The sequence below is a fragment of the Shewanella sp. SACH genome (genome assembly GCF_001887095.2).
GTDB lineage: Bacteria > Pseudomonadota > Gammaproteobacteria > Enterobacterales > Shewanellaceae > Shewanella > Shewanella baltica.
In genome coordinates this window covers 84,834-142,504 of sequence record NZ_MPDG02000001.1, presented here as the reverse complement: position 1 = coordinate 142,504, position 57,671 = coordinate 84,834, and the positions used below count along the sequence as shown (strand labels likewise).

Annotated in this window: 44 protein-coding genes and 1 tRNA gene (1 of these 45 only partly in view); 24 read left to right on the top strand and 21 right to left on the bottom strand. The window is 46.2% G+C overall.

All coding sequences use genetic code 11. From position 1 onward, the window contains the following. From BM607_RS00560 to hemL, 3 genes are all read left to right on the top strand, one after another. Window positions 1-1,229: the 3' portion of a chloride channel protein gene (locus tag BM607_RS00560; RefSeq protein ID WP_071939295.1), read on the top strand. 496 nt of this gene lie to the left of the window's left edge; only the last 1,229 of its 1,725 coding nucleotides appear in the window; the start codon falls outside the window, past its left edge; its stop codon occupies window positions 1,227-1,229. A gap of 259 nt (window positions 1,230-1,488) precedes the next feature. Continuing rightward, window positions 1,489-2,508, top strand: coding sequence for an aspartate carbamoyltransferase (locus tag BM607_RS00555; RefSeq protein ID WP_006080739.1), 1,020 nt, complete (start codon window positions 1,489-1,491; stop codon window positions 2,506-2,508). 26 nt (window positions 2,509-2,534) lie between these two features. Then, window positions 2,535-3,827 (top strand): glutamate-1-semialdehyde 2,1-aminomutase, encoded by a 1,293-nt coding sequence (gene hemL, locus BM607_RS00550; RefSeq protein ID WP_012088581.1) that lies wholly within the window; start codon window positions 2,535-2,537, stop codon window positions 3,825-3,827. Between the two features lie 113 nt (window positions 3,828-3,940). On the opposite strand, the gene BM607_RS00545 is transcribed toward hemL, so the two are convergent. Next, on the bottom strand, window positions 3,941-4,138 hold the full coding sequence (locus tag BM607_RS00545) for a hypothetical protein (protein ID WP_012088580.1): 198 nt from the start codon (window positions 4,136-4,138) through the stop codon (window positions 3,941-3,943). A 551-nt stretch (window positions 4,139-4,689) separates the two neighbouring features. Between BM607_RS00545 and nhaD the strand changes: the two genes are divergently transcribed. Beyond that, window positions 4,690-5,937 (top strand): sodium:proton antiporter NhaD, encoded by a 1,248-nt coding sequence (nhaD, locus tag BM607_RS00540; protein WP_006085043.1) that lies wholly within the window; start codon window positions 4,690-4,692, stop codon window positions 5,935-5,937. Window positions 5,938-6,045: 108 nt separating this feature from the next. On the opposite strand, the gene BM607_RS00535 is transcribed toward nhaD, so the two are convergent. Then, window positions 6,046-7,164, bottom strand: coding sequence for a general secretion pathway protein GspB (locus BM607_RS00535; protein WP_071939212.1), 1,119 nt, complete (start codon window positions 7,162-7,164; stop codon window positions 6,046-6,048). Then, window positions 7,164-8,837: an ExeA family protein gene (locus BM607_RS00530; RefSeq protein ID WP_071939213.1), complete on the bottom strand. Its 1,674-nt coding sequence runs from the start codon at window positions 8,835-8,837 to the stop codon at window positions 7,164-7,166. The genes BM607_RS00535 and BM607_RS00530 overlap by 1 nt, the downstream gene beginning before the upstream one ends. Window positions 8,838-9,015: 178 nt before the next feature. Here BM607_RS00530 and BM607_RS00525 point away from each other — a divergent pair, with 178 nt between their 5' ends. Further along, window positions 9,016-10,266 carry a multifunctional CCA addition/repair protein gene (locus tag BM607_RS00525; RefSeq protein WP_071939214.1) on the top strand — a complete coding sequence of 417 codons (1,251 nt, stop codon included), beginning with the start codon at window positions 9,016-9,018 and terminating at the stop codon, window positions 10,264-10,266. A 233-nt stretch (window positions 10,267-10,499) separates the two neighbouring features. Continuing rightward, window positions 10,500-10,766, top strand: a complete 267-nt coding sequence (locus BM607_RS00520) for an Lpp/OprI family alanine-zipper lipoprotein (protein WP_006080732.1) — start codon at window positions 10,500-10,502, stop codon at window positions 10,764-10,766. A 618-nt stretch (window positions 10,767-11,384) separates the two neighbouring features. Here BM607_RS00520 and BM607_RS00515 read toward each other — a convergent pair. The 4 genes from BM607_RS00515 to folB form a co-directional block, all read right to left on the bottom strand. Beyond that, entirely contained in the window at window positions 11,385-12,227 is an 843-nt protein-coding gene (locus tag BM607_RS00515) for a putative RNA methyltransferase (RefSeq protein ID WP_071939215.1), read from the bottom strand. A gap of 117 nt (window positions 12,228-12,344) precedes the next feature. Continuing rightward, the gene (locus BM607_RS00510) at window positions 12,345-13,145 is read right to left on the bottom strand and encodes an undecaprenyl-diphosphate phosphatase (protein WP_006080730.1); all 801 of its coding nucleotides are present in this window, start codon (window positions 13,143-13,145) and stop codon (window positions 12,345-12,347) included. An 18-nt stretch (window positions 13,146-13,163) separates the two neighbouring features. Beyond that, a complete protein-coding gene (folK, locus tag BM607_RS00505; protein WP_071939216.1) occupies window positions 13,164-13,667 on the bottom strand; it encodes a 2-amino-4-hydroxy-6-hydroxymethyldihydropteridine diphosphokinase in 504 nt (167 codons plus the stop codon). 69 nt (window positions 13,668-13,736) lie between these two features. Then, the gene (folB, locus tag BM607_RS00500) at window positions 13,737-14,087 is read right to left on the bottom strand and encodes a dihydroneopterin aldolase (RefSeq protein WP_006085037.1); all 351 of its coding nucleotides are present in this window, start codon (window positions 14,085-14,087) and stop codon (window positions 13,737-13,739) included. A gap of 268 nt (window positions 14,088-14,355) precedes the next feature. Between folB and plsY the strand changes: the two genes are divergently transcribed. Then, on the top strand, window positions 14,356-14,967 hold the full coding sequence (plsY, locus tag BM607_RS00495) for a glycerol-3-phosphate 1-O-acyltransferase PlsY (RefSeq protein ID WP_006080727.1): 612 nt from the start codon (window positions 14,356-14,358) through the stop codon (window positions 14,965-14,967). A 95-nt stretch (window positions 14,968-15,062) separates the two neighbouring features. On the opposite strand, the gene tsaD is transcribed toward plsY, so the two are convergent. Continuing rightward, the gene (gene tsaD / locus BM607_RS00490; RefSeq protein WP_071939217.1) at window positions 15,063-16,079 is read right to left on the bottom strand and encodes a tRNA (adenosine(37)-N6)-threonylcarbamoyltransferase complex transferase subunit TsaD; all 1,017 of its coding nucleotides are present in this window, start codon (window positions 16,077-16,079) and stop codon (window positions 15,063-15,065) included. 215 nt (window positions 16,080-16,294) lie between these two features. Between tsaD and rpsU the strand changes: the two genes are divergently transcribed. From rpsU to BM607_RS00465, 5 genes are all read left to right on the top strand, one after another. Further along, window positions 16,295-16,510, top strand: coding sequence for a 30S ribosomal protein S21 (gene rpsU / locus BM607_RS00485; RefSeq protein WP_006080725.1), 216 nt, complete (start codon window positions 16,295-16,297; stop codon window positions 16,508-16,510). Between the two features lie 6 nt (window positions 16,511-16,516). Next, window positions 16,517-16,960 (top strand): GatB/YqeY domain-containing protein, encoded by a 444-nt coding sequence (locus tag BM607_RS00480; RefSeq protein ID WP_006080724.1) that lies wholly within the window; start codon window positions 16,517-16,519, stop codon window positions 16,958-16,960. Window positions 16,961-17,043: 83 nt separating this feature from the next. Continuing rightward, complete coding sequence (gene dnaG, locus BM607_RS00475; protein ID WP_071939218.1) at window positions 17,044-18,768, top strand: DNA primase; 1,725 nt, start codon at window positions 17,044-17,046, stop codon at window positions 18,766-18,768. 135 nt (window positions 18,769-18,903) lie between these two features. After that, complete coding sequence (gene rpoD / locus BM607_RS00470; RefSeq protein ID WP_006080722.1) at window positions 18,904-20,739, top strand: RNA polymerase sigma factor RpoD; 1,836 nt, start codon at window positions 18,904-18,906, stop codon at window positions 20,737-20,739. A gap of 255 nt (window positions 20,740-20,994) precedes the next feature. After that, a tRNA-Ile gene (locus BM607_RS00465) sits at window positions 20,995-21,071 on the top strand. Window positions 21,072-21,316: 245 nt separating this feature from the next. Here BM607_RS00465 and BM607_RS00460 read toward each other — a convergent pair. The 4 genes from BM607_RS00460 to BM607_RS00445 all read right to left on the bottom strand — a co-directional run bounded on the left by BM607_RS00460 (window position 21,317) and on the right by BM607_RS00445 (window position 28,694). Then, window positions 21,317-23,437 (bottom strand): methyl-accepting chemotaxis protein, encoded by a 2,121-nt coding sequence (locus BM607_RS00460; protein ID WP_071939219.1) that lies wholly within the window; start codon window positions 23,435-23,437, stop codon window positions 21,317-21,319. A 230-nt stretch (window positions 23,438-23,667) separates the two neighbouring features. Next, entirely contained in the window at window positions 23,668-24,564 is an 897-nt protein-coding gene (mak, locus tag BM607_RS00455) for a fructokinase (protein WP_006080720.1), read from the bottom strand. Window positions 24,565-24,765: 201 nt separating this feature from the next. Then, complete coding sequence (locus BM607_RS00450) at window positions 24,766-27,426, bottom strand: exo 1,3/1,4-beta-D-glucan glucohydrolase (protein WP_071939220.1); 2,661 nt, start codon at window positions 27,424-27,426, stop codon at window positions 24,766-24,768. A gap of 83 nt (window positions 27,427-27,509) precedes the next feature. After that, a complete protein-coding gene (locus tag BM607_RS00445) occupies window positions 27,510-28,694 on the bottom strand; it encodes a sugar MFS transporter (protein WP_249269564.1) in 1,185 nt (394 codons plus the stop codon). Here BM607_RS00445 and BM607_RS22040 point away from each other — a divergent pair. The 12 genes from BM607_RS22040 to BM607_RS00385 all read left to right on the top strand — a co-directional run bounded on the left by BM607_RS22040 (window position 28,693) and on the right by BM607_RS00385 (window position 45,852). Next, the gene (locus tag BM607_RS22040) at window positions 28,693-28,851 is read left to right on the top strand and encodes a hypothetical protein (protein WP_227257825.1); all 159 of its coding nucleotides are present in this window, start codon (window positions 28,693-28,695) and stop codon (window positions 28,849-28,851) included. The two genes, BM607_RS00445 and BM607_RS22040, sit on opposite strands and share 2 nt — an antisense overlap. 221 nt (window positions 28,852-29,072) lie before the next feature. After that, complete coding sequence (locus BM607_RS00440; RefSeq protein WP_071939222.1) at window positions 29,073-30,428, top strand: GH1 family beta-glucosidase; 1,356 nt, start codon at window positions 29,073-29,075, stop codon at window positions 30,426-30,428. 10 nt (window positions 30,429-30,438) lie between these two features. Further along, a complete protein-coding gene (locus BM607_RS00435) occupies window positions 30,439-31,764 on the top strand; it encodes a glycoside-pentoside-hexuronide (GPH):cation symporter (RefSeq protein ID WP_071939223.1) in 1,326 nt (441 codons plus the stop codon). 58 nt (window positions 31,765-31,822) lie between these two features. Next, complete coding sequence (locus tag BM607_RS00430) at window positions 31,823-32,827, top strand: LacI family DNA-binding transcriptional regulator (protein ID WP_071939224.1); 1,005 nt, start codon at window positions 31,823-31,825, stop codon at window positions 32,825-32,827. Window positions 32,828-33,512: 685 nt separating this feature from the next. Beyond that, window positions 33,513-36,509, top strand: coding sequence for a TonB-dependent receptor (locus BM607_RS00420; RefSeq protein WP_071939225.1), 2,997 nt, complete (start codon window positions 33,513-33,515; stop codon window positions 36,507-36,509). Window positions 36,510-36,755: 246 nt separating this feature from the next. Further along, on the top strand, window positions 36,756-38,387 hold the full coding sequence (locus BM607_RS00415; protein ID WP_071939226.1) for a tryptophan halogenase family protein: 1,632 nt from the start codon (window positions 36,756-36,758) through the stop codon (window positions 38,385-38,387). A gap of 58 nt (window positions 38,388-38,445) precedes the next feature. Further along, entirely contained in the window at window positions 38,446-39,168 is a 723-nt protein-coding gene (locus tag BM607_RS00410; protein ID WP_071939227.1) for a SapC family protein, read from the top strand. Between the two features lie 13 nt (window positions 39,169-39,181). Next, window positions 39,182-40,201, top strand: coding sequence for a cupin-like domain-containing protein (locus tag BM607_RS00405; RefSeq protein WP_071939228.1), 1,020 nt, complete (start codon window positions 39,182-39,184; stop codon window positions 40,199-40,201). Between the two features lie 20 nt (window positions 40,202-40,221). Next, complete coding sequence (locus tag BM607_RS00400) at window positions 40,222-41,733, top strand: tryptophan halogenase family protein (RefSeq protein WP_071939229.1); 1,512 nt, start codon at window positions 40,222-40,224, stop codon at window positions 41,731-41,733. Between the two features lie 9 nt (window positions 41,734-41,742). Beyond that, window positions 41,743-42,516 carry a DUF6445 family protein gene (locus BM607_RS00395; protein ID WP_071939230.1) on the top strand — a complete coding sequence of 258 codons (774 nt, stop codon included), beginning with the start codon at window positions 41,743-41,745 and terminating at the stop codon, window positions 42,514-42,516. A gap of 241 nt (window positions 42,517-42,757) precedes the next feature. Further along, the gene (locus BM607_RS00390) at window positions 42,758-44,311 is read left to right on the top strand and encodes a peptide MFS transporter (protein ID WP_071939231.1); all 1,554 of its coding nucleotides are present in this window, start codon (window positions 42,758-42,760) and stop codon (window positions 44,309-44,311) included. A 533-nt stretch (window positions 44,312-44,844) separates the two neighbouring features. Continuing rightward, the gene (locus BM607_RS00385) at window positions 44,845-45,852 is read left to right on the top strand and encodes an LLM class flavin-dependent oxidoreductase (protein WP_071939232.1); all 1,008 of its coding nucleotides are present in this window, start codon (window positions 44,845-44,847) and stop codon (window positions 45,850-45,852) included. 128 nt (window positions 45,853-45,980) lie between these two features. Here the strand turns inward: BM607_RS00385 and gabT are convergent, their stop codons facing one another. The 9 genes from gabT to BM607_RS00340 form a co-directional block, all read right to left on the bottom strand. Beyond that, window positions 45,981-47,258, bottom strand: coding sequence for a 4-aminobutyrate--2-oxoglutarate transaminase (gene gabT / locus BM607_RS00380; RefSeq protein WP_012196786.1), 1,278 nt, complete (start codon window positions 47,256-47,258; stop codon window positions 45,981-45,983). 32 nt (window positions 47,259-47,290) lie between these two features. Next, window positions 47,291-48,739: an NADP-dependent succinate-semialdehyde dehydrogenase gene (gene gabD / locus BM607_RS00375; RefSeq protein ID WP_071939233.1), complete on the bottom strand. Its 1,449-nt coding sequence runs from the start codon at window positions 48,737-48,739 to the stop codon at window positions 47,291-47,293. 50 nt (window positions 48,740-48,789) lie between these two features. Further along, on the bottom strand, window positions 48,790-50,076 hold the full coding sequence (locus BM607_RS00370) for an FAD-binding oxidoreductase (RefSeq protein ID WP_071939234.1): 1,287 nt from the start codon (window positions 50,074-50,076) through the stop codon (window positions 48,790-48,792). Between the two features lie 286 nt (window positions 50,077-50,362). Then, on the bottom strand, window positions 50,363-51,178 hold the full coding sequence (locus BM607_RS00365) for an ABC transporter permease subunit (RefSeq protein ID WP_006080702.1): 816 nt from the start codon (window positions 51,176-51,178) through the stop codon (window positions 50,363-50,365). Further along, entirely contained in the window at window positions 51,175-52,080 is a 906-nt protein-coding gene (locus BM607_RS00360) for an ABC transporter permease subunit (RefSeq protein ID WP_006080701.1), read from the bottom strand. The genes BM607_RS00365 and BM607_RS00360 overlap by 4 nt, the downstream gene beginning before the upstream one ends. Beyond that, window positions 52,077-53,213 (bottom strand): polyamine ABC transporter ATP-binding protein, encoded by a 1,137-nt coding sequence (potA, locus tag BM607_RS00355; RefSeq protein ID WP_006080699.1) that lies wholly within the window; start codon window positions 53,211-53,213, stop codon window positions 52,077-52,079. The genes BM607_RS00360 and potA overlap by 4 nt, the downstream gene beginning before the upstream one ends. 178 nt (window positions 53,214-53,391) lie before the next feature. Continuing rightward, window positions 53,392-54,492 (bottom strand): polyamine ABC transporter substrate-binding protein, encoded by a 1,101-nt coding sequence (locus BM607_RS00350; protein WP_006085019.1) that lies wholly within the window; start codon window positions 54,490-54,492, stop codon window positions 53,392-53,394. Between the two features lie 600 nt (window positions 54,493-55,092). Continuing rightward, window positions 55,093-56,448: a glutamine synthetase family protein gene (locus BM607_RS00345; RefSeq protein WP_006080696.1), complete on the bottom strand. Its 1,356-nt coding sequence runs from the start codon at window positions 56,446-56,448 to the stop codon at window positions 55,093-55,095. Window positions 56,449-56,450: 2 nt separating this feature from the next. After that, window positions 56,451-57,212: a gamma-glutamyl-gamma-aminobutyrate hydrolase family protein gene (locus BM607_RS00340; RefSeq protein ID WP_006085017.1), complete on the bottom strand. Its 762-nt coding sequence runs from the start codon at window positions 57,210-57,212 to the stop codon at window positions 56,451-56,453. Window positions 57,213-57,671: the final 459 nt, after the last annotated feature.

The window sequence follows — 57,671 nt, the reverse complement described above, 5'->3', positions numbered from 1 at the left end:
TCAATCTTCCCGATAATAGTGTGCGTATTATGTGCGCCAGTGGCATTGCAGCAGGGATTGCCGCGACATTTAACGCGCCCTTGGCGGCAGTGATTTTTGTCCTCGAAGTAATTGTCCGTGAATATAAAGTCCATTACTTCTTCCCGATTATGCTCTCCGCGATTTGTGGCGCGGTTTCAAGCCAATTAGTGTTTGGTAATGTGCACGAATTTGACCGTATTCAAGTGATCCACATTCCCTTAGATCACTACCCTATTCTCGCCATCGGCGGCGTGGTACTAGGCTGCGCTGCGGCGTTGTTTAATTACTCACTCTTAAAAGTTACTGCGACGGGGCAAAAATGGCCACTGATTTACCGACTATTATTGGCGGGCAGCGTCACCACGCTAATCGGTCTCGTGTTGCCGCAAGCCCTTGGCACGGGCGATCTCGCCATTAGCGAAGCCATTAGTCAACATCCAAGCCTGTTGCTGTTAATCGCCCTATTACTTGCCAAAATCATTGCCACTATTGCAGCGATTGGCTTAGGTATTCCAGGTGGTTTGATTGGTCCACTCTATGGCATCGGCGCGCTGCTCGGCGCGATTTTGGCGCTGATCAGTGCCATCTTATTCCCGTCGATCGCTCCATATGTAGGGCTTTACACTGTGATCGGCATGACGGCCATGATGGGCGTGTGCTTAAGCGCGCCGCTGGCGGCGTTAGTCGCCCTGCTAGAAATGACCAATGATGCCAGTATCATCCTTCCGGCGATGTTTGTGACTATTCCCGCATTTTTGATTGCCTATCAAGGCTTTAAGACTAACTCTATTTTCTTTAAACAATTAGAAATCATGGGGCTAGGCTATAAAGTTGCGCCAGTAAATTTAGCGCTGCAGAAAAAAGGCGTGCGAGCCTTGATGGATAAACGCTTTGTTATCGTCAATAACAACGATGAATTGTTACTCGAAGTGCTTAAACGGGCCGAAGGTCGACCTGTGCTGGTTCGCAATGCCGATGGCGTTATCGAAATGCTCAGCCTTGAAATGCAATCCTACGATGACAGTACCACACTATCGCGCCATCCCATGCAAGGCTTAAGCGACAGCACTACGCTCAATGAAGCCTATTTACTCTTGTCACCCAAGCGCAGCGGTGAGGTGTTTATCTATCAAGATACGCCCGATAACGTGGTCGGAGTGATCAGTTGGTCGAACCTGCAACAGGAAATTCGCTTAGGCCAAGCCTAGTGCCAATTAATATCATCAATTTAAAATCTGATAGTGATGCAAAACCTAATATCGATGCCAAACCTTGATGCCAAACCTAAGGCGGCAGATTAAAAGCTTTGGGCTTCATCGCAAAAATCTAACACAGTGGCAATGTGGCTATTTCGTTGCCCCAGTGCTTCTGCTACAATCGCGCCTCAGCCACCCTACATAACATCAGGGCAGATAAGCGCGATACCGCAGCTTAAAATGCCCCCCTAGCAAATTGGAAAACAGGCTGATGAATCAGTTCGAAGGATCCCATATCCTCTCCGTAAACCAGTTAGATCTTGACTCAATCCAAACTATTTTTAATGTCGCTAGCCGCATGATGCCCTATGCACTTCGAGAGAAGCGCAATAATGTGCTCGATGGCGCCATTTTAGGTAACCTGTTTTTCGAACCCAGTACCCGTACCCGCGTAAGTTTTGGCTGTGCCTTTAACTTACTTGGCGGCCATGTGCGTGAAACCACAGGTATGGCTTCATCGTCTTTATCTAAGGGTGAGTCCCTGTACGATACGGCGCGCGTGTTATCCACTTATTCCGATGTGATTGCCATGCGCCATCCAGACTCTTATTCAGTGAAAGAGTTTGCCGAAGGCAGTCGCGTCCCAGTGATCAACGGTGGCGATGGTTCGAACGAACATCCGACCCAAGCTCTACTCGATTTATACACTATCCAAAAAGAACTCAAATGTGCCGGCCGCGGTATCGATGGCATGCACATAGCAATGGTCGGCGACTTAAAATTTGGCCGTACCGTGCATTCACTATCACGCTTACTCTGCATGTATAAGAACATCAGTTTCACACTGATTTCACCTGCTGAATTAGCGATGCCTGATTATGTGATCTCCGACATTGAAAATGCTGGCCATAGCATCAAAATAACCGACCAGCTTGAAGGCCATTTAGATAAAGCAGATATTCTGTATCTCACTCGCATTCAAGAAGAACGCTTCCCTTCACAGGAAGAAGCGAATAAGTATCGCGGCAAGTTCCGCTTAAATCGCAGTATTTACACTCAGCATTGCAAATCTAACACTGTCATTATGCATCCGCTTCCAAGGGATTCACGCGCGCAAGCCAATGAGTTAGATAATGATTTGAACAGCCACCCTAATCTCGCCATCTTCAGACAGGCGGATAATGGGCTGTTAATTCGCATGGCTTTGTTTGCATTGACACTCGGCGTTGATCATCAACTCGAAAAATATGAGTGTCCGGTTAATTGGTATTCACGTAAAGCCGATCGCTAGTTGGCTACAGACTTTAAGGACTAAACATGACCCGTTCCGAAGCGCTATTTGAACAGGCTAAAAAAACCATCCCCGGCGGCGTTAACTCTCCGGTTCGTGCATTTAATGGTGTAGGCGGTTCACCCCTGTTTATTGAAAAAGCAAACGGCGCTTATATTTACGATGCCGATGGCAAAGCTTATATCGACTATGTCGGTTCTTGGGGCCCGATGATCCTCGGCCACAATCACCCTAAAATCCGTGCAGCGGTATTAGCGGCAGTGGAAAATGGCTTGTCTTTTGGCGCACCAACAGAACTTGAAGTGCAAATGGCCGAGAAAGTCATCTCTATGGTGCCTTCTATCGAGCAAGTTCGTATGGTGAGTTCAGGTACTGAAGCTACGATGAGCGCCATTCGTTTAGCACGCGGTTTTACTAATCGTGACAAGATCTTAAAATTCGAAGGTTGTTACCACGGCCATGCGGACTGCCTGTTAGTTAAAGCAGGTTCTGGTGCTCTAACTTTAGGCCAACCTAGCTCACCCGGTATTCCAGAAGATTTCGCCAAGCACACCTTAACGGCTGTGTATAACGACTTAGATTCTGTCAGAACCCTGTTCGAGCAGTATCCAACTGACATTTCTTGCATCATCATCGAGCCCGTTGCTGGCAACATGAACTGCATTCCACCTATCCCAGGTTTCCTTCAAGGTCTGCGTGATATTTGTGACGAGTTCGGTGCCTTAATGATCATCGACGAAGTGATGACAGGGTTCCGCGTATCACAAAGCGGCGCTCAAGGTTACTACGGCGTCACACCTGACTTGACCACACTCGGTAAAGTGATTGGTGGCGGTATGCCAGTGGGTGCCTTCGGTGGCCGTAAAGATGTGATGCAGTTTATCGCGCCTACGGGTCCGGTTTACCAAGCGGGAACGTTATCTGGTAACCCAATTGCGATGTCAGCAGGTTTGGCGCAAATGGAAGCCCTGTGTGAAGAAGGTCTGTACGAAGAGCTAAGCGCAAAAACCAAACGTATTGCAGAAGGTTTTAAAGCGGCAGCTGACAAGCACGGTATTCCAATGGCGATCAACTATGTTGGCGGCATGTTCGGTTTCTTCTTCACAGAACAACCGGAAATCACCCGTTTTGACCAAGTGACCCAATGTAATATCGAGCAGTTCCGTATTTTCTACCACGGTATGTTAGATGAAGGCGTGTACTTGGCACCTAGCGCTTATGAAGCCGGTTTCCTGTCTATGGCCCATGGCGAAGAAGAAATGCGCTTGACCTTAGAAGCGGCTGACCGCGTATTAGCGAGCATGAAAGCGGCAAGCTAAACCTAGATCTTAGGGTTGCTACACCTTAAAAATAACAAAGGGACGCAATAGCGTCCCTTTGTTTTTGTTAAATTTAATTAGCTTTACTTAGATTCTGTTAGCTTTATTTAGCGCTAGTAGCTATCGGACTTTTTAGAACCTAAAGCCGATTTAAATATTATCGCCGCCACAACCAGCTGTATGGTCAAATTGATATGCTCAATGGCGAGCTCAGGATCACTCATCACACCCAGCGCTATAAGCTGCTTGCCAGAATACGTTAACCAAACCAGTGAGCCCAAAAGCAAAAGGCTCCGAATAACAAATGTCATTTACATCTACTCCAAAAACACAACATCCCGTGTTAACACAACATCCTGTGCCCAGATAAGAAAACAGCCACAAGATAGCGCTCACTTTGTATCCAGTCAAGATTTTGGCAAAGACATTTTTGTGACACGCGAATCAATTAAGCCATTGTGGCCAATAACAGGGGAAAGTGTGGAAAAACGACTCCACTTTGGCCTCAGCATTCATGGATCTCTTCCTGAACAAAAATTAATTGAAGGATCGACAAACTGACTGCTTAGACTTTAATCGTAGATCTCACTTTTAACGCGGTAATCAAATCAAACAATATAGTCAATCACACTAACAAAAATCAAAGTACCGATATATAAAACCAGTTTATCGCTAAAATGCATGGGATCAACATCACAAAGCAGCGGTAAATTGAGTCACAGCTAACAGTTGCGTTCTTTAGCCCATTATGTTCTGATCCGCACGCGCTAACACGGCTAGCTTAATTCAGCCTTGATATGCTCAATCTTTAGGTTGACTCAAGTCGCCCTACGACATTAAAACAGCAGTTGGAATTGCAGTTATGTTAAATACCTTTCTCATCATACTGGCCGTGCTCGCATTGCTCAGTATTATTTTCGAAGAAGTGACCCACCTTAATAAAGCAAAAACCACCTTATTCTTTGGCTGTATCTCTTGGGTAGCGCTGTTTATGGCTGCTGGAGAACCGGCCAATGAGAAACTCGTTGCCCATCAACTCAATGAAAATTTGCTCGAAATTGCCACACTCTGGCTCTTTCTGATGTCGACCATGACCTTCGTCGCGTACTTGAACGCTAAAGGCATGATCCAAATCATGGTGCAAAAGCTGTTCCCGCAGAAAGTGTCGGTGCGCATGTTGATGATCCAAGTTGCCCTGTTCGCACTCGTGCTCTCGGCATTTTGTGATAACGTCACCGCGACGTTAGTGTCATTAGGCCTATTAACCACCTTTAAACTCGACAAGCAAATGCGCCGCAGAATGGCAGTGTTGATTATCTTCGCTGTGAACTCAGGCGGTGTCGCTTTGATCACCGGCGATGTGACAACGTTGATGATCTTCTTAGGCGGCCATGTGCATATGTCCGAACTGCTGATGTTGTTTATCCCATCGGCCGTAAGCGTGATTTTGTTGGCAACCCTGTTCTCACTCAAAGCCGAAGGCGTGGTGAGCACGACACCCATCAAACACACCTATCAAACCGTTGATGTCATGATTGCCCTCGTGTTCTTCTGCACGATTTTAATGACCATGTTACTGAACATATTGTTTGGTATCCCGCCAGTGCTGACCTTCCTAACGGGTCTGTCAATCATGTTCCTGATTGGCCACACCACGCGTAGCGATAAAGAAGAAATCAAAATCCTTGAGTATATTCGCCAAGTTGAATACGACACCCTGTTGTTCTTCTTAGGTATTTTGCTGCTCGTGGGTATGCTTAAAGAAATTGGCACCTTAGACATGCTGACCGAAGCTTATACTATGTTTAATCCAAACATCTCTAACTTCGTCACAGGTATCGGCTCAGCCTTGATTGATAACGTGCCATTAACAGCGGCATTGTTAAAAGCAAGCCCTGTGCTTAATACCCCAGAATGGCTTGGCTTGACCTATAGCGTTGGCGTGGGTGGTTCACTGCTGATTATCGGTTCTGCATCGGGTATTGTGGCCATGAGTAAAGTGAAAGAACTGACGTTTGTGAGTTACTTAAAATACGTTCCAGCACTTTTCCTTTGCTACAGCGTAGGTTACGCACTGACCCTATTCTTAGCTTACAGACTGTTTGATTAAGTTGAGATTCATTAAGATCAAAAAAGGCGCCTAGGCGCCTTTTTCATTTCTACTCTTTAGCTATGACTAGCACAGATAACCGCGAGCATTGCTTATCATAAAGCCTGTTTAAATTGCAGGTACTTTAAACTGGGTACCTTGAATATCTAACACTATGTCCCGTGGACGAATGGAGATAATCTTCAGCTTACCCGCAATCATATCCCCTTCCTGCAACTCTGCACCGTCCACATTCAGCCACCTTTGAGTCGGATCGCTGGAATAAACATGGGCGACAATATTAAATTCAGGCACTTGTAATTGCAGCCCAGCAGGTAGTTGACCGTATTTAGGGATATCATCCGCAGCCGTTTTAGGAATAGGATCTAATTTAGCTTCAGTGACATTTGTCTCCGCCGCATTGGTGTATTCCACATCCTTTAGCGCACTTTGAAAGGAAGCCACTAACTTATCTTCATCGCGACTTTTGTTGGTTTCTAAACCGACATCTTCCGCCGCAGCACTGACTTGCTGACGCAGCGCCTCAAGACTCGCAAGACCCGACTCATTGGCATTAGCGCCCAACATCATAGGTTGCTGTGTTTGCGTGTCTGTAGACATAGAAGCAACTTCGCGACTTGCTGCGTCCACTTGGGCTGACGTCGACATATAGTCTCCATAACTGGAATCGCTATTATTCGGATCGCTGTTGTTAGGAACACTATTTTTAGGAACATTGTAACTTTGAACAGCATTGCTGTTCATATTCGCGCTAAAAGCCTGAGCCGAGTCTGCTACAGCCCCGCCCTGATATTGCGATGATGCAGTTAACTCGGGCAAAGTCTGTGCTCGAGGCAGCGCCACTTTTCCTGCGAGTCGAACACCTGTATTAGCACTGTCTTCAGATTGCGGCTGAGCAACCGATTCTAACGAGGCAGTCTGAAGCTCACTTTTAGCCACTGTCGAAGCTGGTAATGAAGATGCAGTTGATGGCAATACCTTTGCCACAGCCACATTGTTAGTTGAAGCATGCTCGGTTGAAATATGTCGAGCTTGGTCCCATAAACTTAATCCCCAAGCGACGCCAATTCCGGCGGCGACAGCGACGACAAGTAAGGACAACTTGCCTATCGGCACGCCTGATTTACGTGGCTGCGGGTAATTCGCCCTTGGCGTCATCACCGCATCGGGTAAAGGCGATTGTTGCTGTTGTTTATTACGGGTCACGGCATCGAGTAAAATGGACATCAGCTGCGCGCCCCATTATCGGTTAAACGTGGACCTTGCTGACTTAAATACAAATTTAATCTCACTAATGTCTGATTTCCGGCAATACCATCGGCTTTTAAGCCATGCTGACTTTGGAAGCTTTTAAGATCATTTTCCAGTTGCACATCGAATTGATTGACCCTGCGAGTATTGCGATTATTCACATGGGCTAAGGCATTCTCTAACCATTGCAGTTGACCTGGACTCGATTTTTGACTGATATCCATCATAGGCAAATTCGGTGCTTGCCATAGGATTTCGAAGGTGCCACTGAAATGTTGATTGAACCAAGCTCTATCTACCCAAAGTTGTTGTTCACCTAACTGCATCAGCAACTGCTCGCCATCTACCGCAATCACAGCACCATAAAAATCCTGTTGGTTATCATCAACCAAATACACCACGGCTGGATAATTAAGCCGAGTCAGTGACATCCAGTTACCCTGCTGCTGATAACAAGACAATCCTTGCTCAACCGCAGATTGGCAGGCGGTTAAACCTTTATACGGTACTTTGCCCCACACGCTAAACAAACCCGCAAAGGCAGTATCGATATCGCGACTCTGATTAATCGCATCATTAAGTAAGCGCTGATTGGGATCTGGAATTGACCCCTGACTGCTTTGCTGATCAACGGGTTGTACTAACTTGCCCATTCCTTCGGTCGCACTCAAAGCTTGAGTGTTTAATGCAGCAACATTTGCTGACGTTGACTCAAGGGCCATACTAGACGCTGACGCGGCATTGACAGGCTTGTCGGTAAATAGCCAATAGGAAACACCAAAAGCGACAAATAACGCCGCAGCGGTCGCTGTCGGCCAAAGATACCTATTCTGAGTCGGCTCCTCTTCACCTAATACTTCAGCCGCAGCTTGCCGCACCATATGATGATCGATGGGCACCCGCGATTGCGCATAGCCCGCCATCAGCGAGCGTTCACATAAGAGGTTAATTAATCGAGGGATGCCGCCACTGTACTTTTGCAACACCTTAACGGCTTTGCGGGTAAACAAAGGTTCAAATCGTCCCGCGACTTGCAAGCGATGCAACACATAAAGAGCGATTTCATCTTCATTTAGCGGTAATAAATGGTAGCGAGCGGTGATCCGCTGGGCTAACTGACGCAGCTCTTGGCGCTTCAATAACAGCTGTAATTCTGGCTGACCGATTAAAATGACCTGCAGTAACTTCTTAGTGTCCGTCTCAAGATTAGTCAGAAGGCGCAGTTGCTCCAGCACTTCAGGGCGTAAATGCTGCGCTTCATCGATGATGAGCACGGTATTACGACCTTTGCTGTGATTGTCCAATAAAAAACGACTCAAGTGGTCTGTCAACTGCTTGAGTGTAGGATTGTCCCCGTAGGAAATCTTAAGTTCATCGCAAAGCATGGCGAGTAACTCGAGCTCAGTTAGCGACGGATTAAGGATAAATGCGGTGTCGGTATTATCGGGCAATTGCCCAAGTAAACAGCGAGATACCGTCGTTTTACCCGTGCCAACTTCCCCTGTTAGCAACACAAAGCCGCCCGTTTCCCCTAACCCGTAGGTTAAATGGGCCAACGCCTCTCTGTGCCTATCACTCAAAAACAAATAATGGGGATTGGGTGCAATCGAAAAAGGGTTATCGCTGAGTCCGTAAAAGGCCTTGTACATACCACCAATCATCCTAATTTAAAAATAACGCCCCACGTTAAAGCGTCCCAATGTTATTGTCAAAATATCCGCAACATCAATGTGACACATAAGTGCGCAAATATCTCGCGACGACTTTATCTATCACCTTAATGGGCATGATAAGCTATGTTTATGACACATTAGCCGAATCTTGCCTGTGAAAATATATCTCGTCGGCGGTGCTGTGCGTGACAGCCTGCTCAATCTCCCTATCAAGGACAAAGATTACCTCGTTGTTGGTGCGACTCCAGAACAAATGTTGCAACTGGGATACCGCCAGGTCGGTAAAGATTTCCCGGTATTTCTGCATCCTAAAAACCAACAAGAATATGCGTTAGCCCGAACAGAGCGAAAAATTGGACTGGGTTATGGTGGTTTTAGCTGCCATGCCAGTCCCGATGTGACTTTAGAGCAAGACTTGTTACGTCGAGATCTGACCATCAATGCTATCGCCCAAGATGAAAAGGGCAACTTATACGATCCTTTTAATGGCATTGAGGATATTAACGCGCGCCTATTGCGCCATGTGTCGGATGCTTTCGTTGAAGATCCGCTTCGCGTATTGCGTGTCGCCCGCTTTGCCGCAAGGTTTCATGTCTTAGGATTTCACATTGCCGCAGAAACTCTGGCACTGATGCGCCAAATTAGCGCAAGCGATGAGCTTAACGCGTTAACAGCGGAGCGAGTTTGGCAAGAAGTCGATAAAAGCTTAGGCGGACCTCACCCAGAGGTCTTTTTCGAGGTACTGCACCAATGCGGCGCCCTTGAAGTACTCTTTCCCGAGATCTTTGCCTTATTTGGCGTTCCTCAACCAGAAAAATGGCATCCTGAAATTGATACCGGTGTGCATACTTTAATGGTGCTCGCCCAAGCCGCACTTCTCACTGAGGATAAAAGCGTTCGTTTTGCCGCTCTCGTACATGATTTAGGCAAAGCCCTCAGTCCAAAAGAGCATTTACCTAAACATCACGGTCACGGCCAAAAGGGCTTGCCGCTGATAAAAGCGCTCTGCACCCGTTTACGAGTGCCGAACGAAACCCGCGATCTTGCGTTACTGGTCAGTGACCAACATCAGAACGTTCATCAGGCCTTCGAGCTTAGAGCCGAAACGATCGTAAAAATATTCGATAAAGCTGACTTTTGGCGTAAGCCAGAGCGCTTGACGCAACTTATATTAGCCTGCACCGCCGATATGCGTGGTCGAACAGGATTTGAAAACAACCTCTACCCTCAGGGTGAATATTTAACTCAATGCTTCCTTGCCGCCAATAATGTCGATATTGCCGCCATTATTGCCGCAGGTTTCCAAGGCGCAGAGATAAAGCAGGCGTTAAATTTACGTCGTATTGAAGCGGTCAGTCAGTTTAAACAAAAAATGCAAACTAAACTGCCGACGGATGAACGGTAATTTGTAAAGGATTTGTAAGTGGCGCATCACTTTATAGTGAAAAATGCCCTCCTTTACGATTAGAAATGTCGATATAACTTATAAAAAAAGCTTTTAAAAAAAATTTATATGCCTATAGTGGTTAAACACATTAATATTCGTAGCAAATTAAAATAGCTATGTCATAATTAGGCAGTTTCGCTTACAAAGTAACGAAACATTCAAATCCAACCTATTTTAAGGGATTTTTTACAATGAACAAAAAAGTACTGATGATTGCTGGTTTAGCAATGACTGCCCTACTAGGTGGTTGCGCGAACACTACTGCTCTGGAAGAAAGCGTTGCAACTCTGGGCAACAAAGTTGATCAATTGTCAGCTGATGTTGGTTCTCTGAAATCAGAGCAAAGCAAACTGTCTGCAGACGTTAAAGATGCAAAAGCAGCATCTATGGACGCACAAGCAGAAGCTAAACGCGCAAACGACCGTTTAGACAACGTTGCTTCTCGTTACAAGAAGTAATGAAAGGTAATTTAGCTTACTATTTAGTAAGTTAAGACAAAAGGCTTAAGAAAGATGAAAGCGTTAAGCACATCAATCTAAGCCTTTTTTTATGCCTGTCATTCAAGGTATTGATACTCAAGATTGCCAATCCCGTAATACAAAAACGCAAAATTGACTTTAAATTTCCAAACGCATCTTTAAAGGCTATCCCCAATCCCCTTAAAAAGTTAACTTTTGTATGCGCCTGTATAAACGGATCCCATTCGTCTTTTAATTAAAACCTTCGTTATTAATCTAAGCTTCTCATTTAAACTTTTCAGTATTCTTAAAAGTCAGTCTCGTTTATCTTAAAAATGGTTTTTATAAAAAAATAATATTTCTCTTTTAAAGAAAAGCTATTGACAAAAATCGAGGCTACATGGGAAACAAAGGCAATAAGAAGGTTGTATTTGTCACAGAACAAATAGGCCAAAGTTAAAAATAATAACAGCTTCGGCCCATCCAACATAAAAACAACATAAAAACGTCAAACAGAATCATAGACTTGAGTAATATAGCCTTTTAAAGCATCTAAAAACCATCGAACTAAGTCTATGAATTGGCTTAAAATTAACCGCATCAACTGCAGATTTTAACCTATAGCGATTCAACCACGCGTTTATGTGCTGAGACTAATACATAGTCAATTTCCAACGACTCAAAATGATTAGCTTGAATATCGTGCTTCATCTTGTCAGTTGCACGCCACGCATAAGGCGCCATATCCAATAGCGTTAATGCCTGCTCACCGGTAACAGATAAGGTGAAGCTCAGTGCCTGAGTGTCTTTTACCGATAATGCAGAGGGCAAATTCACTTTGAAAGGTTTTTCAGCCAAGTCAGAATAAATATATTCCCTGAGCTGCCATAGGTGTCGTGGCCCAGGCATAACCAGTAACATGGTCCCATCGTCTTTCAATATCCTAACAGACTCTTTTCCCTTTAACGGCCGATCAATAACAGTAATAAAATCCACACAATTATCGATAAAGGGTAATTTTTTAGAAGAGCTTAAACACAAGATCCCAGGAGTCTGCGCCTTCGCGGCAGCAAAAATGGTATTTTCTGCGTCCGCTACGCCCACGTACTGGACGTTTAGCGAATTTTCGACCTCAGCCAGCTTGGAAGCTAAAGCACGCAAGAAGAAGCCCTCAGCGCATTCATAATCCAATAAACAAGCATCAGGCGTAATAGATCCAGTAATTATCTCAGCCAGTTTATCGATCAAAGGCGAAAATATGCCTGATTCGAGTAGAAAACGCTTAGCTCTAACTTGCTCGCGCGAATCACCAGTCGGCTTTTGGCGTTGTGGTTTAGTAAAAACCCAATAGCCTTGCTCATTCCGATCGAAGTGATGCTTATTGACACAATAAAAACCTTGGGAGGCTTTGTGTTGTTTTAACGCAAGTCCGCAGGTTGGACATTGATATTCGAGACCCATATAAAGCTCCAAAAATAAGTTAAGCTTCAGAAAATGAGGAAGCTCCAAAAACAAAAATCGGGTACATGACCCGATTCTATTATTTATTATCTCACTATGATGACCAAACTCGCGTGGCTAGAAGAAGATAAATCCACACAAGACTGCACCGAGTGCTAAACGATAGATCACAAACGGGGTCATTCCCATGCGGCTGATGATTTTTAAGAAGTAATGAATACAGGCATAAGCTGCAACAAACGAAATCAGAGTTCCTAGGATTAACGCTTGATAATCAATCGGAAGCTCACTTTTCGCCAGATCTTTACCCACTAAAATCGCCGCACCTAAACTCACAGGAACTGACATTAAGAATGAAAAGCGAGCCGCTGCATCACGACTTAAGCCTAACATTAGCGCCGCTGTCATAGTGGCACCAGAGCGCGAAGTCCCTGGGATCAAGGCCAATGCCTGCGCGAAACCAATTAACAAGGCTTTACGCCAGCCCGTCTGATATACCGTTAAATCGCGGCGCGACATCTTATCGGCCCACCACAACAACAAACCAAATACAACGGTAGTGACCGCGATGACCTCAGCATTACGTAGGTGAGTCGCGATAAAATCCTTTGCCAGAAAACCAAAAAACACCGCTGGCAAGGTCGCCAGAATAATCCACCACGCCAGCTTGCTGTCTTCGGATTGTTGACCTCTGAAAATGCTCGCAATCCAAGCATTAAACATAGTCCATAACTCGTGTCTGAAATAAATTACCACAGCAAATAACGAACCGGTATTCACCGCCACATCGAAGGATAAACCTTGATCTTCCCAGCCTAAAAGCTGTGCGGGTAAAATTAAGTGCGCAGAACTAGAAATAGGTAAAAACTCGGTTAGCCCTTGAATAAGCGCTAAAATAATGACCTGAAACGTATCCATGACAATCCTATCAATAAATTAAAACGTCAGCCCTGGGGGCCATTCAAACGTCACAGGCCAAAGTCGCTGTGAATCTTTGTCATACTCTTGCCACAAACGTGCATAGCTTTTGTCTACCACGGGATGAATCAATTCCGGCGCTAACTCGGCTAATGGCCATAACACAAAGGCATTATTGACTATCTCAGCACGGGGCAGCACAACAGGTGTTTGGCATACTACATGGTCATAAAGCAGCAGATCTAAATCTAAGGTTCTTGGGCTAAATTTCTTCGCCCCGGCAAGCCGGCCGTGATTCTGCTCGATTTGCTTAAACTGTGCAACTACCGCCGCTATATTAAGATCAGTTTCAGCACTAGCAACCATATTCAAAAAGTTAGTGCCACTGAAACCTACTGCTTCACTTTCATACATAGAAGAGAGGCGCAGCGGCCCGAAAAACGCTCGCAGCGATGTTAATCCTGCTTGCAGATGCTGTTCAGGCTCAATATTGCTACCCAGACTGATATAAATACGTGCCATGCTAATGTCCGATTTATCTGAAGATAAACACTATTTCTCAATCAACAGCGCAGTTGATCAAGTACTCATCTAACGTGAACGTTCAATCTCGACGCCAACCGAAGCTGCAGTTGCTACCGCGCCTGGCTTCATCACGACAACTTTCACCCAAGTCACGTTAAATTCTTGAAGTAGGCAATCGGCCACTCGCTCGGCAACCGTTTCGATTAACTCGATTGGATGCTCAGTAACAAGTTGGGTTAATCGATTGGAAACTGTCTCATAGCACAGCGCATATTGATAATCATCCGTCGCTGCGGCAGGTTTGTTATCCCACGCCATGTCTAAGTCTAATAACAGGCTCTGATGGATTGTCTTTTCCCACTCATAGACACCAATCACAGTATCAATGCGCAATTGCCGTATAAGTACCTTATCCATGCTTTCTCCAACTAACTGACTACTATGAGGTCTGATAAGCTAAAAGCGATCCTAGCTGTATAATCCGCAATCTTCTGACAGATAACTAATTTACTTTCTACTCGAGCCAATCCACAGTAGGATAACGCCCTAAAAGGATTTGCTCATTCAGAAAATATCTCAGCCCCAACTAGGCGAGTTATCGCACAAACCTATAGCGGGATTGACAACTGAGTCAGCTTTTTAAATTGTTGCGCGATAATACCTTAAGACGCGTAAGGAAACCAATGTGAGTCCATTAACACAGACACTTTTGATGATTTTGGCCGCCTATTTGGCTGGTTCAATCTCAAGTGCCGTGCTGGTTTGTAGGATGAGAGGTCTACCCGATCCAAGATTGCAAGGTTCAGGCAATCCAGGAGCCACCAATGTACTGCGAATTGGCGGCGCGAGTTCGGCTGCCATGGTATTGTTTTTCGACATGCTCAAAGGTGCAGTGCCTTCTTATTTAGCTTATCTCATGGGCATAGATGCAGTGTCACTCGGGCTCATCGCCATCGCCGCCTGTCTTGGGCATATTTATCCAGTATTTTTTGGATTTAAAGGTGGCAAAGGCGTTGCTACCGCCTTTGGTGCTATGGCTCCTATTGGTGATGATTTAGCGATTTGCTTAATGGCATCTTGGGTCGTCCTATTGTTAATTAGCCGCTACTCGTCCCTTGCAGCAATCCTTACCGCTTTACTAGCGCCCCTTTATACTTGGTGGCTAGACGACAGATTCACCATTCCCGTTGCCATGTTGTCGACACTTATCATCATTCGCCATAAAGACAATATTCAGCGCTTACTCAAGGGTGAAGAATCTAAAGTGTCACGCAAGAAGCGTCCAAAAAAATCTTGAGATCACATTACGCCCAATAAAATTACCCCAATAAAAAACTGCGCTAAAAGCGCAGTTTTTTATTTCAGCATTAATACATCGGCATCAAAGGCGTGTTATGCCACTGGTGGCAAGGTATCTAACGGCCAGCGAGGTTGACCTTTTACCGCTAAATCTTCGTGTTGTCCCGCCTTTAAACGCTGTAATCCCGCAAAAGCAATCATGGCGCCGTTATCGGTACAAAACTCGCCGCGGGGATAAAATACTTGTCCACCAAGCGAGCTCATCATTTCGGCTAAGGTTTCTCTTAAGCGCGTATTCGCACTCACACCACCGGCGATCACTAAGCGGTTATAGCCTGTTTGCTTCAGCGCACGGCGACATTTAATCGCTAATGTATCAACGACAGCTTCTTCAAAGGCGCGGGCAATATTGGCACGAGTTTGTTCATCGTCAGGTTCAGCGGCAATGGTATTGGCGGTAAAGGTTTTTAAGCCCGAAAAGCTAAAATCGAGTCCGGGTCTGTCGGTCATAGGACGCGGGAACTTATAGCCTGCGGGTAAGCCTTTAGCGGCCAGTTTCGCTAAGCGCGGACCGCCGGGATAATCCAGCCCCATCAACTTGGCAGTTTTATCGAATGCTTCACCCGCGGCATCGTCAACCGACTCACCTAACACTTCATAGCGGCCAATCCCATCGACTTTAACCAACATAGAATGGCCACCAGAGACTAATAAGGCCACAAAGGGGAACTCAGGCGCGTCATCTTCGAGCATAGGCGCCAGCAAGTGCCCTTCCATATGGTGCACACCGATTGCAGGCTTGTCCCAAGCAAAAGCCAGTGAACGCCCCACACAGGCGCCGACAAGCAAAGCACCAATTAAACCTGGGCCCTTGGTATAGGCAATCCCGTCGAGATCAGCCATTTCAGTATTCGCATCTTTCAGCGCTTGACGAATAAGCGGCACAATTTTGCGTACATGGTCACGCGACGCCAACTCAGGCACCACACCACCATAGTCAGCATGCAACTTAACCTGACTGTATAAAGTGTGCGATAATAAGCCCAGTTCATCGTCATAGACGGCGATACCTGTCTCGTCACAAGATGTTTCAATACCTAGAACCCGCATGGTGTCTCATCAATTGCTAACAAAAGGGCGCTAATTCTACCTGCAAGCGCTCGATTACTCCAGTCGCACAGGCCATATTGAGTCCACTATAGGACTGAGCTCAGTTTTAGGGCTTTACAAGCCTAGGTGTCTCGGTATAAAATTCCGCACCATTTTAAATAGACTTGGTTCGAGTAATTGAACCAGAACAACCTACACCTAAGGGGTGATGGCGTATGCCAATTATTAAAGTACGTGAAAACGAACCATTCGACGTAGCTCTGCGTCGTTTCAAGCGCTCTTGTGAAAAAGCTGGTATTTTAGCCGACGTGCGTGCTCGTGAATTCTACGAGAAGCCAACTACTGCACGTAAGCGCGCAAAAGCAGCTGCAGTTAAACGTTTAGCTAAGAAGCTTTCTCGCGAAAACGCACGTCGCGTACGTTTATATTAATCTCATATGAGCCTAATTGATCAGCTAAAAGACCACATGAAGCAAGCCATGATCGCCAAAGAGAAGGCGCGCTTGAGCACTATTCGTATGGCATTAGCCGCCATCAAACAGATTGAAGTGGATACCCGCGAATCTCTGACTGATGAACAGGTTATAGCGGTCTTAACCAAAATGGTGAAACAACGTCGTGACTCGATTGCTCAATTTGAAGCAGCGGGTCGTAACGAGTTGGCCGACGTGGAAGCAGCAGAGATTCAAGTTATTGAAGCTTTCCTGCCTACCCCTCTTACAGAGGCGGAAGTCGCGGCGCTCATCGATGCAACTATTGTAGAAGTAGGTGCATCCGCCATGGCGGATATGGGCAAAGTAATGGGAGCATTGAAATCTAAAGTGCAAGGACGTGCAGACATGGGCGCTATCGGCGCTATGATCCGTGCTAAATTGCAATAATTAGCGTTTCACTGTATGAACAAGCCGTGCCTATGCGCGGCTTGTTTGTTTAAATTCGCGCAAGGCGGGATTTTAAGCACTCAATGGCAATACCTCGTGATTTTATCAATGAGCTAATCGCTCGCACTGACATAGTCGAACTTATCGATCGTAAGGTGCCCTTGAAAAAGGCGGGTAAGAACTACTCGGCCTGTTGTCCTTTTCATAGCGAAAAATCACCTTCGTTTACCGTCAGCCGTGATAAACAGTTCTATCATTGCTTTGGCTGCGGTGCTCACGGCAACGCCATCGATTTTGTGATGGAGTATGACCGACTCGATTTTATTGATGCCATTGAAGATTTGGCGGGCCAGCTTGGATTAGAGGTTCCCAGAGAACAAGGCACAGGCAAGCGACATGATGACGGTTTAAGTCGTGACTTATACCAACTCATGGAAGAAGCGAGCCTTTACTTTCAAAACCAACTTAGACAACACCAAGATAAACAAAAAGTTATCGATTATCTTGCCTATCGCGGTTTATCCGATGATGTAGTCGAACATTTTGGTATTGGCTTTGCGCCAGACGGTTGGGACGGCTTATTGGGCCGCTATCGTCAGAATCAAGATGCGCAGGATAAGTTACTGACTGCGGGAATGTTAATTAGCAACGACAGTGGGAAACGTTACGACAGATTTCGTGACCGCCTCATGTTTCCTATCCGCGACAGACGCGGACGAGTCATTGGTTTTGGTGGCAGAGTTTTAGGTGATGGCACACCCAAATACTTGAATTCTCCAGAAACGCCCATATTTCATAAGGGCAATGAGCTTTATGGTCTCTATGAACTAAAGCAACGCTATCGCGATCCTGACAAAGTACTGATCGTTGAAGGCTATATGGATGTGGTGGCGTTGGCGCAATTTGGTGTCGATTATGCTGTCGCATCATTAGGCACCTCGACGACGGCGGAGCAATTTCAGCTTTTGCTGCGCAGCGCTAAAGAAGTGATTTGCTGTTACGACGGCGACAGAGCGGGTACTGAAGCGGCTTGGCGTGCCTTGGAAACGGCATTGCCATTATTAAAGCCAGGCGATCAAGTGCGATTTATGTTCCTGCCTCAGGCCGAAGATCCTGATTCTATGGTACGTAAGATTGGTAAAGATGCATTTGAAACCTTAATGGTTTCAGCCATTGCACTACCCGAGTTTCTGTTTGATACGTTAGCGACAAAATACGGTACAGATAAAGGCAACTTAGCGAAACAAGCTTTTATCTTAATTGAAAAAATTCAAGACACTGTGCTGCAAAATTTACTACTTGAGAACTTAGCTCACAAGTTAGGAATGAACAGCTCAGAAGATATGAAAAAGAAGCTAGGCTTTAGCGTGAAACAAGCTAAACCGATGGCAAATAAAGGATTAAAAGGACGCGGTACACCATTGCGACTCGCCATCGCACTGCTAGTACAACATCCTAAACTGGGTATGGGCTTACCCCCACAACCCGCACTCGCCCACTTGCAGATGCCAGGCATAGAATTGCTGCCACTGTTATTGAAGATGACTCGAGAGCAAACGTTAAACAGCGCACAACTACTTGAACAATTCAGAGAGCACCCTTACAGCGGCACTCTCCATAAATTGGCCCAATGGGACCATCAAGTGGCGGATGAAAACTTGCTCGAAAAGTTTAAACAAACCCTGGTTTGGTTGAACAATCAATATATTGAACAACGATATCAGGAATTGAGTCTAAAACAGACTCATACTAAAGAAGAGAAGATGCAGCTCTCGAAGCTGATCTCAGTCATGAAAGGGTTAAACTGAGGCAAAAATGTCCTCATTCACTGTCCCAGTGACTAGCACAGACATGTGCACACGGCTATAATTGACGATTTGCGCGGCACTTAGCTCATGCTAAGTGTCCGTCGTTGTAACAGTTTCCCAACTTGGATGATATCTATGGATCATACTCCGCAGTCGCAACTTAAGCTGTTGCTTGCCAAAGGTAAAGAGCAAGGTTACTTAACCTATGCAGAAGTGAACGATCACTTACCTGCAGACATGGTCGATTCTGACCAGATCGAAGATATTATCCAGATGATAAATGACATGGGTATTCGGGTGTTCGAAGAAGCCCCTGATGCCGATGACATGATGATGTCGGAAGACAACACAGACGAAGATGCCGCTGAAGAAGCCGCTGCCGCACTGGCAACAGTAGAAAGCGAACTTGGCCGCACAACCGATCCCGTACGCATGTACATGCGTGAAATGGGTACCGTTGAGCTTCTGACCCGCGAAGGCGAAATTGTTATCGCCAAACGCATCGAAGAAGGCATCAACACAGTTCAAAGTTCAGTCGCCGAATACCCACAAGCGATCGCTATGATCCTTGAGCAATTCGACCAATTTGAAGCCGACGAACTGCGCTTATCTGATATTATCTCTGGATTTGTTAACCCTGACGAAGACGTTGCACCGACCGCCACTCACATCGGCTCAGAATTATCTGAAGAAGAGCTGGAAGATGAAGATGACGAAGAAGATGACGACGACACTGAAGATGAAGAAGAAGGCAACAAAGGGCCTGATCCTGAAGAAGCACGCGAAAGATTCGGTCAACTGAGAACTGCCTACGAAAGTGCACTGAAAATTATCGAAGCTAAGGGCCGTGAACACCCTGAATCGGTAAAAGCACTATTCGAAATTGGTGAAATCTTCAAAGAATTCCGCTTAGTACCTAAACAGTTTGACCGTTTAGTGAAAAGCATGCGCACTATGATGGATCGCGTACGTGTTCAAGAACGTTTAGTGTTAAAACTGTGCGTTGAACAAGCCAAAATGCCGAAGAAAAACTTCGTCAAACTCTTCACTGGCAACGAAACCAACCTCGATTGGTTCAACACTGAGAAAGCCTCAACTAAACCTTATGCCGAAGGCCTAAGAATGGTTGAAGACGACGTGATCCGTTGTCGTACCAAGCTTGCAGCAGTTGAAGAAGAAACCGGCTTAGCGATTTCTGCCATTAAAGACATCAACCGTCGTATGTCAATCGGTGAAGCCAAAGCGCGCCGTGCGAAGAAAGAAATGGTTGAAGCCAACTTACGTCTGGTAATTTCTATCGCGAAGAAATACACCAACCGTGGTCTGCAATTCTTGGACTTAATCCAAGAAGGTAACATTGGCTTGATGAAGGCCGTGGATAAATTTGAATACCGCCGTGGCTATAAGTTCTCGACCTATGCAACTTGGTGGATCCGTCAGGCGATTACTCGTTCAATTGCCGACCAAGCGCGTACGATTCGTATTCCAGTACACATGATCGAAACGATCAACAAGCTGAACCGTATTTCTCGCCAAATGCTACAGGAAATGGGCCGTGAGCCTTCACCTGAAGAACTGGCTGAGCGTATGATGATGCCGGAAGATAAGATCCGTAAGGTACTGAAAATCGCTAAAGAACCTATCTCCATGGAAACCCCAATCGGTGACGATGAAGATTCGCATTTAGGTGATTTTATCGAGGATACAACCCTCGAACTACCACTGGACTCAGCGACCAGCGAAAGCTTGAAAAACGCCACTCACGAAGTGTTAGCAGGTCTAACCGCCCGTGAAGCGAAAGTATTGCGTATGCGTTTTGGTATCGATATGAACACTGACCACACTCTTGAAGAAGTGGGTAAGCAGTTCGACGTAACCCGTGAACGTATTCGTCAGATTGAAGCTAAGGCACTGCGCAAACTGCGTCACCCTTCACGCTCAGAAATCTTAAAATCATTCCTAGATGAATAGGCCGTTATAAGCCTAAAGTCAGCTAAGTAAGATTTGAAGCCCTGCCTATGCAGGGCTTTTTATTGCCTCTCCCGCGCCAATATCCGCATAAGCACGCTATGAAAGCATTAAATTTAGCCGACGATGGCATTTAAGTTGATTAACAGATAACCAATTGAATCAGTTGCGTGAATTTCCAGCCAAAACACGGGTGACAAGCGTAAGTAAGCTTAGTATACTTCCTCCCGCTTCAGGTAATGACGATTACCTTAAGTCGGCCCCTTAGCTCAGTTGGTTAGAGCACACGACTCATAATCGTTAGGTCCACGGTTCAAGTCCGTGAGGGGCCACCACCCGATTCAACAAAAAAGCCCATTGAAAAATGGGCTTTTTTGTATCTAAAATATTTGTCCTGCCAATCATCGCATAATCATCATACATTTACAGCTGGCTCGCTCGCTGACTATTTTATGGCTTCAGCCTGTTCTTTGGTATTTACCATTGCCATAAAAATAGGCCTTTTGATCAGTGCTTAACCAACAACACAATCAAAGAGCCTATTTAAAATCAATGCGCTAATTCAGTAAACCTCTGCGTACTAGGTTTTTAACTTACCTAACTGCTCATGCTGCTGCTTCACTAAGTTTGCTAAAACTACGCTGCTTTGCTGTGCTTCACCCGCAAGACGTGCAAGTTCAGAAGCAGAGTCAGAAATCCCTGTGATATTGCGATTAACCTCTTCAGTCACCGCACTCTGCTCTTCTGCGGCGGCGGCTATATGAGTCACTTGGCCCGAAATCTCCCCAATCTGACTCACCATTGAATTCAATGAGTTTAACGCTTGCTCAGTTTGAGATACGGCCATTTGTGCCCGCTCAGCGCCTTTATCTATGATGCCAGAAGCGCTTTGGACTTCTTTTTGCAGTGCGTCGATAAGGGTACTAATGTCGTTCGTCGAGCTTTGAGTCTTAGATGCCAGCGCCCGCACTTCGTCAGCCACCACAGCAAAGCCTCGTCCCTGCTCGCCCGCCCTTGCAGCTTCAATCGCAGCATTGAGTGCCAACAGGTTTGTCTGTGCGGCAATGGAGCTTATCACCTCAAGGATACGACTGATGTTCATACTGCTTTCAGCCACTTTACTCACCGCCAGCTTAGCCTCCATAGACTCCTGAGACATAGTCGCGACAAAACCCATTGCCTTAGTCAGGCTCTCTTCACTGTGACGAATGTTGCGCGACATGGCTTCAGTTTCTGCCGCCGTTTGCTCAGACGCCTTAGCAACTTCAAGTGCAGTAGCACTCATTTGGTTCACAGCCGTTACCACACTCTCAATTTCACCGTACTGGCGATTCACACTGTCACGGGTGAGCTGCGCAATTTTTGCCGAGGCTTGGCTTTCCTCCTGAGAGCGGCTCGCAAGCGTTTTCAGCTCGGCAATCAGATTTTTAAGTTTATAAATAAAAGAGTTGAAACCTTTTGCTAACGCAATCAATTCAGCATGAGAATCAACCTCAATCGATTGCGTTAAATCGCCATCGGCACTCGCAAGATGCTCTACACGGCCCTGGATCATCCTCAATGGTGAGATAATGCTACGGATCACTAAGCTAATGGTAATCACAGCGGCAATCGATACCACAATACCCACGATCAGCAGCAAACTGCCTAGGGAAGTCGCCATCTCATCCATATCATTATTTAGCTCAATCGAGCTCTTATACGCCTGTGCAGTCGGCACTTGGATAACTAAGGACCACTCGGCATTCGCTAGCGGGATCTTAATGGGGTAGGCAACAATAATTTCATCATCGTTAACCATGTAGCCGGAATTCTTGTGCAACGAGATAATTTGCGAGGCGAGAGTTGGATTTATCGACTCAGCTAATGGACGCGCCTTTTTACTGTAATGACTGGCCGCGACCACTAAACCGCGGGTGCTCAGCAAAGTGACTTTCGCTTGTCCATCGTAGAGGCTTTTGGATAACTTATCGATAAGGGTTTGAAACACTGGCAAGTTTACATCTACACCGACTATACCGATAAATTGCTTATGTTTAAGCACGGGCACAGTCAACGAGGTCATTAATGCTTTGTTTCCTGGAGTGATCTCGTATAAATAAGGCTCCATTAGGCAGGGCTTTAAGGTTTCTTTACCACATAAATACCATTCAGCATCACGGATCCCAAACTCATTTAAGCTAGTGAGGTACTTTTCTGCTGAATCTTCAACTTGGTTATGCTCCACAGTGCCATCGTCGTTACGGGTGTAATAGACCTCTAGAGCGCCAGATGTCGCCACACTGTGACTGACATTAACATTCAAAAACTCACTGTCGAGCCCATCATAACCATTAGGTTCGAACTGGGCATACATGGAAGAGACTTGCGCATTCTTCTTCAGCACTGCCGCCACTGCGAGTTCTAAGCGGTCGCGCTTTAAAGGTAATTCGTCAGCGGTACTTTCAAGCATACCCGCAAAAGAGAAAGGAATTCGGTAGGCTTCATTGATAAATCCGGCGACCATTTCACCATATTCACCGGCGCGGGCTTCGAGTTTATCCCGAGTTTCCGTTTGTAGGGTATTTTGAACTTGATCCGACAATTGTGCGTTTTGAGCCGACAGCGTCCACCATAAACTGATAGATAAAATAGCCACTATCGATAAAAATAATGCTGATGTAATCCACAACAACTTAGTACTGATGGACAAATGCTTCATCTAGTAAACTCCCAAGAGAACGACAATAGCGTAATTATTATGATCTAATTCATTTTTATACTTTCTACCCAGCATTAAAAATAGCACTTAGCGTAAGAATTACCAGCACTTAAGATAAAGATTTGCTAATGAAATGTAAAACTTTAGAATGACAAAATCAAAAAAAGGCCAAATTCAAATAAATGAATTCGGCCTTAAATATCAAACACTATTTCAAATTAAGGTTAAAGTTAGCGTCCCCACAACCAAGCGGCACCACGTACGCCCGATGAAGCGCCATAACAGTTTTTAACAACCGGAGTGTGACACTCACGGCCAACCACATATAGCGGTAAAACTTTTGGCAATTCAGTGTAAATGGCATCGATGTTGGACACTCCGCCGCCAAGGACGATTACATCAGGATCCATCATATTGATCACATGGGCCAATGAGCGGGCTAAACGGTCAATAAAGCGATCAAATGCTTGAGTCGCCAGCGGATCGCCCGCTTGCATCATTTGGGCGATTTCAATACCGCTGTCAGCAACGCCACCTGCTGCGCGAAAATCGCGTACAAAACCCGTCCCTGAGATAAACGTCTCGATGCAGTCTCTGTTACCACAAAAACACGTCGTGGTATTAAATTCATCGGCTTTCATCCAAGGTAAAGGATTATGCCCCCACTCACCGCCTATGCCATTACCACCATCATGCACTTGGCCTTTGATGGCGATACCTGCACCACATCCAGTACCAATAATGGCGCCAAAGACCACTGACTTGCCAGCAGCTGCGCCATCGACCGCTTCTGATACGGCAAAACAGTTCGCATCATTAGCGATTTTCACCTTACGGTTTAATCGAGCGCCCAGATCCACATCGAGGGGATGGCCATTGATCCACGTTGAATTGGCATTTTTAACTAGGCCAGTAAAAGGAGAAATCACCCCTGGAATACCTATGCCTATTGTGGCGGTTTGTTGCAGGCTCTCTTCGACTTCTGTCACGAGTGCGACTAATGCATCGACTGTAGCAACATATTCTCTTGGCGTTGGGATGCGTTTACGAAACACTTCTTTACCATCGTCATCCAATGCGACTAACTCGATTTTTGTGCCGCCAAGATCGATACCAATTCGTAACATCAACTTACTCCATCTCAATATATTTAACGCAAAGCGGCTCAGTGAAGCTCGGCTCTACTGCCTGATGCCATACACTGTAATTGAAAACTGCCTCAGGTCAAAAACAACATTAGCCCCTGTCAAAGTAAAGGCTGTTTATTACAGCAAACAATGAAGGCACAGTCGTCATTTAAACGACCCACTGCGCCTTGGGGTGTTACATTACGGACACTCGACTGACGCCATACTCGCCGTTTTTGGCTTTAAGGTGATATCGCTAAAACTGATATCCACAGCGCCCGATGATGACAATGTGAAAGGCGAGATAATTTTACCAAAATCGATCCCCTGCGCCTGATAGCAAGTGAGATCTATGTTTAGTTCACTCCAAGTATCAAGGCTTAATGCGCTTAATTGAGTACTGATATCCACATCGGCTCGACAATCGCCTTCGCAGGTCATGCCAACATTAACAGGCGCTGTAATCGATGAACCGACTTTGACCTGCATACTCAACACTGACTTGCTCGCCAGATAAGCCCGTAAGTCTTCAGGGAAGTTCCCCTGCAAACTCACAAAACCAAGCGCCTTACCGTTAAAGCTGACATGGCGTGCATCTTCTTGTACTTGTTTATCAAAGGTTTTAATCGTGACAACATCATTCGACTGCACGCTGCTGGCGATAGGTTCCATCGAAACCTTGTCACCTTCAACACTGCCAATCAGCATTTTCCAAGGCGCCTTAACGGCACGCTCGAATAACGGCTTCTGGCTGAGTTGCACTTGTTCACTGAAATTATCTTCAGACAAACTATTCGATAATATCGCAGGCGCAGTACTATTTGCCTTATCCGCATAGCTCAGGCCATAGCCATAGGGAAGTAATGGCGAATAATCACTGTCGTGAACATTCACTTGAGTTTGCTGCGGTGTCGACGGCCATGAGAAAGACAATTTACCAGTAAAATCATACTGAACATCGCCATTAGCTTGAGTGAATAACACTTCGCTAATCCCTGCGCCTTCGGTGCCAGGCAACCAAGCGGCGACAAAGGCGTCAGAGGCATTAAGCTCAGGATTGACCCACAAAGGTCTGCCGCTAATAAACACAGAGACCACAGGAACCCCTGCGGCTTTGAGCTTTTGTAATAAAGCTAAGTCACGCTTATTCCCCCTTTGATATTCAAGATTATCGATATCTCCATTGCCCTCGGCATAGGGCTCTTCACCAAATACGACAATCGCCACATCGGGTTTATTCGCCGTATCAAACTGACCGTCAACACTTAGCACTGCGCTACCACCGCTGGCAGAAACCGCCTTTGCTATACCGGCATATATCGATGTCGCTCCAGGGAAATCTGCATTTTGGTTATCTGTACCCTGCCAAGTAATAGACCAACCACCCGATTGCTTGCCAATATTATCGGCGGCATCACCCGCGACGAGTACCTTAGCTTTGGGCGATAGCGGCAGTAAATGCTGATTATTTTTCAATAATACCAATGATTCACGCACCGCTTGGCGCGCAACATCCCTGTGGCTAGCTTGGCCAATCAACTCGGTTTTACCCGATAAAGGACGCTTAGCTGGACTTGGCTTTTCAAATAATCCCGCCCGAATTTTTACGCGCAGGATACGACTCACTGCATCATCAATCCGCGCTTGGCTGATCAAACCCGACTTAACTTGCGCGATAGTGTTTTCATATAAGGGTTTCCATGCGGCCGTAGGCACCATAAATACGTCTAAGCCCGCATTAACGGCCAGAGGACAGGATTCGTTACTGCAACCTTCAACCTGCCCATGTCCATTCCAATCGCCAACGACAAAGCCATCAAAGCCCATGCGAGCCTTAAGTACATCGGTCAATAAATAAGGATTACCGTGATTTTTAGCGCCGTGCCAGCTATTGAATGAGGCCATTACCGTTTGTGCGCCTGCAGTTAACCCGCCGACATAACCTTGGGCATGAATATCAAACAAGGCTTGTTCGGATGCGATATTATCGCCCTGATCATCCCCGCCTTCGGTACCACCATCCCCTAAGAAATGTTTTACAGTAGCGATAACATGCTGATCTGATAAGAAGTCTTTATCATTGCCCCCTTGTAATCCCTCAACAATCGCGTGCGAATAGGATTTAACGATGACAGGATCTTCTGAATACCCCTCGTAGGTTCGTCCCCAGCGGTCATCACGCACCACAGCGACAGTCGGTGCAAATACCCAATCAATCCCCGTCACCATGACTTCTTTGGCAGTGATTGCTGCAATTTGCTGAATAAGCTCAGGATGATGGGCCGCACCTAACCCTATGTTATGTGGGAACAGTGTTGCGCCAATCACATTGTTGTGACCATGAACCGCATCCGTGCCCCACATGGTTGGAATACTGATGCCATCGAGCGAGTCATCCATTGAAGCTTGAAACATAGCGTCGGCTAAGGCAATCCAATCTGCCGGCGTCGCATGTTTATCTTGGTTCGGGTAAGAACCGCCACCATTCAAATAAGAGCCAAAACCGTATTTACGCATATCTTCGACCGTGATATCGCGGATCTCAGGTTGGATCATCTGCGCAACTTTCTGCTCTAGCGTCATTTTGCCTAATAAATCTGCAACTCGCTTTTCAACATCTGGCTGATTTTTATGGGGGATAGTTAACTGCGGCCAAATATTAATATCGGTAGACTTACCATCGATGCTGTAGCCATTGGGGCTATTGGGTGAGCTAGATGCGGCCACATCACTAGGCTTAACAGACTGACTGTCAGCTGCTTTTATCTGCTCTGTTTTACTGCATCCGCTTAAACTGGCGCAGGTCAGCACAGCCAATAAACTCAAGCTAAAGGTTTTGGGTCTCAATGCGATAACGCTCATAATTCTCGCCCTCAAAAAATAAAATGTCTTAATACACACGCCGTGTGCGCATCCATGTGTTTAATCGTCGTGTTTTAATTGATTTAAAATCTTGGTCTTGGGGCATCACAGCCCTTAGCCCCGTAATAGGCGATAAAGCCATAGCAAATCAGCGGTAAGATAAAGGCCAATTGGATACCAAAATGATCGGCTAACATACCTTGAAATAAGGGCACAATCGCGCCGCCCACAATCGCCAAACATAAAATGCCAGAACCTTGGCTGGTGTGTTGTTCAAGATCTTGTAATGCCAAGCTGAAAATGGTCGGGAACATAATAGAGTTACATAACCCAACTAACAGTAAGGCCCACATCGCCATCGCCCCCGCACTAAATATGGCTAAGGCCACCAGCAAGCAAGCACAAATCGCATTAAAGGCTAACACTTTGCCGGCCTTGATTTTTTGCATCACGGCCGCGCCAATAAAACGCCCAACCATAGCGCCGCCAAAATAGTAGGCAATGTAATGTGCAGCTTCGGCGTGAGTGTAACCGCCAATATCGGGCTGAACTAAAAAGCTAATCAAAAAACTGCCAATGGCGACTTCGGCCCCCACATACACAAAAATCCCCACGCTACCGAGAACAAGATGCGGAAATTGCCATGCACTGCCCAGCACTTTAGCACTGCTCGCAGGCAGTTTTTTACCTAAAAAAGGCAGCTTTAACAGTATAAAAATCACCGCCAGCACAAATAAACTGGCCGCTAAAATCAAATAGGGAACTTGTACTGTGCTCGCTTGGGCCGCAGCGCTGACTACAAGGTCAGGAGCAGCCTCACCTGTCATTTGATGTGAAGTCGATAAAATCAACCAACTGCCAAAAAACGGAGCAACTGTGGTGCCAAAGGAATTAAACGCTTGGGTCAGAGTGAGTCTCGATGACGCGGTTTTTGCGGGTCCCAGCACGCTGACGTAGGGATTAGCCGCCACTTGCAGAATGGTAATGCCAGAGGCTAAAACAAAAAAAGCGCCTAGGAACATCCAATAGGAGGCGAAACTCGCCGAAGGATAGAACAATAAGCAGCCTAAACACGCAATACCAAGCCCAGTGACTATGCCTTTTTGGTAGCCAATTTTACCCACAAGTGCACCCGCTGGGATTGAGACAATAAAGTAAGCCCCAAAAAAACAAAACTGCACCAACATGGCTTGGGCGTAATTCAGCTCAAACATGTTTTTTAAATAAGGTATCAAGATATCGTTAAGACAAGTAATGAATCCCCACATGAAAAACAACGATGTTAATGCCACTAAAGCGAACCTAAAGTTGCCACTCTGGTGCACACTCGTTGCTGCCTCACTCACCGAACTCGCCTCAGTTTCATTTGCAATAGCCATGTTTGCCCTATTCTCCCCAACCGATTATCTAGATAAAAACGTTTAATCTTCTTAGTCAAAATGGCGTGATTAATTTATCCAAATCACATATTGACCTTTTTATGATTAGTCACTAACCTCGATGTAAGCGCTTTCATTGTTAACATGTCGATAACCAAAGTCAATATTTTTAGTGACAGTTGGCAAGCATCTTTACTCTCTTTATCTTGAACTCTGTGTTTTAAATCGCAGGCATGAATTCAAAAATATAATTAAGTGACTGAATATATGAAAATATCTTTACCAAAGAACTCGAGACTCCAAAGCGAAGCGTTTACTTTTGGTGTTGCAACCGCTTCCTTTCAAATCGAAGGTGGCGTGGACTCTCGCCAAACCTGTATTTGGGATACCTTCTGTGCAACACCAGATAAAATCCGTGATGCCTCCAATGGCGATGTCGCCTGCAACCACCTGAATCTATGGCAAGAAGATATCACCTTAATCGCGTCACTCGGGGTTGATGCCTATCGTTTTTCCATCGCATGGGGACGGGTCTTAAATCAAGATGGCAGCATTAATCAGCAGGGAGTTAATTTCTACATTGGCATTCTAGACGAACTAAAACGTAGAAATATCAAAGCATTTGTCACGCTTTACCATTGGGATCTTCCTCAACATATTGAGGACCAAGGCGGCTGGTTAAACCGAGATACCGCTTACCTTTTCAAAGACTATGCTGACAAAATAAGCCAAGCCTTCGGCGACCGAGTGTATTCCTACGCCACTTTAAACGAACCCTTTTGCAGCTCATATTTAGGCTATGAGGCAGGCATTCACGCCCCAGGTTTAATGAAAAAAGCCTATGGCCGTCAATCGGCTCACCACCTATTGCTCGCCCACGGCTTAGCGATGCAAGTATTGCAAAAGAACAGCCCTAACAGCATGAATGGCATAGTTCTTAACTTCACGCCTTGCTACGCATTGACAGAAAGTGCTGCCGATATTCAGGCCGCAAAGCAAGCCGATGATTACTTTAACCAGTGGTATATCAAGCCCATTTTCGATGCGGCATACCCAGACCTTCTCACAGCATTAGCGCCAGAAGACAGACCGGAAATTCACGACGGTGACCTTGAGCTTATAAGTCAACCAATTGATTTTTTAGGGGTTAACTTTTATACCCGCGCCGTATATCAGGCCGATGCAGAACAAGGATTTGTGCAAGTTGATTTACCTGGAGTACCTAAAACCGACATAGGCTGGGAGATCTATCCACAGGCCTTTACCGATTTACTGGTTTCTTTAAATCAAACCTATGATTTACCACCTGTTTTCATCACAGAAAATGGCGCCGCTATGGACGATAAATGCATTGATGGGCGTGTCGATGACTTCGATAGGCTCAGCTATTACCAGCACCATTTAACCGCAGTAGACAATGCCATAGTACAAGGTGTTAACATTCAGGGTTACTTTGCCTGGAGCTTGATGGATAATTTTGAGTGGGCCGAAGGCTACTTAAAACGTTTTGGCATTGTCTATGTGGATTATGCAAGCCAAACCCGAACGATAAAGGCCAGTGGTCAAGCCTACAGCGACTTGATTCGCTCAAGGGCTCACTTAACTAATAACAATAATAAATAAGGCTAAAGCCATGATTAGCATAAAAGAAAAAATAGCCTATGGGCTTGGCGACACTGCCAGCAACATCGTTTTTCAAACCGTTATGCTGTTCCTTACCTTTTTTTACACCGACATTTTTGGTATTTCACCTGCCTTTGTCGGCACTATGTTTCTACTGGTACGGTTGATTGATGCCGTCACCGATCCTTTAATGGGTGCATTAGCTGACCGCACGAACACCCGTTGGGGTAAATTCAGACCCTATTTACTCTGGTTTGCCCTGCCCTTTGGGATTATCAGTGTATTGGCTTTTACGACCCCAGATTTATCTGAAGATGGGAAAATGATTTATGCCTTCGTGACTTACACAGCATTGATGATGGTATATACCGCCATTAATATTCCCTATTGCGCCTTAGGTGGAGTACTGACGGCCGATCCCAAAGAGCGGGTTTCGGTGCAATCCTATCGGTTTGTGTTCGCTATGCTCGGTGGCTTACTTGTCTCAGGACTCACCCTGCCTCTCGTCGAATTTCTCGGTAAAGGTGACCAAGCAAAAGGGTATCAGCTCACGATTCTCGCAATGAGCATCTTAGGTGTTGCCATGTTTTTGGCCTGTTTCTGGGGCACAAAAGAGCGCTTACATCCGCCCGTGGATCAAAATTCCAGCTTTAAACAGGACTTTACCTATCTATTACAGAATGACCAATGGCGAGTGTTATCCGCCGCTGCAGTTTGCCTATTATCCGGCATGGTATTGCGCACTAGCCTCGCCATTTACTACGTAAAATATTTTCTTAACCTGCCAGATATGATCACTCTTTTCATCACCTTAGGCATGGTGGGTAACGTTTTTGGCTGTATTCTCGCTGAGCCATTAGCTAAGCGTGTTTGTAAGGTTAAAGCCTATATTGTGTTGCAAATCCTAGCCGCGACCCTGTGTCTAATGCACTTTTTTGTCCCTAAAGATCAAGTCGTTCTCGCCTTCACTCTTTATATTGTCTGGGGATTTACCTTCAATATGGCCACTCCATTACTCTGGGCAAAAATGGCGGATACGGTCGATTATGGTCAATACAAAACCGGCGTGCGTATCACAGGCATGATTTACTCCTCGGTGATTTTCTTTATCAAACTTGGAGTCGCGATTGGCGGTGCGGCGGCGGGATGGTTACTGGCAAGTTATGGCTATCAAGCCGATGCCGTTCAGAGTGAAACGACGCTCAATGGCATCTTAATTTCATTTACCCTCTATCCCGCTACCGGCTCAATTTTGGTCGCATTTATCATGCGTCGTTATACGCTAAATAACCAGAAAGTGGATGAAATCCATCTGGAATTAAATAGAGCCAGCTAATAAAAATATGCTAATCTTCAAGGCATTGTACTTTTCAGTACCTCTAATTTGAGATGATATGGCCACTATTTACGACGTTTCGGTACTTGCAGGCGTTTCACTTGCGACTGTGTCACGGGTGATGAATAAAAACACCAATGTCAGTGACAAAACCAAACAAAAGGTATTAGACGCTATGGCTCAGTTGGACTATCGCCCCAATGCGATAGCCCAATCATTAGCATCCAACTGCTCAAATAGTGTGGGCGTCCTGGTATCGCAATTGGATGGTCCATTTTATGGGCCTATGATGACTGAAATTGAAGATGCCCTGCGTGATGCGGGTAAACACGTCATTATTGCCGCGGGTAAAAGCAATGAATCCCTAGAAAAGGATGCGGTGCAGTTTTTACTGGATCGCGGCTGTGATGCCTTGATTATCGATGTGGAAGCGGTTTCAGATGACTATCTTATCGATCTCTGTAAGCGCAGCACGCCAATCGTGCTGATTAACCGCTATGTTGCCGCCATACGTGAACGCTGTATTTATCTCGATAACGAGCTTGGCGGTTACCTCGCGACTCAGCATATGTTGTCGTTAGGGCATAAACATATTGCTTATATATCAGGACCTTTATTCAAACTAGACGCTAGGCAGCGCCTGATGGGCCATAAAAAAGCGCTCACTGAATCGGCCATTCCCTATGAAAGCGAGCTGTTCTACGAAGGGACATTTAAAGAGTCGAGCGGTTGCGATGGCATGCGACATTTACTCAGCCTGCAACGGCCGTTTACTGCGGTGATTTGCGCCAATGACCAAATGGCATCGGGAGCGATTTCAACCTGCCTTGAACAAGGGCTTAAGGTACCCGAAGATTTGTCCTTCATGGGTTATGATAACATCCCGTTTCCCCAGTATATTTCCCCTAAGCTCACCTCAGTCAGTAACCCCATCCATGAAATGGGTAAAATGGCGGCGTTCTGGGTACTAAAACACGTTTACAATAAAACCGATGTGGAGATTGTTAGCCATTTTACGCCTTCATTATTTGTAAGAGATTCAGCAGTTAAGCTAGAAAAATAGCGAATAAATGAAGGCTAGCACTGCTCTAGCCTGAGCATGTTGAACTGCAAGAATGAGCACGGCATTGCGTTTTCTCGTTAGATTTTACGTGCACAAGTGAACAAGTTTGACTCAAAAACGATGTGAAAAACGGTCTATAAACGCAAGTGCAACTCGCTCATAACGTACTTTTTAAAGGGCTTTTAATGAGTTAACGATGCTTTTCAGCATCTTTAAAACCCGTATTTATCGCCTTTGAACACCTATATTCTGCCCCAACGAAAGCCTTAATAATTCCCCTTTTAGGCGTGAAAACCACTGCCGAAATGGTCAATCATCCACGCTCGCGCGAAATAACCCTCAAATTTTTGCATTCCCCCTAGCGTAAAAACACCATTTCATACGTCATAAAGTGAATTTAGCACACCCTTCCTCACCAATTTCATCATAAATGTGTAACAAAATATAAAACTGGTTCTATTTTAAAACAATGAGTTAGAATATCATCACAAACAAAAAACGCATTATATTGCAACAATAAAGTAACTTACCGTTGACTCTGTTGATAATTTAAACTAGCTTTATGTAAGCGCTTACATAAACCTTAACAAGAACAAAAAAATGTCTGTGTTGTACATGATTTGTTCAACCCACACCACAAATCAGAGAGTTGTAGCCTGAATATCTACTCAACGGGGAGATGTAGATGGAACTTAGAACATTTAGAAAAACCAGATTGGCCACTAGCCTTTCGCTAGTCTTAGGCGTGGGCTCTATCATGCCCGCCTATGCCGCCGATACTGACAAAAAAGAAGAAAATATTGAAGTTATTCAAGTAACAGGGATCCGCGGTAGTTTAGTCCGTTCGATGGACGTAAAACGCGGCTCAGAAGGCATTGTTGATGCAATTAACGCCGAAGATATCGGTAAATTCCCCGACAGTAACTTAGCTGAATCGCTACAACGTATTTCTGGCGTATCTATCGACCGTCAAAACGGTGAAGGTAGCCGAGTGTCGGTCCGTGGTTTTGGTGCCGATCAAAACTTAGTACTGTTAAACGGACGTCAAATGCCAGTCACTACTGGCTCTCGCTCATTCGACTTTGCCAACATAGCGTCAGAAGCCATCAGTGCGGTTGAAGTTGAGAAAACTACTAAGGCTGAAAATCCAACGGGCGGTATTGGCGCAACGATCAATGTGCTCACCCATAGACCGCTAAGCTCGCCAGGCATGAAGGCGACTTTCGGTGCAAAGGCCGTTAATGACTCATCCACGGATAAAGGCTCTACCACACCAGAGCTTTCTGGCTTGTACTCAAACACCTTTGCCGATGATAAATTTGGGATTTCTATTTCAGGTAGCTATCAAGAAAGGGAGAGTGGTAATCAACAAGCCCAAGTCGGAACAGGTTGGCGCAGCTTCCCAGGTATCGTTGACCAAGATTACAGCGGCCCCAACGCAGAATGGGGCGGCGTTCCTAAAAACGACAATCAAGTCAATCGCCCTGGCGATGATGACGTGTATAGCGTGCCGCAAACCACGATTTACCGTTTTGAAGAACAACAACGCAAACGCACCAACGGTCAATTAGTACTGCAATACGAGCCGATTGACTCGCTGCGCGCAACGCTCGATTACACTTACATGCGTAACGACATCGATACTCAAACGCACGACGTCTCGGCATGGTTCAACTTTGTGCCGTCCCAAGAAAATATTTGGAGTGATGGCCCAGTTTCATCACCACTCGTTTATTCAGAAACCTACGATGCACCAGCCGACCTTTCAATGGCTGCTGGCGATTTCGGCACCCGCGACCAAAGTGGTTCACTGGGTTTTAACTTAGCTTGGGAAGCCAGTGATAATCTGACATTAAACTTAGATTACCATAACTCCTACGCCGAACGTACGCCTAACAATGTCAATGGCAGTTCGAGCAACCTCAGTACCGCCGCCTTTATTCGTACCAGTGCAGCGACCGATTTTAGCGGTGATGTCCCAGTACTCGCCGTTGGTGGTGGAAATGCGGTTCGCCCAGAAGATATGCGCGTGACTGGTTCAACCTTTACCAATGCCGTCAATCGCTCCGAAATTGAACAGCTGCAAATGTCGGGTAAATATGATTTAGCCGAAGCAGGCAGTATCGATTTTGGTATTGCGATGTCAGACGTGAATAACCACTCTCAACAGGTTGATATTCAACGTAACGACTGGGGTGGCGTTGGTGCAGCGGGCGATTTAGACGCAGCTTGGTTTCCAACCAGTTCAGTTATCGATAAATTCGATGGTTCAAAAGGTAATTTCGCAGGTTATAACGGTAATGCCTCGACAGATCCGCTAAACACTATGTTCCTTTGGGACTTTGCGGCAGTTCGTGCCCGTGCAGCAGAACTCTATGCAACGAGCATAGTGGGTGATTGTGGTAATGGCTTCTGCCCTTCTACCGATTATTCTAAAGGCACAGACCGTTTCACTGAAGAAAAATCTCAATCAGCCTATATCCAATACAACTTCGCCAGCGAAATTGCCAACATGCCCTATGACGTGCATTTCGGCTTACGCTACGAAAAAACAGATGTTGAATCGACTTCGGTTGTTTCCTCTTATGATACAGCCACTTGGATTGCAGAGTCTGAAATCGCCCTAACGAGTTCAGTGGATAATAATCGCGTTTATCAAACTCAAAAGGGTGATTACGATTACCTGCTACCCAGCTTCAACTTTAATATTGAAATGCTGGAAGATGTTTTCGTCCGTGCTGCCTTTAGCCAAACGATTGGTCGTCCTGACTACACCTCGATTCAAGGTGGCACCACAGTAGGAACGCTTGCCTATCGCAACGGTGGTAGCGGCTCGGCGGGTAACCCAAGTCTGTTACCACTCGAGTCAACGAACTATGACTTGTCGACAGAATGGTATTACAACGATGCCAGTTACGTCTCAATCGGTTACTTCCGTAAAGATGTGACTAACTTTATCAGCAGTAACCCTGAAAACTCAGACATCTACAACATTCCGGATCCAGCACACGGTAAATATGTTGATGAAGCCATTGCGGCAGGTGCCACTACTGCGATTCAACAACGCCAATGGATTTATGACAAATACGGTGCAACCGACCCGAATGTGAAGATCAATCCTGATAACGGCAATATCGAGATTACCGGTAACCCAGGTGATCCATCGTTAAACTTCCTCATTACCAATCCCACTAACAGTGATTTAAGTAATGTGATTGATGGTTGGGAGTTTTCTATCCAGCACTTCTTTGGTGAGTCAGGATTTGGTATCCAAGCCAACTACACTATGGTGGATGCGGGGGACAGCTATGATAACACTAACTTAGGTCGCCCAGGTGATGCGACCCAGAACGTGATTTTAGGGATCAGCGACACCGCAAACTTAGTCGGTATCTATGAAAACTATGGTTTCTCGGCCCGTATCGCCTATAACTGGCGTGATGAGTTCTTAAACTCAACAGGTCAAGATACTGGCTCGAACCCTAAATACACCGAAGCTTATTCGCAGGTGGACTTTAACATAGGTTATGACGTTGAAGCGGTTGAAGGTTTAACCATCTTCATCGAAGGCTTAAACATCACCAATGAAGCCACGCGTGTACACGGCCGTGCGACGGAACAAGTCCTTAACTACACCCAGACGGGTGCGCGTTACAGTATAGGCGCACGTTACACTTTCTAGTCGTACCGATTTAAGAGCAACAGATCTTTACCCTAAGGTCGTATGAGGTATGCCATAGATACCTCATTTTTATCAGGATGACAGCAGGCTACACGGACGTAGCCGCTCTTTTTAGTCAATATGAGTAAAATAAATACTGGAAATCGCAGTAAAACTATTCAATGCTAGCGCAATAGTTAACCGCGTTAGTGGTAACGAAAAACATAAAAGCCTTTATAAACAACAATAAAAGATTAGGCACTCGATATGCAACAAGCAACTCACACAGCCATTAATAACATTGTCATTGTCGGTGGCGGCACAGCCGGTTGGATAACCGCTGCCCTTTTGGCCGCCGAGCATAATGTCGATAAAGGCCAGCTTGCGCACTCGCCTAAACTCAATATCACATTAATAGAATCCCCCGATGTGGCCACTATCGGCGTCGGCGAAGGCACTTGGCCTTCGATGCGTAACACCTTAGATAAAATCGGCATCAGCGAAACCGAATTTATCCGCCAATGCGACGCGAGTTTCAAGCAAGGCTCACGCTTTATTCACTGGCAGCACGATGATACTGAACGAACTAAACCATTCGGTTCTAACCAATATTTACATCCCTTTAGCTTACCCCATGGCCATCAAGAGTTAGACTTGTGTCCCTTTTGGTTGCCTCACAGTGACAAGGTCAGTTTTGCTCAGGCGGTATCCAACCAAGATGCGCTGACTCTGTTAGGGCTAGCGCCTAAAACCATTGCGACGCCTGAATATCATTTTCAAAACAATTACGGCTATCACTTAGATGCGGGTAAATTTAGCCAACTGTTAATGCAGCATTGCACCGAAAAACTGGGGATCAAGTACATTAGAGATCATGTCACTCAGGTTCACAGTCATGCCAATGGCGATATAGAAAGCCTTGCGACCAAAAAACATGGCGTGATCTTAGGTGATATGTTTGTCGATTGTTCCGGCACGAAATCATTGCTGCTGGGCGAGCATTTTAAGGTGCCCTTCCTCTGCCAAAAAGCTGTGCTGTTTAACGACAGCGCCTTAGCAATACAAGTCCCCTATGCCGAAGAAAACAGCCCTATCGCCTCATGCACACTCTCGACGGCGCAGCCCAATGGCTGGATCTGGGATATAGGTTTACCGACTCGCAAAGGCGTGGGTTATGTCTATTCATCGGCCCATTGTAGCGATGACGAAGCTGAACGAACCTTAAGAGCCTATTTAACCAATGACACATCAACTAATCCTCAATCGGCATCCAGCAACGCGCTTGATAGTCGTAAACAAGAATGCCGAAAGCTAAATATCAACCCCGGCTATCATGCAAAATGCTGGCAAAACAACTGTATCGCCATAGGTATGGCGGCAGGCTTTATTGAACCTTTAGAAGCATCGGCATTGGCTTTAGTGGAATGGACGGCAAATACCTTAGCCACGCAACTGCCAACGCATCGCGGCGTAATGGACACGATTGCCCAGCGAGTGAATGAACGCTACGAGCGCCACTGGCAGCAAATCATCGACTTTTTGAAACTGCATTATGTCGTGAGTCGACGCGAAGTAGATGGCTACTGGCGCGATCACCGGGAGGCCGCATCCATCCCAGAAAGATTACAGCAGCAACTCGAACTATGGCGTTATCAAGCGCCAAGCAGCCACGACATTAGCTACAAAGAACCCTTATTTCCGGCGGCGAGTTTCCAATATGTGCTTTATGGTATGGGCTTTAATACTGCCCTACCGACTCATATCAAACCGTCGCAACAACAAGTTGCCCAAAGACTTTTTAGCGAGAATCAGCAAAAGATCCATGGATTGAGCCAAAGCCTTCCGAGCAATCGCGACCTATTAAACAAGGTCAGGCAATTTGGTTTCCCTAAGATTTAGCACAAATAACAAAAATAACTCGCGGCAGTGAGAACCAACAAAGGACAAAGGTAACCCTATGAGCCAACACGTATTACTTAACAGCGTAGATCATAAAGATATTAAAATTATCACTGAGCGTAGTGCTAAGTACGGCGATAATGTCTGGTTCAGTGTCACCTTTCCGGCGGAGTTTCGCAGTGTACAGGCGCATTATCCGATTTTTTTCCAAAAGGATCAGACCACAGGCCAGTTCTTTGCGGTGGCGCTTTATGGTTTTCAAAATAATGAGAATCTGTTTTTAAATAACGGCACTTGGCAGGCTTCTTATATCCCTCTCACCCAACGTCGTCAGCCGTTTCTTATTGGTCAACAAAGCGTGCGCGAAGACGGTGTCGAGCTCAAACAAAGGGTCATACATATCGATATGGCGAGCCCAAAAGTCAGCACAACCGAAGGCGAAGCTTTATTCCATCCCTATGGTGGGAATACGCAATATCTGGATGATATTGGGGATATGTTAGAAGGTATCCACCACGGGCTTATCGACAGTAAGCACTTTATCGATTTACTTATTGAACATAAGTTGCTGGAATCCTTTACCTTAGATATCAAGCTCGACAATGGCCACCAACATCAAATGATGGGTTTCTATACTATTAATGAAGAAATGCTAGCGGCCCTTTCGGCAGAAGTGCTCGCTCAATTACATGCTAAAAGTTATCTAGAGGCGATTTACATGACCTTGGCCTCACAGGCAAGAGTACGTGACTTGCTTAACCTTAAAAATGCGCAAGGTTAACTAGGTCGCAGCCATGAGTCTTGATGTGATTAAACCTAAAAATAATGTCGTCAAACACCTTGAAAACTGCTCAACCGAGGAGATGCTCGCGCTGATTAAAGACGCTGAGCAGCCTTTGGTATTTAAAGGACTTTGCGCAAACTGGCCTTTAGTGAAAGCAGGGCTTGAATCCAGCGATAGCGCGATGAAGTATCTGGCCCAGTTTTACCAAGGCATGCCCGTCACCGCCTATTATTTAGCGCCAGAACATCGAGGCCGCGTATTTTATAACGACACTTTAGATGGGTTTAATTATCAGGCGGGTAAGTTAGATTTGCGGCAGATTTTCACGCAGCTCACTGTGCAGCAAGCCGCCAGTATTTATATGGGCTCAACCGATATTAATCAGTGCTTACCTGGACTTGGCGCCGATAATAGTTTTAATCTTGCGCCTTTGTCACCGCTCACCAATATCTGGCTTGGCAATCAAACTCGTATCGCTGCCCATTTCGACTTTCCCCATAACTTAGCCTGCAATGTCGTCGGTAGACGCACTTTTACCCTGTTTCCGCCGGAGCAAATCAGCAATCTGTATATTGGCCCAATGGAGTTTGCCCCGGGCGGCCAAGACATTAGCTTAGTCGATATGGATAATCCCGATTTTGACCGCTTTCCTAAATTTGCCAAGGCGATGGAATCCGCGCAGGTCGCCAAACTGGAACCCGGTGATGTGTTATTCATCCCCAGTATGTGGTGGCACCATGTACGCGGAATGGATGACTTTAATGTTCTCATTACCCATTGGTGGCGAGATACGCCCGGTTATCTTGGCCGCCCTAATAATGCCTTACTGCACGCAATGTTAAGTTTACGCTCCTTACCCAAGGCGCAACGTCAGGCGTGGAAAGCCCTGTTCGATCACTATATTTTTGACCATGAAGATGGCGATCTAGAGCATATTCCTAGTGCAGCCCAAGGCATGCTGACTACCCCACTCGATGAAATCAACGCCCGAAAATTGCGGGCAGATTTAACCAATAAGCTCAAACGTTAGCCCAGTTGAGGATATAAACGATGACAACAGCCATAAAAAGAGTCGTGATTGCGGGTGGCGGAACAGCCGGATGGATGGCTGCTGCGGCGCTGACTAAGTTGATGGGCAAACACTTAGAAATTGTGCTGGTCGAATCCGATGAAATAGGTACGGTCGGTGTGGGCGAAGCGACGATCCCCACATTACATATTTTCCATCGATTACTCGGCCTCAAAGAACAAGAGGTCATGGCAGCGACAAATGCGACCTTTAAACTCGGGATCTCCTTTGAAAATTGGCAGGATATCAATAAAAACTACCTGCATTCCTTTGGTTTTTTAGGTAAAGATTGTTGGGCCTGTGGTTTTCAACATTTTTGGCTGAAAGGCAAACAACTCGGCATGGTGAGTGAAATAGGCGACTACTGCGCCGAACATCTCGCCGCCCGTCAAGGACGATTTGCCGTACTGCCAAACCAAGATTACAACCATGCTTACCACATGGACGCCAGTCTCTATGCCAAGTACCTTCGAAAAATGGCCGAACAACACGGCATTCACCGTATTGAAGGAAAAATAAAACAGGTATTACAGCATCATGATAGCGGCAATATCAAAGCGCTCGTCTTAGAGAATGACGAAACAATCGAAGGGGATTTGTTTATCGATTGCACAGGCTTTCGCGCACTGCTGATTGAGCAAACGCTTAATACTGGCTTTGAAGATTGGAGCCATTATCTCCCCTGCGACAGTGCGATTGCGGTGCAAACGCAGTCAGTGGGTACCCCTATTCCTTATACTCGCTCGATTGCCCGCGATTCGGGTTGGCAGTGGCGTATTCCACTGCAAAATCGCACGGGCAATGGCCTGGTCTTTTGCAGCAAATTTATCTCAGATGAGGATGCCACTGAGTTGCTCCTCGCTAATCTTGAAGGGGAACCGCTGAATAAGCCTAGGGTCATTAAGTTTAAAACCGGCACCCGTCGCCTGCATTGGCATAAAAACTGTGTTGCCGTCGGGCTGTCCGGCGGCTTTTTAGAGCCACTGGAATCCACCAGCATTCATTTAATCCAACGTAGTATTATCAGATTGATGCAACTATTTCCGTCGGCGGGCATAGTGCAATCCGATATTGATGAGTTTAATCAACAAACTAAACTCGAAATGGACAATATACGCGACTTTATTATCTTGCATTACAAGGCCACGGAACGCGAGGACAGCCGTTTCTGGCGTTATTGTAAAAATATGGACATTCCAGCGTCGCTCAAACATCGAATCGAAATGTTTGCCGACAGCGGCAAAGTCTATAAATACGGTAGTGAACTCTTTGGCGAAAGCTCATGGATCCAAGTGATGATGGGCCAAGGCATAATGCCAAAACACTATCACCCGATAGTCGATGTGATGGAAGAGCCTGAACTCGAAGCCTTCTTAAACAACATTAAATCGACCGTAAAGCGTAAGGTAGAAAGCCTACCTGCCCACATCGATTTTATTCAGCACTATTGCCCCGCTGAGGTTTTAGCCAACACTAAACCTATGGCAATGTGAGGTACAGGGATGCAAACCTTAGATCGCAACACGAATACGGCTAAGCCACAGGCAACTAAGCAACAGGCAACTATGCAACAGACAGTCAAGCTCAAGCCTCAGCTAGTCTATCTTGGCAATGAAAAGACGCCCTTGATTATTATCGATCATGTTGCGGCGGATCTGTTGCCAATACGTCAGTGTGCTTACACCCAAGCGCACTTTTCTGCCGATAATGGGTCTTTTTACCCCGGCGTGCGTGCCCCCTTGCCGCAGGCCTATGTCACCGATGTGCTCAATCTTGTGTACCAGTTGATTTATGATGTGTATCAAATCCCTTCGAGCTTAAGCATCAAATTACAGGCATTGTATTTCTCGCTGATCAGTACCCCCGCCAATGCCCTTAAACCGCTTCAATGCCTGCCGCATTTTGATACTCCATCACCGCACTATTTCGCGCTACTGCACTATTTAAACGACGGTCCCCATGGCAATACGGCGTTTTTCCGCCATATTCCGACGGGCTTTGAGCGGATAAATGAAGAACGTATGCCAGACTACTTTAAGTCTGCTAAACCTTTAGTCGATGACATTACTCGCCATCCTTCGGGCTATTGTGTTGAAAGCAACAGTCATTATGAGATTTATCATCAAGTCGAGTATCGCCCGAATCGTTTAGTGATTTATCCCGGTAATTTGCTGCATTCCACCTTAGTGAACCCACAAACCGATATTGATGCCAACCCAAGAACAGGCCGGCTAACGAGCAATATTTTTATCGAGTTTAAACCCTCAGTCCGCTGACTCAGCGATTCGCAAAGCGTTATATCACTGTTACTGACGCTGACGACTTTAGGTTTAGCTGGGTTTATTGACGTCCCCAAAGTCGTAGTTAACACAGTCCAACGCCTTAAACACACATTAAAATTCATCAATTCATTTGTAACAAAGTCTGTTTTGTCAGCCTCTGCCATTGGTTTGCTTGGGTTATCGCCTTATACTTTTGAGCTCAAATATTAAAACAACAATGTTGGAAGCAAGCGATATGACTATTGGGACTGCTCCGGTAAGTAAAACACATTCATTTATGACTGTGTCTCTTATCGAATTATGGGAACGCTTTGGTTATTACGGCATGCAAGCGCTGATTGTGTACTTTATGGTGCAGCGCCTTGGCTTTGATGACTCACGTGCAAACTTAGTATGGAGTGCCTGTGCGGCGCTCATTTATGTATCACCGGCCATTGGTGGTTGGGTTGGGGATAAGATCCTCGGCACTAAACGCACTATGCTGCTGGGTGCGGGGATTTTGTCTCTGGGTTATGCGCTGATGGCCGTACCCACTGAAAATACGTGGTTTATGTTTTCAGCGCTCGGCGTGATTGTGGTCGGTAACGGCCTGTTCAAACCCAATGCGGGTAACTTAGTTCGTAAAATTTACGAAGGTGACGATTCTAAAATCGACAGTGCGTTTACTATCTATTATATGGCGGTCAACGTTGGCTCGACCTTCTCTATGTTGCTGACGCCTTGGATTAAAGATTATGTCAACGCCCAGTATGGCAACGAGTTTGGCTGGCATGCCGCCTTTGCCGTGTGTTGTGTCGGCATATTGGTGGGGTTAGGCAACTATGCACTTATGCGTAAGAGTTTAGTCCATTACGGTTCTGAGCCAGATACTCGCCCAGTGAACAAGAAAAGCCTCGCGATAGTATTAGCTCTGGCCGCGTTGTCAGTAGTCGCTTCGGCCATTATTCTGGAATATGAAGCGGTTGCCCGTGTCTTTGTTTACGCCGCAGGCGTAGCCGTATTAGCAATCTTCTTTCACTTGATCCGCACCAGTGAAGCTAGTGAACGAGCGGGACTGATTGCGGCGCTGATCCTCACAGTGCAAACCGTGTTCTTCTTTATCTTCTATCAACAAATGTCGACCTCGCTTGCACTCTTTGCATTACGTAACGTGGACTGGGATTTCCAAATTTTTGGTACCCACTTGTGGACTTGGTCACCGGCCCAGTTTCAAGCATTGAATCCATTATGGATTATGGTGTTAAGTCCAATCTTGGCGTGGAGTTATTCGTGGGCGGGTCGCAATGATAAAGACTTCTCTATCGCGGCGAAATTTGCCCTCGGTTTTGCCGTCGTCGCTATCGGCTTCTTTATCTATGGCTTTGCCGGACAATTCGCCGTCAACGGTAAAACTTCTTCATGGATCATGATCTGGGGCTATGCCTCTTACTCTTTAGGCGAATTGCTGGTGAGTGGTCTTGGTCTTGCCATGATTGCCCGCTACGTACCTGCGCGTATGGGCGGCTTTATGATGGGCGCCTATTTCGTCGCCTCAGGTATTTCACAGTATCTGGGCGGTGTGGTCGCTAACTTCGCCAGTGTGCCAAAAGATTTAGTCGATCCACTGCAAACCTTACCCGTATACACCAGCCTATTTAATAAATTGGGTATCGCGGCTGTGGTTTGTACCTTTATCGCCCTTGCGGTATTACCGCTAATGCGTCGCCTGACTGAGACTCACCATTCACATAATAATACTGAGAATGAAAGTGCTGCGGCATCGCTACGGGATGTAAAAGCCGAGCAATAATGCTCGACTGACAATAGCGATTTATCTATTGCATAACATCAACTGCCGATAGCCCTGCTATCGGCAGTTTTTTTATCACTTCACTTAGTTATACCCTTGTGTTGCAACTCATAACCAAATGAGCTGTAGCGAACCTCACCCAATCCCGCAGTGACAGGCCTAGCGCTGAGTTGCTGAGAATAAGATCTTCAGTTCCACATTATCGTCCCTCACGCTGGGATGACTTCACCGTCTCGATTTGTTACAAAGCAAGTATGAACCAAGACGCACTCGGTTTAATAGCGCTGCTCAAGTGCAAACTCAAATTGACATGACTAATGAAATAACGAAGGGGAAAAGAGTTAACCGTTCAAGCTTGAGAAGCGCGGTACTTAGCCCCATATCAATAACACTGAATACCTTTTTATTCATCAAGACTGAGCCGTTAACGCTTGTTCTTCGCTATGCGCCTAACAATGCCACTAGCAATGCGACTAACACTGTTAGCACAGCTTGTTTTCGCTAGCAAAAGACGGCAGTCACTTGGAGACACTATGTCACAACAGACATCAATATTGGCCGATATTCCCTTCTCGCTATTGGAACTCGCGCCCATGCGCCAAGGTTCGACTGTGGGTGAAACGCTGCACAATAGTTTGCAGTATGCCAAGGAAGCCGATCGCCTCGGCTTTAATCGTTTTTGGTTTGCCGAACACCACAATATGCCCGGTATCGCCAGCGCGGCGACCTCAGTATTAATTGGTTATATTGCTGGCAATACGCAGCGTATTCGCGTCGGCGCGGGTGGCATTATGCTGCCAAACCATGCGCCGTTAGTGGTTGCCGAGCAGTTCGGTACCCTTGAAAGTCTCTATCCTGGTCGCATCGATTTAGGACTGGGACGCGCACCCGGCAGCGATCAAGTTACCAGCCGAGCACTGAACCGCGATACCAGTCGCGCCGAACAATTCCCTGAAGAAGTCAGTGAATTACAAACCTTACTCGGCCCTTACAATGGTCGCCATGCGGTGCGAGCGATTCCTGGAGAAGGCACTAATGTGCCGATTTGGTTATTGGGTTCGAGTCTCTTTAGCGCACAATTAGCGGCGCAGCGCGGTTTGCCCTATGTGTTTGCGGGCCACTTTGCCCCACGTTTTCTTTACGATGCGATTGAAATCTATCGCCGCGACTTTAAACCTTCTCAAGTGCTTGATAAGCCCTATGTGATGTTAGGTTTGCCGCTCGTTGCCGCCGACACTGATGAAGAGGCGCAATTTCTGGGCACGACCTCGAAACAGCGCGTACTGGCGCTTATCCGTGGTCACGAGTTATGGTTAAAACCTCCGGTTGAAACAATGGATGGCTTGTGGAGCGCGCAAGAAGAAACCTATGTCGCTAATTTCTTAGGTTTATCTGTCATTGGCGGCCCAGCGACGATTAAGCATCGTTTGGAAATGATCGTCAAAGAACTTGGCGTGAATGAGTTTATCTTCACCAATGACTTGTACGATCTTGATAAACGCAAAAAAGCGCTGCAGATCCTAATGGAGATTAAACAGTAGCGATTCAGTAAACTGACTCGTTCTAAAAGTCATTGGCAGTCAAAACGACTGCCATAAAAAATCCCGCCGAAGCGGGATTTTTATTATGTAAGACTGTCATCTAAAACAGCTTTTATATCAAAGCAATATTAGCTTTTCAGTACGGCATCGAAGCTGGCTTTGAGGATACCAAGGCCTGCATCAATTTGTGCATCCGGCGCGGTTAATGGCACCAAAATACGCAGCACATTACCGTAAGTGCCGCAGGATAATAAAATCAATCCACGGTCACGGGCATCACTCAACACTTGCGCGCAATAATGCGGTGCAGGCTTGCCATCTTCCATTAATTCGATAGCGATCATCGCGCCTAAACCACGCACATCGGCGATTTGGGCATGTTCAACTTGCATCACATTCAATGCAGACTTAATGCGCTCACCTATGGTATTGGCGCGGTCTAACAGCTTTTCTTCTTCAAACACTTCAATGACAGCAAGTGCTGCGGCGCAGGCTAACGGGCTGCCACCATACGTACCGCCAAGACCACCCGGACCAATCGCATCCATCACTTGCGCGCGGCCAGTAATGCCCGAAAGAGGGAAACCACCCGCAATAGATTTAGCAAAAGTGGTGATATCCGCACTAACACCCATTTGCTCCATGGCAAAGAAAGTGCCAGTACGGCCAGCCCCCGTTTGCACTTCATCGGCGATCAGCATAATGCCCTCACGATCACACAATGCCCGCAACCGCTGCATAAAAGCAGGTGATGCGGCGTAGAAACCACCCTCGCCCTGCACTGGCTCTAAAATAATGGCGGCAATATCACTTGGCTCGGCATCATTTTTAAAGATACGTTCAATCGAAGCCATAGCATCATCATCGGACACGCCGTGCATCTCGCAGGGGAATTCGGCGCGGAACACATTCGCCGACATCAGACCCATACCTTTACTGTAAGGCGCGACTTTTCCGGTCAGTGCTAAGGCTGCGATAGTGCGACCATGGTAGCCAGACGTAAACGCAATCACGCCAGCACGTTTGGTATAGGCACGCGCCACTTTAACTGCGTTTTCAACCGCTTCTGAACCACTAGTGAATAATGCCGTCTTCTTGGCAAAATCCCCTGGCACCAATTGATTGAGCTTTTCACACACTTGGATATAGCTCTCGTAACCAAGCACCATAAAACAAGTGTGGGAGAAATTATCCAGCTGAGCCGCAACCGCCGCCTTCACTTTAGGGTGAAGGTGGCCGGTATTGAGCACAGCAATGCCGCCCGCAAAATCGATAAACTCGCGACCTTCAACATCCCACACGGTCGCGTTTTCGGCGCGCGCGGTAAAGATTGGGTGAATTTGCCCGACACCACCCGCAACTGCGGCTTGGCGACGTGCCATCAATGAATCATTGGTTGTTGTCATTTAGTGTTCCTCACACGCCAAATCGGACCGTATTAAACGGACATGCAGATGTACTTCATTTCTAAATATTCTTCGATGCCGTACTTAGAACCTTCGCGGCCCAGTCCAGAGGATTTCATCCCGCCAAAGGGTGCGACTTCCGTCGAAATCAAGCCAGTGTTGACCCCAACCATGCCGTATTCCAAGGCTTCGGCGACTTTCCACACCAGTGAAATATCGCGGCCATAGAAATAAGCGGCGAGGCCAAATTCAGTATCGTTAGCTTGTTTAATCACATCGTCGACATCGCTGAATTTAAACAGCGGCGCGAGTGGACCAAAGGTTTCTTCGCGGGCAACGAGCATGCTTTTATTAACGTTAGTCAGCACGGTTGGCTCGAAGAAATTACCGCCAAGGTCGTGGACTTTACCGCCTGCGAGCACAGATGCACCTTTGGCGATGGCGTCGATAAGATGACTTTGCACTTTTTCGACTGCGGCAGCATTGATCAACGGACCCGTAGTGATGCCCTCCTTGATGCCCTCTCCAACCTTAAGCTTGCCCACTGCAGTGCTGAGTTTTAAGGCGAACTCGTCGTATACACCGTCTTGCACATAAATGCGGTTAGCGCAGACGCAGGTTTGGCCAGCATTACGATATTTAGCAATCATGGCGCCTTCGACAGCGGCATCGATATTGGCATCGTTAAACACGATAAATGGTGCATTGCCGCCAAGCTCTAGCGACAGTTTTTTTAAGGTAGGCGCACATTGCGCCATTAATTTAATACCGATATTGGTTGAGCCAGTGAAAGACAGCTTACGCACTATCGGGTTGCTGCACATTTCATTACCAATCTGCACCGCATCACCCGTTAACACACTAAATACACCCGCAGGAATACCAGCACGCTTAGCGAGTTCAGCCATCGCTAATGCGGTAAATGGTGTTTGGTGCGCCGGTTTTACCACCATAGTACAACCCGCAGCTAACGCTGGAGCGGCCTTGCGAGTAATCATAGCCGCAGGAAAGTTCCACGGCGTTATCGCGGCAGTTACACCGACCGGCTGCTTGATCACCATCAAGCGCTTGTCACCTTGATGCCCAGGAATGGTATCGCCATAAATACGTTTCGCTTCTTCGGCAAACCACTCGATAAACGAAGCCGCGTAGGTTACTTCACCTTTGGCTTCTGCCAGCGGTTTACCCTGCTCGGTCGTCATGAGCAATGCTAAGTCGTCACTGTTTTCATTGAGTAATTCAAACCAACGCCTTAACTTAGCGCCGCGCTCTTTGGCTGTGAGCGCCCGCCATGCAGGTAAAGCCGCTTCTGCCGACTTAATCGCCATCTCAGTTTCAACTTGTCCCATATTAGGAACATGACCAATCAGGGCATTAGTTGCGGGATTAACCACCTTTAGCGTGTCACCAGAAACGGCATCACACCATTGACCATTAATAAAAGACTGTTGATGTAGCAAACTCGGATCATTTAATTGCACAAGGATTTCCTCGTATTGTGAAGCTACCTAGCTTCTTAAAAGTGATGATATTAGAGACCCAGTTTGTCTCTTAACGTGTAATACCAAGCTCCGATAGCACTAAAAGGGACGCGAAGTGCGTGACCACCGGGGAATGGATAATGTGGCAATGCAGCAAAGGCGTCGAAGCGCGTGGCTTGGCCGTTGAGCATTTCGGCCAGTAACTTGCCTGCCAGATGGGTATAAGTGACACCGTGGCCACTGCAACCCTGTGAATAATAGATGTTCTTACCGATACGACCGACCTGTGGCAGGCGCGATAGCGTCAGTAGGAAGTTACCCGTCCACGCATAATCGATCTTCACATCTTTTAATTGCGGGAAGGTTTTAAGCATGTTCGGAATAATGATCGACTTAATGTCCGCCGGATCGCGGGCGCCATACACTACGCCGCCGCCGTAAATCATCCGCTTGTCGCCAGACAGGCGGAAATAATCGAGCAGATAGTTACAGTCTTCGACGCAGTAATCCTGCGGTAATAAGCTCGCCGCCAGATCGTCGCTCAAAGGCTCAGTGGTAATCACTTGCGTGCCGCAGGGCATAGATTTCGCCTGCAGCTCTGGCATTAACTTACCTAAATAAGCATTACCCGCCACGACCACAAACTTGGCTTTGACACTGCCCTGCGCCGTATGCACAACTGGGCTATCGCCTTCATCGACACTCAGCACTGCTGAGTCTTCAAAAATCTTGCCGCCGAGGGATTCGACCGCGCGCGCTTCGCCAAGAGCTAAGTTAAGCGGGTGAATATGGCCGCCGCTTTTATCGAGCAGACCACCGACATAGCGCTCAGTATTTACCACACCGCGAATGCCTTTGGCATCGAGAAGTTCGAGCTGATTAACATGACCGTGGCTTTCCCACAGTTGCTTTTGATGGCGCAGATGACCCATTTGTTTTTCGTTCATCGCGGCAAACACGCCACCATCTTTTAGATCGCATTGAATGTTGTACTTAGCAATCCGATCGCGGATGATTTTCCCGCCCTCAAAAGCCATTTGGCCAAAGAGTTTACCTTGTTCTTTGCCGACTGTTTTTTCAATAGTATCAATGTCACGGCTAAAACTATTGACGATTTGTCCGCCATTACGGCCCGAGGCGCCCCAGCCAATGCGAGCGGCTTCTAACACCACCACACTAAAGCCAGATTCTAATAAATGCAGCGCGGCAGAAAGGCCCGTATAACCCGCGCCAATCACACAAACATCGGCTTCAATCGATTCCTGTAGACGCGGACGTTCAACCTTATCGTTGGCCGATGCCGCATAATATGATCCAGCGTGAGCTATGGCAGACATGTTGTTCCCTTGAATTCTAATGTTCATTATTTTAAACAGCCATCACATCCTACACCTTCAGAAAACGAAACACTAGCCAGAAAAGTGCAATAATTTACATTTTGTTTGATATTTCAAACACGCAATAATCTTAAGCTCAATGATGTCATGCTACTTAAGCTTAGCGATGTCATATTAATGGTGTCGAGTCGCAGAACAAGCCTGCAAAGCAAAGCGGATGATGGGAGCGGTGACAATTAACAAGGGTGGCTTTGGCGATACCAAAGCCACCCCAAGATTAAGCAAACTAGTTCATCGGTGTGCGGTCGCGTTTCTCTGCCCGCCTTGCCATATACCAAGACAAGAAGGCGATTAACGAAACACACAGAATGATCAGTGTCGCTAAAGCGTTGATCTTAGGCGAAACCCCTAAACGTACCGAGGAGAACACCACCATAGGTAGCGTCGTTGCACCTGGGCCCGAGGCAAAGCTTGCGATCACTAAATCGTCCAAGGACAAACTGAATGACAACAACCAACCCGCCACCAGCGCCGGCGAAATCATAGGCACAGTGATGAGGAAGAAGGTCTTAAGCGGGGTTGCCCCTAAGTCCATTGCCGCTTCTTCGATTGACATGTCCAGCTCGCGCAATCTTGACGACACAACCACAGCCACATAGGCGGCGCAGAAGGTCGAATGCGCAATCCACACAGTTAACATGCCGCGCTCTTTCGGCCAACCAAACAAGTCGGCCATGTGCACAAATAGCAGTAGCAAAGACAGACCCGTGATCACCTCTGGCATAACCAGTGGTGCAGTGATCATGTTCGATAATGTCAGCTTCGCCCATGAACGCTTAAAGCGTGTCATCACAAAAGCCGCCATAGTGCCGATAATCACCGCCATAGTTGAGCTATAAAAGGCAATCCGCAAACTGGTCCATACCGCATCTAAAATCTGTTGGTCTTGAAATAACTCGCCATACCATTTTGGTGAAAATCCGCCCCATACCGTCACTAATTTAGAGTCGTTAAAGGAGTAAATCACCAGCACTAACATAGGTGCATAGAGGAAGAACAAGCCAAACCACAACATCGCTGAAGAAAAACTTAACTTTTTCATAGGTCTTTCTCCAAACTACGTGCCTGATAGCGATGGAATAAGGTAATAGGAATAATCAATAAGCCCAGCATTACAATCGCCAGTGACGAAGCCACAGGCCAGTCGCGGTTATTGAAGAATTCTTGCCATAAGACTCGACCTATCATTAAGGAATCTGGACCACCGAGTAACTCAGGGATCACAAACTCACCCACGGCAGGAATAAACACCAACATAGAACCGGCAATCACACCGCTTTTTGACAGCGGAAAAGTGATTTTCCAGAAGGTATTTAAACGGCTTGAGCCTAAGTCAGACGCGGCTTCAATCAAACTCATATCGAGTTTCACTAAGGTGGCGTACAAGGGCAAAATCATAAAAGGTAAATACGCATAGATAATGCCGATATACACGGCAATATTGGTATTTAGGATTTGTAACGGCTCAGAGATGATTCCCAGCCACATCAGCGAATGGTTGATGATCCCTGTGTTACTTAAGATCCCCATCCAAGCGTAAACCCGGATTAAAAATGAGGTCCAAGAAGGCAACATGACTAACAGCAGCAATACGGTTTGCAAACGCGCTGGCGCACGGGCAATCGCATAGGCCATTGGATAGCCAATAATCAAACAGCCGATGGTCGAAATTAACGCCATTTTCAATGAGCTGAGATACGCCATGTAATACAACGAATCATCAAGCAACATCAAATAGTTACCAAAATGCAGGAAGATATTTAACACATCATCGGCATATTGGAACGTAGCCTCATAGGGCGGGATCGCAATCGCCGCCGTCGAAAAACTCAGTTTAAGGACAATCGCAAATGGCAAGGCGAAGAACAATAACAACCAAGCATAGGGTATCCCTATGGTCCAAATGCGGCCTTTGAGCCACTTTAATTTAGTCGGTATCTTCATGATCTCAACACCACGCCACTGGTGTCCTCCCAACTGATGAACACTTCGTCATCCCATGTGGCATGATCGGCGCGGCGTTCACGGTTAGTCATACTGCACTGGACGATTTGACCATTCTCTAAACGAATGTAATACACTGAAATACCGCCTAAATACGCGATATCGTGTACGATTCCTTTCGCCCAGTTGTACTGACCTTCAGGCTGTTCGCGGCTAATAATGGTCTTTTCAGGACGCACAGCGAGCCACACATTCTTGTCTTCTACGTTGGTCGACACCCCGTAACCGACATAAAAAGATTGAGCCAACTCATTAGGTTTAATGATCAAATGGTCGACTTCATCCACTTCAATCGCGCCACCAAACAAGTTCACAGTGCCGATAAACTCGGCAATCATGCGGCTGTTCGGGCTTTCGTAAATATCCATTGGCGAGCCAGTTTGGGCAATCCAACCGTCGCTCATAATTGAAATGCGCCCCGCCATTGTCATGGCTTCTTCTTGATCGTGGGTCACCATCACGCAGGTCACACCGACACGCTCAAGAATTTCAACCACTTCGAGTTGCATCTGGGTACGCAGTTTTTTGTCCAATGCGCCCATAGGCTCATCGAGCAGTAATAATTTCGGCCGTTTTGCCAGTGAACGGGCCAAGGCAACACGCTGACGTTGACCACCGGATAACTGATGTGGCTTACGTTTACCATACTGCTCCATGTGCACTAACTTGAGCATATCTTGTACACGCTGCTCAATTTCGGCCTTAGGTAACTTGTCTTGCTTCAAACCAAAGGCAATGTTTTGCGCCACTGTCATGTGGGGAAACAGAGCATAGGATTGGAACATCATATTGATCGGACGTTCGTATGGGGGTAAATCTGTGATGTCTTCGCCATCGAGGAAAATACGGCCAGAGGTGGGCTTTTCAAATCCCGCTAACATGCGCAATAACGTCGACTTACCCGAGCCTGAGCCGCCGAGCAAGGCAAAGATTTCGCCTTTATTGATGGTTAATGACACGTCGTCGACAGCCCGTACGTCATCGAATAACTTGCTTACCCGCTCAATTCTGAGCAGTACTTTTTCTTGCGTCTTTGTTGTCGGTTTATTGGTGACGCCCGAGGTGATTGCCATAGTACTTCTCCACCCGAAAATGATGCGTCAATACGCTCAAACTCTGGGTTCAACACGATTAATGAATGAAAAGAGGTTAACCAAACTGTGTCAAATCCTATACGTGGATGAACTATGCATAGGATTGGACATAGCCAGTCTGCCAAGTTAGGGGCAAGCTAGGCTTGCCCCTTATCGACTATTGTCCTGACTTCACTTTGGTCCAAACACGGGTTAATACGCGTTGGATTTTCAAAGGACGGATTTCACCAATATAAAGTTTATCTAACACTTCTTGTGGTGGATAAATCGCGGGATCGGTGCGGATAGCCTCATCAACCAGAGGTTGGGCAGGATCGTTCGGGTTAGCATAGGCCACATAGTTAGAGATAGGCGCTATGACTTCTGGACGGAGAAAATAGTTAATCAGCGTCAGTGCATTATCTGCGTTAGTCGAATCGGCTGGGATAGCTAACATATCAAACCACAGGTTGGCGCCTTCTTTTGGAATCGAGTAACCAATCTTATTGCCATTACCCGCCTCTTCAGCACGTGCTTTAGCTTGGAATACGTCGCCAGAGAAACCAAAGGCCACACAAATGTCACCGTTTGCTAAGTCGGAAATATAGCGAGATGAGTGGAAATAGGTCACGTAAGGACGGATTTTTTCCAGTAACTCACCGGCTTTTTCATAATCGCTTGGGTTGGAACTGTTAGGATCTAAACCTAAATAAATCAGTGCTTGAGGCACCATATCGTCGGCAGAGTCCAGCATAGCAAAGCCACACTTAGAGATTTTTTCAGCATATTTAGGATTGAAGATCAGTTCCATTGAGTTGAATGGCGCATCTTCACCCACAGCCGCTTTCACTTTATCTATGTTGTAACCAATACCATTGGTTCCCCATAAATAAGGCACGGCATACTGGTTACCCGGATCGGCTTTCTCAAGTAGCTTCATCAGGGCAGGATTTAAATTTTTGAAGTTAGGTAGCTTAGCGCGGTCTAAAGGTTTGAAAGCACCCGCTTTGATTTGCTTAGCGAGAAAGTGGTTAGAAGGGACAACGATATCGTAGCCACTACGACCAGACAGTAATTTAGCCTCAAGCACTTCGTTACTATCGAACACATCGTAAATTACCCGAATGCCCGTTTCTTTCTTGAAGTTTTCTAAGGTATCTTCCGCGATATAATCTGACCAGTTATACACGCGAACCACTTCTTCCGCTTGGGCCGCTGCGCTCGCTAATACGCTCGCAGTTACCAGAGCTAGAGTGGTCATCTTATTAAATAGCTTCATGCTTTCTCCTTTCTCGGGTAGCAGAATTGCTTAAGCAAATTCTGACATTGTGTCACCGGGCTATCCGGATATTGTTGTTATTTTCGACCAATGCTACACCTTACAAACCGCATCGGCAGTCTCTACGGCATGAATTCCATGCCACCTTTATATCTTGCTGCAATTTGTTAAGTATCAGGTTTCGTGCCAAATTTTCGAGGCATCGGTATTGCATTAACACTCAAAAAATTAGACTAGATATGACACTGCTTGTACATATTGCAACATTAAGGCAAATGCCTCAAGTCCCTAAGTAATCGCAAAAACCACTAAGATAAAACACATTTTAAATATGACTAACAATTAGTTAGCGACTCTATTAAACGAGCGACTTAAAATAGTTAGGCATATTTCACTTCTCTAGCGGACACGCATCTGAATTGAATAATCACTTTAATCAACAAACCATTAAAAACCATCAGATTATTTAACAAGTGAGTTGCACCGGTTGGGTGCAATCTCACTAAAACAGTGCAAAGCTCAGTCTTGTGATTACCGACATTAACTTCAGTTTTCCTTGGGTTAACGCGGCAACACTGTCAGAGCACTCAATCCAAAACATTACACTGTGAGCAGAAGAAATTCACGTTCCCATGAGCTGACCACACGGCGGAAGTTTTCAAGTTCGGCCTGTTTCACCGCCACAAAACCAGTGGTGAAGGCTTCACCTAAATACTGCTTACAGGCATCACTTTCTTCCATCGCCGCTAACGCTTCTTCTAAGGTTAAAGGCAAACAATGGGTGTTGTTACTGCGGCTTTCGTTGGCTTTACCCTGCACTGGCGTCGAAGGTTTTAGCTGCTCAACCATGCCGATATAACCACACAATAAGCTCGCGGCTATTGCCAAATAACAGTTAGCATCGGCGCCGGGAATACGGTTTTCGATACGACGGTTTTGTGGTGAAGACTCTGGAATACGTAATCCACAGGTGCGGTTTTCATCGCCCCACTCTAAGTTAACCGGCGCCGAAGTACCGGGTAGGAAACGACGGAAAGAGTTAGCATTGGGCGCCATCAGCGGCAGCAACTCAGGGATGAATTTTTGCAGACCGGCGATATATCCCAAGAATAACTGGCTCTTAGTGCCATCTTCATTGGTGAAAATATTTTTGCCCGTCTCTTTATTGATCACACTCTGGTGAATGTGCATTGCACTACCAGGTTCGTCAGTCACAGGTTTGGCCATAAAAGTAGCGCAAACATCGTGCTTCAGTGCCGCCTCGCGCAAGGTGCGTTTAAAGATAAACACTTGATCAGCAAGGGACAACGGATTGCCGTGGCTGAAGTTAATCTCCATCTGCGCAGGGCCATCTTCATGGATTAAAGTATCGATATCTAAACCTTGAAGCTCGCACCAATCGTACATGTCTTCAAACATAGGATCGTATTCGTTGGCAGCATCGATAGAGAAAGACTGGCGGCCCGCTTCGGGTCGACCTGAACGGCCAATTGGTGGCTTTAGGGGTAAATCGTGGTCGTCACTACGACGGGTCAAATAGAACTCCATTTCAGGAGCGATAACCGGTTCCCAGCCCTGTTCGTCATAGAGAGACAAGACTTTTTTCAATACGTTACGTGGTGACAGCTCAATCGGATTACCCATTCTGTCGTAGCAATCGTGGATCACCTGCGCCGTGGCTTCGATGGTCCAAGGCAACATAAAAACAGCGTTTTCATCGGGTACACAGACAAAATCGATGTCGGCAGCATCGAGCAAGCTGTAGTAAACATCTTCATTCACAAAATCACCGGTGACGGTTTGTAACAGCACGCTTTCAGGCAAACGCATGCCTTTTTCATCGAGAAACTTATCGACTGGTGCAATCTTGCCGCGGGCGATGCCAGTCATGTCACTAATAACACATTCGACTTCTGTGATTTTTCGTTCTTTTAAAAAAGCGATTAGCTTATTCATTATTATTTCACTCGAGTTGTAGCCCTGCGTCGGCATGCATCACCGAAGGCATTGAAAAGGGAGAGGTAAAACGGATTTTCGCTCACCTTCCACTCTGGATGCCATTGCACACCGAGGGCAAATTCTTTAGTACCTATTACGGAGAAAGCCTCCACTAACCCATCTGGAGCATAAGCTTCTGGCCGCAACCCAACACCCAGACGCTCCACGCCTTGAGTATGCACAGAGTTGACCTCTGCAGAGTTACGGCCCCAGGCCTCGTAAATAAGCCCCCCGGGCTCAACAGTAATACTGTGAGAAGCCCCATATTGCACATCTAAGGATGCGGTTTTATCTTCTCTATGTTCAATAAAGCCACCCACCTCATATAACTTCTGGTGCAAACTGCCACCAAAGGCCACATTCATTTCTTGAAAACCGCGACAAATACCTAATACAGGTACCCCAGCAGCAATAGCAGCGTGGATCAGCGGCAAAGTCGTCGCATCACGTTTAGGATCATGGTGTGTACCAAGCTCGCTCGGTTGGCCTGCATAAAGATGGGGTTCTACATTAGAAGGAGAGCCAGTAAACAAAATACCGTCAAGACGTTCTAAAATCGCGTCTATCGGTAAATCGCCGCCTAACGATGGGATCACTAACGGCCAGCCTTTCGCGCCATTAACTACACCTAATAGATATTTTTCACCAACAATATTAAAGGGATGTGAACCCAGTTGTTGATTACAAGCAATAACACCTATGAGGGGCAAATCGGCTGACATATCTCACCTTTAGAATTCGTTTTACTAGCATAACGAACACTTTGTCTTTAAATGTTCATTTTTTCACACAGTACACCGAAATTTCACACTAGGCAAGAGGTTAAGCACTTGTTAAAGATTATTTCATCCACTTGTGTTTAATAAGCATAAATAACATGTAGTTAAACCTATATTTTGGTTATTTAATGTTATTTCATGTGAATAAAATAGTGCTTCAGCTGGCAAAATTCTCGCTTTTAGCAGCGTAAATTAAACCGTATTCGCACTAAATTTGAACCAATATTATTTACACAAAGAAGAGGATATATAACAAATATGACAGGATTAGAAAGGAGGTAATACCAATCGTATTAAATATATGTTCATTCAGCGGGAGTTCAACGCGCTTTAGACAAGGCGAAGGCTTGAAGGCATAGTGGTGCTCTGTCGAAAGCCTTAAACGCAGTATAAAGCGCGTTG

Bases quoted from the DNA above. Each gene is read 5' to 3' on its own strand.
- BM607_RS00555 (WP_006080739.1), top strand. From the start codon at position 1,489: ATGAATCAGTTCGAAGGATCCCATATCCTCTCCGTAAACCAGTTAGAT.
- hemL (WP_012088581.1), top strand. From the start codon at position 2,535: ATGACCCGTTCCGAAGCGCTATTTGAACAGGCTAAAAAAACCATCCCC.
- BM607_RS00545 (WP_012088580.1), bottom strand. From the start codon at position 4,138: ATGACATTTGTTATTCGGAGCCTTTTGCTTTTGGGCTCACTGGTTTGG.
- nhaD (WP_006085043.1), top strand. From the start codon at position 4,690: ATGTTAAATACCTTTCTCATCATACTGGCCGTGCTCGCATTGCTCAGT.
- BM607_RS00535 (WP_071939212.1), bottom strand. From the start codon at position 7,164: ATGTCCATTTTACTCGATGCCGTGACCCGTAATAAACAACAGCAACAA.
- BM607_RS00530 (WP_071939213.1), bottom strand. From the start codon at position 8,837: ATGTACAAGGCCTTTTACGGACTCAGCGATAACCCTTTTTCGATTGCA.
- BM607_RS00520 (WP_006080732.1), top strand. From the start codon at position 10,500: ATGAACAAAAAAGTACTGATGATTGCTGGTTTAGCAATGACTGCCCTA.
- BM607_RS00515 (WP_071939215.1), bottom strand. From the start codon at position 12,227: ATGGGTCTCGAATATCAATGTCCAACCTGCGGACTTGCGTTAAAACAA.
- BM607_RS00510 (WP_006080730.1), bottom strand. From the start codon at position 13,145: ATGGATACGTTTCAGGTCATTATTTTAGCGCTTATTCAAGGGCTAACC.
- folK (WP_071939216.1), bottom strand. From the start codon at position 13,667: ATGGCACGTATTTATATCAGTCTGGGTAGCAATATTGAGCCTGAACAG.
- folB (WP_006085037.1), bottom strand. From the start codon at position 14,087: ATGGATAAGGTACTTATACGGCAATTGCGCATTGATACTGTGATTGGT.
- tsaD (WP_071939217.1), bottom strand. From the start codon at position 16,079: ATGCGGGTTCTAGGTATTGAAACATCTTGTGACGAGACAGGTATCGCC.
- rpsU (WP_006080725.1), top strand. From the start codon at position 16,295: ATGCCAATTATTAAAGTACGTGAAAACGAACCATTCGACGTAGCTCTG.
- BM607_RS00480 (WP_006080724.1), top strand. From the start codon at position 16,517: ATGAGCCTAATTGATCAGCTAAAAGACCACATGAAGCAAGCCATGATC.
- dnaG (WP_071939218.1), top strand. From the start codon at position 17,044: ATGGCAATACCTCGTGATTTTATCAATGAGCTAATCGCTCGCACTGAC.
- rpoD (WP_006080722.1), top strand. From the start codon at position 18,904: ATGGATCATACTCCGCAGTCGCAACTTAAGCTGTTGCTTGCCAAAGGT.
- BM607_RS00460 (WP_071939219.1), bottom strand. From the start codon at position 23,437: ATGAAGCATTTGTCCATCAGTACTAAGTTGTTGTGGATTACATCAGCA.
- mak (WP_006080720.1), bottom strand. From the start codon at position 24,564: ATGTTACGAATTGGTATCGATCTTGGCGGCACAAAAATCGAGTTAGTC.
- BM607_RS00450 (WP_071939220.1), bottom strand. From the start codon at position 27,426: ATGAGCGTTATCGCATTGAGACCCAAAACCTTTAGCTTGAGTTTATTG.
- BM607_RS22040 (WP_227257825.1), top strand. From the start codon at position 28,693: ATGAAAAACAACGATGTTAATGCCACTAAAGCGAACCTAAAGTTGCCA.
- BM607_RS00445 (WP_249269564.1), bottom strand. From the start codon at position 28,694: ATGTGGGGATTCATTACTTGTCTTAACGATATCTTGATACCTTATTTA.
- BM607_RS00440 (WP_071939222.1), top strand. From the start codon at position 29,073: ATGAAAATATCTTTACCAAAGAACTCGAGACTCCAAAGCGAAGCGTTT.
- BM607_RS00435 (WP_071939223.1), top strand. From the start codon at position 30,439: ATGATTAGCATAAAAGAAAAAATAGCCTATGGGCTTGGCGACACTGCC.
- BM607_RS00430 (WP_071939224.1), top strand. From the start codon at position 31,823: ATGGCCACTATTTACGACGTTTCGGTACTTGCAGGCGTTTCACTTGCG.
- BM607_RS00420 (WP_071939225.1), top strand. From the start codon at position 33,513: ATGGAACTTAGAACATTTAGAAAAACCAGATTGGCCACTAGCCTTTCG.
- BM607_RS00415 (WP_071939226.1), top strand. From the start codon at position 36,756: ATGCAACAAGCAACTCACACAGCCATTAATAACATTGTCATTGTCGGT.
- BM607_RS00410 (WP_071939227.1), top strand. From the start codon at position 38,446: ATGAGCCAACACGTATTACTTAACAGCGTAGATCATAAAGATATTAAA.
- BM607_RS00405 (WP_071939228.1), top strand. From the start codon at position 39,182: ATGAGTCTTGATGTGATTAAACCTAAAAATAATGTCGTCAAACACCTT.
- BM607_RS00400 (WP_071939229.1), top strand. From the start codon at position 40,222: ATGACAACAGCCATAAAAAGAGTCGTGATTGCGGGTGGCGGAACAGCC.
- BM607_RS00395 (WP_071939230.1), top strand. From the start codon at position 41,743: ATGCAAACCTTAGATCGCAACACGAATACGGCTAAGCCACAGGCAACT.
- BM607_RS00390 (WP_071939231.1), top strand. From the start codon at position 42,758: ATGACTATTGGGACTGCTCCGGTAAGTAAAACACATTCATTTATGACT.
- BM607_RS00385 (WP_071939232.1), top strand. From the start codon at position 44,845: ATGTCACAACAGACATCAATATTGGCCGATATTCCCTTCTCGCTATTG.
- gabT (WP_012196786.1), bottom strand. From the start codon at position 47,258: ATGACAACAACCAATGATTCATTGATGGCACGTCGCCAAGCCGCAGTT.
- BM607_RS00370 (WP_071939234.1), bottom strand. From the start codon at position 50,076: ATGTCTGCCATAGCTCACGCTGGATCATATTATGCGGCATCGGCCAAC.
- BM607_RS00365 (WP_006080702.1), bottom strand. From the start codon at position 51,178: ATGAAAAAGTTAAGTTTTTCTTCAGCGATGTTGTGGTTTGGCTTGTTC.
- BM607_RS00360 (WP_006080701.1), bottom strand. From the start codon at position 52,080: ATGAAGATACCGACTAAATTAAAGTGGCTCAAAGGCCGCATTTGGACC.
- potA (WP_006080699.1), bottom strand. From the start codon at position 53,213: ATGGCAATCACCTCGGGCGTCACCAATAAACCGACAACAAAGACGCAA.
- BM607_RS00350 (WP_006085019.1), bottom strand. From the start codon at position 54,492: ATGAAGCTATTTAATAAGATGACCACTCTAGCTCTGGTAACTGCGAGC.
- BM607_RS00345 (WP_006080696.1), bottom strand. From the start codon at position 56,448: ATGAATAAGCTAATCGCTTTTTTAAAAGAACGAAAAATCACAGAAGTC.
- BM607_RS00340 (WP_006085017.1), bottom strand. From the start codon at position 57,212: ATGTCAGCCGATTTGCCCCTCATAGGTGTTATTGCTTGTAATCAACAA.